A 57,671-nucleotide genomic window follows, 5' to 3' on the forward strand; every position below is an offset into this window, starting at 1 on the left:
CCGCCCCTCCGCCCCCGGATGCGCGAGCCGCCGCAGGCTCGCCTGGACGTGCTCCGCCTCGGCGACCGCCTCCGCCAGCGGACCGCCCGCGAAGCGCCGTACCCGGCCCCGGCCGCACAGCAGCACCTGCACCCGGCCGTCCACGACGGCGAGTTCGACCAGCCGGGTGTCGCCGAGCCGGTCGAGCAGCCGGGCCGGGTCGAACCGGGCGCCCTCGCCCGGAGCGGCACCGCGGATGTGGTGGGTGCGGGAGCGGATCTCCCGTTCCAGGCGCCGCTGTTCCCGCTCCAGCGCGGGCACCGGGCGGCGCTCCCGGCGGGCCTGCTCCGCGCGGGACGCGATCTCCCGGAACGCGGTCAGCGAACTGAGCAGCGCCGGGTCGGCGGGCGGCCGGGTCGGGGGAGCGGACAGGACGGTGGCCCGCCAGCGTTCGCTCCACTTGAGGAGCCGGCGCGGACCGCCGTGCGCGAGGCTCGCCTGCTGCGCCAGCGCGGCCAGTTCCGCGCCCTGCGCGGTGGCCCGGGCCCGCAGCTCCGAGGCGCCCAGCGTCATCCGGTGGTCGTCGAGGACGTCCAGGCCCCGCCGGCACGCCTCCAGCACCCCCCGGCCCGAGCCCGCCGCCCGGGCGCGCAGCGCCTGGGCCGCCCAGCCGGTCATCCGGGCCAGCGGCGGACCGGCGTGCCTGCTGCGCGCGGCCACCGCGAGATGCCGTTCCGCGTCCGCCGTCCACCCCAGCGCCAGCGCGATCCGCCCGGCCAGCAGCGAGGCCTCCGGCGCCGCGGGCGCACCGAAGGACGCCAGCCGGTCGGCGACCCCCGCCGCCTCCTGCACCAGCCGCCCGGACGCGGCCCCGCCGGCCACCCGCGCCTCGATCAGCTCCAGCCGGGCATGCGTCTCCCACCAACTGCGCCGCTGCCCCGAGAACAGCCGCACCGCGACGGCCGCACGGGCGACCGCGGTCACCGTGTCCCCGGCCGACCGGGCGGCCCGGGCGGCGGCCAGCAGCAGCTCGGCCTTGCGGGTGGACTGCCCGCCGAGCCGGTCCAGGGTCGCGATCGCCGCGTCCGCCTCGGCCAGTGCCTCCGGCGCCAGCCCCGCCGCCATCAGCACCTCGCAGCGCGCGATGTACAGCATGAACGGCGGGGTGCCCAGCTCGGTGTACCGCTGCTCGGCCTCGGCGAGCAGCCGCAGCGCCGCCGGGACGTCCCCGGAGCGGAACGCGGCCAGCCCCCGGCTCTCCACGGCGACCGCCTTGTCGTGCTCCTGGCCCGTCGTCTCCCACAGCAGCTCCGCCGCGGTGAAGTCCGCGTCCGCCCGGTCCACCGCCCCCAGGGCCAGGTGCACCGTGGCCCGCACGCTCAGCGCCCGCGCGGTCCAGATGACGTCGTCGGCCTGCCGCAGCGCCGGGATCGCCCTGCGTACGTCCTCCAGGGCCTCCTTGTGCCGGCCCAGCACCCAGCACGCGTACGCCCGCCGGTACAGCACCCGCGCCCGGGTGTGCCCGTTGCTCCGGGCCACCCCGCGCTCGATCGCGGCCAGCCCCTGCCGGGTGCGCCCCGCATGCACCAACGCGACCCCGAGGGTGCCGAGGACATCCGCCTCGCGCTCCGCGCAGTCCGCGCGGGCCGCGAAGTCACGGGCCCGGCGCAGATGGTCGAGGGCGACCCCCAGGTCGCCGAAGTCCCGTTGCCAGATGCCGATGACCTGGTGCGCCACGGACGCGTCGAGCGGCGGCGGACCGGACCTGAGGACCTGTTCCGCCCGTGCCAGGGCCTCGCCGGGGGCGGCGAACACCATCGGCAGCAGTTCCGTCACCGCATCGCTTCGCGCAGTCACTTTCCGGATGGTAGTGGCCTGGGCAGACATGCCCCACATGTTTGACGCTGTATCAATCGGCGGCAAGGCGACTCTGACTGGAGAACGCCGTTTCACGGGGGAGGACAAGTCATGGCACCTCAGCGGTTCCAGGAGCAGTTCGATCACATCCAGCGCTCCATGCCGGACGTTCCACTGGCGATGGGGCCGGAGGACTCCGCCGAGTTCCTGTACGAGAAGGGGGTCGTGCTCGCCCGCGACGGGGCGGAGGCCCGGGTCGTCGAGGACACCGTGCGCGCCCACTTCACCGCGACCGCCGGACTGGTCGCCGACCACGTCGCCAGGACCGGGCCCGAGCGCAACCGCACCGGGGTCACCCGGATCCGGGTCGGTGACCCGAACCACGGCGACCACACGGCGGACCCCGCGGTCGGCCACGCGCTGCGCGCCCTGCGGGAGGCGGAGGACCGCACCGGGCGCCGGATGGTCAGCCGCAACCACGTGGTCGCCACCACGAACGCCAACTCCTGCAACCCCTGCGAACCCCTGCCGGCCCTGCTCACCCGGACGCCCAACCCGGGGGCCGCACCGGGCGGTCACGACCCCGACACCGCGGTCCGCGTCCTGGTGATCGACACCGGCCTGGTGCACGACTACCGCTCCTACCCGCTGCTCGCCCACGCCCAGGGCGACCCGCAGATCGCCGAGACCGACGCCGCAGGAGTCCTCCAGCAGTACGTCGGCCACGGCACGTTCATCGCCGGCCTCATCGCCGCCGTCGCCCCCAACACGGACATCACCGTCACCAACACCATGAACGACGTGGGTGCCATCCTGGAGTCCGAGTTCGGCGGCAAGCTCTTCGAGGCGGTCGACCGGCACGGCTGGCCGGACATCATCAGCCTCTCCGCCGGCACCTCGAACGGCACCGCCGACGGACTGCTCGGCGTCGAGGCCTTCATGCAGGCCCTGCGCGACCAGCCCACCCTGCTCGTCGCGGCGGCCGGCAACAACGGCAGTGAGAACTCCTTCTGGCCCGCCGCCTGCGCGGATCTCACCGGCTACGAGGACACCGTCCTGTCGGTGGGTGCGCTGCGCAGCGACGGCGTGTCCGGCGCCTGCTTCACCAACCACGGCGACTGGGTCAAGGTCTACGCCCCCGGCGAGCTGCTCACCGGCCCGCTGGCCGGCTTCGACGCGCCCGTGCCGTACGTCTACCAGCACACCACCTACGAGGCCTGCCGGTTCGGCTTCACCTACGCCTGCACCTGCCAGTACCCGCGCCACACCGGCGTGCTGACCGACACCGGGACGACCGGCCCCGGCAAACCCGACCAAGTGATGTTCGAAGGATTCGCACAGTGGAGTGGAACATCGTTCGCCACCCCCGTGGTCGCCGGCCTCGTCGCCGACTGGATGACCACCTACCAGGAGACCGACCCGCGCGCCGCGCGGGCCCGGCTGCTCGCGGCCGCCACGGAGCGGGCCGAGGTGCGCGGGGCGCAGGTCCCGGCGCTCCGCCCGGCCACCTGGCAGCCGGTTCCGGTCGTCCAACTGGCCGCCTCGGCCTGAGTTCCGGAGCACACCCCTCCACGGCGTACGATGACTTGCCGTACACGAGGGGTGGGACCGTGGACCGAGCAGAGGTCGGCGCGCTGGTCCAGGCCGCCGTCGACGGTGACGCGGCGGCCTGGAAGGCGCTCGTGGAAGGGCTGAGCCCGCTGGTGTGGTCCGTGGTGCGCGCGCACCGGCTCTCCGACGCCGACGGGCACGAGGTGTACCAGACGGTGTGGTTCCGGTTCGCCCAGCACCTGGGCCGCATCCGGGAACCCGACAAGGCCGGTGCGTGGCTGGCCAGTACGGCCCGCAACGAATGCCTGAAGGTGATCCGGGGGCTGGCCCGGCTGATGCCGACCGACGACCCGCAGGTCCTGGACCGGATCAGCGAGGATCGCACGCCCGAGCAGTCGCTGATCGACGCCGAGGACCGGGCGGCCGAGGCCGAGCGGATCCGCCTGCTCTGGCAGGAGCTGGAAGAACTCGGCGACCGGTGCAGGCAGTTGCTGCGTGTCCTGATGGCCTCGCCGCCGCCCAGCTATGTCGAGGTGTCCGTGGCGCTGGGCATCGCGGTGGGCAGCATCGGCCCGCTGCGCCAGCGCTGCCTGCGCCGGCTGCGGGCCCGGCTCGACGCGAGGGGTGCGGCGTGAACGACCTGTTCCCGGACGAAGACGGCCAGGACGACACCGGGTTCGACGCGGACGCGCTGGAGGAGGAGCTGCGCCAGGCGGCCGCCGTGCTCGACCCGCTCCCGGCCGGCCTGCTGCAAACGGCCATGGACGCCTACGCCTTGCACGATCTCGACGCCCGGATCGCCGAGCTGACCTTCGACTCGCTCGTCGACGCCGTCCCGGTCAGAGGGGTCGAGGACCCGCCCCGGATGCTGACCTTCCGGGCGGGCGGACTCACCGTGGACGTCGAGCTCACCGGCGAAGGACTGCTCGGCCAGGTGCTGCCACCGCAGTCCGCCCGAGTCGAGGTGCTGGGCGGCCCGGCGGCCGGGCACCCGCTCACCGCCGACGGCATGGGGCGGTTCGCCGTCGACACCCCGCCCGCCGGGCCGTTCGCGCTGCGGCTGCGGGCCGGAGGGGAAGTGATCGTCACGGAGTGGCTGCGGGCCTGAGGGGTCCGGGCCCGGTCACCAGGTGACGGGCAGGGTCCGCGGCCCGCGGATCATCGTCCTGCGACGCCACCGCACGTCCTCGGCCGGCACCGCGAGCCGCAGCCCCGGCAACCGGTCGAGCAGGGTGTCGACCAGCAGTTCGGTCTGGAGACGGGCCAGGACCGCGCCCGTGCAGTGGTGCGGGCCGTGGCCGAAGGCGAGATGCGGGTTGGGCTCGCGGTCCGGGACGATGCGGTCCGGGTCCGGGAAGACGGCCGGGTCACGGTTGGCGGCGAGGTAGGAGACGTACACCGGATCGCCGGCCGCGATCCGGGTGCCGTCGGCCAGCTCGACGTCCTCCAGGGCGATCCGGGCCAGCCCGACGGTGCTGCGGTGCGGGATCCAGCGCAGCAGTTCGTCCAGGACCGGACCGCGCTCCGCCGGCCGCTCCCGCAGCCGTGCCATCAGCTCCGGCCGGGTGAGCATCAAAAACAGCATCTGGCCGCAGTTGTGGGTCACCGCCTCGCCGCCGATCTGCAGCGGGCCGGCCAGTCCCACGGCCTCCTCCGCCTCGATCTCGCCCCGCGCCACGGCGGCCCCGAGCAGCGCGTACACGTCGTCGCCGGTGCTGCCCGAGCGCGCCCGCACCGTCTCGCCGATCCACCCGTACAGCCCCCGCTTGGCCGCCTCCGCGGCCTCGGCGCCGCCCGAGGTGGAGATGATCTGCCGGGTCCAGGCGTGCACCCGCTCCCGGTCCGCCTCCGGTACCCCCATCACCTCGCTGACGACGGTGATCGGAAACGGCTCCAGAACCCGCGCGACCAGGTCGGCAGGCGGCCCGTCCCGCACCATCCCGTCGACCAGCCCGTCGAGGAGCTGCTGGGCCCGGGGCCGCAGCCGCTTCGTCGCGGCGACCGTGAAGGCGCCGGCGACCGGCTTGCGCAGCCGGTTGTGATCGGGCTGGTCGGCCCAGGCCAGCGAGCCGGGACGCGGCGCGAAGTGCGGGGCGAGCCGGGTCACCTGCCGCCGGGTGACCTCCGCGCGGCTGAACCTCGGGTCGTTGGTGACGGTCCTGACGTCCTCGTACCGGGTGGCGAGCCACGCCCAGCCCGTGCCGAACGGCAGCCGGATCCGCGTAACGGGACCCTCGGCCATCAGGGCGGCGAGGACCGGGTCGAACTCCGTCCCCGCCAGCTCCAGCGCGGGCCACTCCCGCACCGGCGGCGCGGCCCCGCGCCAGGCCGCGGCCGCCTCGGGACAGACGGGCGGGCGGGCGGTCGTCTCCGTGGGCGTGGGCGCGGTCGTCTCCGTGGTCATGCCTCCACGGTCGTACGGCCCCCACCGGGTGTCCTGCGGGAGTGCTCCAGCCGGATGGGCAGCGCGCCGGCCGCCGCGGGCTCAGGAGCCGAGGGAGTCCACCAGCGCGGCGAGCGCGGTGGCGAGCCGCCCCAGACCCGCACCGGCCGGACCGCCCGGCTCGGTCATGTACAGGTCCCGGCGGATCTCCACCATCAGCGCGCAGACCCGTGCATCCGTCCCGTAGTACTCCAGCGGTACGTAGGTCCCGCCGAACGGACTGTCCAGCCCCGTCTCCCCGCATCCCGCGAACGCCCGGCGCGCGGCCCGCGTCAGCTCCCCGGGCGTGTGGAAGCGGTCCGTCCCCAGGCACACCGGTGGCCGCGGCCCCGCCCCGTGCAGTTCGTAGGGCAGCGCCCGGCTCGGATAGGAGTGCACGTCGATCACCACCGCCCGCCCGGTCGCGGCGAGCCGCCCGGCCACCGCTCGCGTCATGGCCTCCGCGTACGGCCGGAAGTACCGCGCGACCAACGGCTCGGGGTCGAACCCGTCGGCCCGCAGCACCTCCCGGTGCGTGGTCCGCGTGTACACCGCCCCCATCCCGACGGCGAGCATCTCCTCCCGTTCGTCGGGGAACCGCTCCGGGTCCACGACGAGACGCGACAGCCGGTTGACGAACCGCCAGGGGGTGACGCCCGCCAGCGCGGCCGCCGCCTCCGCCAGCTCGGCCGTGTGCGCGTCCGTGATGTGGTCCAACTCCCGCTCCAGGGCGGCGTCGTCGAGTTCGATCCCGGCCCTGACCGCGGCGGGAACCGTCCGCGCCGAGTGCGGCACGTGCAGGAGCACCGGCGACTCGTCGGCGCCCGGCAGGAGTTCGTACGGCGGCTGGGACACGGGCGGCTCCGGGCATCGGTGCGGACGGCGAGGAGGATCAAGGTGCCACACCGACGCCGACCGGACCACTCAGCCGAGCAACTCCCGCACCAGCGCGCCCACCTGGCCGGTCTCGATCAGGAAGCCGTCGTGGCCGTACGGCGACTCGATCACCCGGAGCCGGTCGGCGGACGGGATCAGCGCCGCCAGCTCGTCCTGCTGGGCCGGGGGATACAGCCGGTCGGAGTCCACGCCCGCGACCAGGGTGCGGGCCGTGACCCGGCCGAGGGCTCCGCGCAGCCCGCCCCGCCCGCGGCCGACGTCATGGGCGTTCATGGCCTGCGAGAGCACCACGTAGCTGCCCGCGTCGAAGCGCCGCGTCAGCTTGGCGGCGTGGTGGTCGAGATAGGACTCGACCTGGTAGCGGCCCCCGTGGAAGGGGTCCTCGGCGCCCTGCGGGGCGCGGCCGAAGCGGGCCTGGAGCTCGGCCTCGCTCCGGTAGGTGACATGGGCGATCCGACGGGCCAGGCCAAGGCCCGTGTGCGGGGCGCGGCCCGTGCCGTGGTAGTCGCCGCCGAGCCAGTCGGGATCGGCACGGATCGCGGCGAGCTGGGCGTTGGTCCAGGCGATCTGCTCGGCACCGGTCGCCGCCGTGGTGGCGAGCAGCAGCAGGGCGCCCACCCGCTCCGGGTACGACACCGCCCATTCCGCGGCCCGCATCCCGCCCATGGAGCCGCCGACGACCAGCGCCCACCGCGCGACACCCAGCGCGTCGGCGAGCCCGGCCTCCGCCGCGACCTGGTCGCGCTGGGTCAGGAAGGGGAAGGCACCGCCCCACGGCCCGCGCCCCCCGGCCCGCGGGGAGGCCGGCCCCGTACTGCCCTGGCAGCCGCCCAGCACGTTCGGGGCGACGACGAACCAGCGGTCGGTGTCCAGGGCCAGGCCCGGCCCGACCAGGCCGTCCCACCAGCCCGGCGTGGGATGCCCCGGTCCGGCGGGACCGGCGACATGGCTGTCACCGGTGAGCGCGTGCAGGACGAGCACGGCGTTGGAGGCGTCCGGGGCGAGCCGACCCCAGGTCTCGAACGCCAGCCGCACGCCGGGGAGTTCCCCGCCGGCCTCCAGCGGCAGCGGGCGCTGCGCGGCATGCCACCGGCGCCGGCCGGGAGGGTCCCCCTCCCGCCAGGCCCCGAGGACTGGCGGAAGGGGAACCGCGGGACGGGGCACGGCGCTCAGGACGCCGCGCCCTTGGCGGCGCGGAAGCCGGCCTCCAGGTCGGCCTTGAGATCGGCGAGGTTCTCGATGCCGACCGACAGCCGCACCAGGCCCGGCGCGGTCCCCGTCGCCGTCAACTGCTCCCCGTCCAGCTGGCTGTGGGTGGTGGACGCGGGGTGGATGATCAGGCTGCGGACGTCGCCGATGTTGGCGAGATGGCTGAACAGCTCGACCGCGTCCACGAACCGCTTGCCCGCCTCGATGCCGTCCCGCAGTTCGAAGGAGACGATCGCACCGGCGCCGTTCGGCAGGTAGGTCCGCCCCGCCTCGTACCAGGGGCTGGACGGCAGGCCCGGATAGTGGACGGCGGCGACCTCGTCGCGCTGTTCCAGCCACTCGGCGAGCGCCTGGGCGTTGGCCGAGTGCCGCTCCAGCCGCAGGCTGAGCGTCTCCACGCCCTGGAGCAGCAGGAACGCCGAGTGCGGGGAGAGCGCCGGGCCGAGGTCGCGCAGCAGCTGCACCCGCAGCTTGATCGCGTATGCGCCCGGGCCGAGCGCCGGCCAGTACCGCAGGCCGTGGTAGCTGGGGTCGGGCTCGGTGAAGTCCGGGAAGCGGTCGGAGTGGGCGCCGAAGTCGAAGGTGCCGCCGTCCACGACCACACCGGCGATCGCCGTGCCGTGCCCGCCGAGGAACTTGGTCGCCGAGTGCACCACGATGTCCGCGCCGTGCTCCAGGGGCCGCAGGAGGTAGGGAGTCGGGACCGTGTTGTCCACGATCAGGGGCACCCCCGCCGCGTGCGCCACGTCCGCGACCGCCCGTACGTCGAGGACGTTGCCGCGCGGATTGCCCAGCGTCTCCGCGAACAGCGCCTTGGTGTTCGGGCGGATCGCGGCCCGCCAGGCCTCGGCGTCGTCCGGGTCGTCCACGAAGGACACCTCGATGCCGAACCTGGGCAGCGTGTGCCGGAACAGGTTGTAGGTGCCGCCGTACAGGGACGTGCTGGACACGATGTGGTCGCCCGCGCCCGCCAGTGTCAGGATCGCCAGGGTCTCCGCGGCCTGCCCGGAGGCCAGCGCCACCGCCGCGACCCCGCCCTCCAGGGCGGCGATCCGCTGTTCGAAGACGTCCTGGGTGGGGTTGTGGATCCGGGTGTAGATGTTGCCGGGCTCGGCGAGCGCGAACAGGTCGGCGGCGTGCTGTGTGTCCCGGAAGACGAACGATGTCGTCTGGTAGATCGGCGTCGCGCGGGCGCCGGTCGTCGGGTCGGGCACGGCTCCGGCGTGGATCTGCCGGGTCTCGAACGACCAGGCCGAGGTGTCGGGCCCGGCGGGCTGCTCCTCGGGTGTGTGACCGGCGGTGACGGAGTCGATGGGCTGGCTCATGGTGCTGCTCCTCGTGCGGGAAGGCATGACGGCGTGCGCGTACGGGCACGCGTCGGCGGAACGGAGGGCGGGGGCGGGGGCCGGGCCGGAGCGTCAGCTCACGGCGGGACACCCCATGGTGGTGACACGCACGAAGTCCACGTGGCGTCGGCTCACAAGCACCGTCATGCGCCGAGCGAACCACAGCGGATCCGGACGGACCAGACACCCGGCGCGCGTGACATGCAGACTTCACGAACGGGATACACACCGCCGGCCGCGGTGGTGGGCAGAGGCAGGCTCGCGGGATGACGCGGTGACACGTCGGCCGGGAGGAGCGAAGCCCGGTGCGGTCGGCCGCATGGCGGAGGGGCCGCGGTGCGGTCAGCCGTTGCCGGGGCGGGCGAGGTGGTGGGGCCCTTGGCCGGGGCCGGGGCCGGGGCCGGGGGGCGGCCGCTGTGGCGGGGGCGGCCGCGGTGGTGGTCGGGGGCGGATCGTGTGGCGGGATGGCGGCGGTGGCGTATCGGCGGGTCGCGTGGCAGAGAAGCCGCGGGTCGGTGCGCCGCTGCCTCGGCGGGCGACCCGGTGGGGGCACCTCCGGCCGCAGGCGGGGGGCGTCGGCGACCGGCGACAGCGCCGCAGGGGAGCCCGGACAGGGCTCCGCCCCGGCAGGCGGGGCCTGCCGGGGCGGAGACTTCGGGTGTGCGGAGGCGGCTTCGGCTCAGAGGGCCGCGAGCGCCGCGTTCCAGGTCGCCGACGGGCGCATGACCGCGTCCGCCTTGGCCTTCTCCGGCTGGTAGTAGCCGCCGATGTCGGCGGGCGAGCCCTGGACGGCGTTCAGCTCGTCGACGATCTTCTGCTCGTTGGCGGTGAGCGTCTCGGCGAGCGGCGCGAACGCCTTGGCGAGCTCCGCGTCCTCGGTCTGCTTCGCCAGCTCCTGCGCCCAGAACAGGGACAGGTAGAAGTGGCTGCCGCGGTTGTCGATGCCGCCGACGCGACGGGTCGGGGACTTGTCCTCGTTGAGGAAGGTCGCCGTGGCCCGGTCGAGGGTGTCGGCCAGCACCTTGGCGCGGGCGTTGCCGGTGAACTCGGCGTACTGCTCGAAGGACGGCACCAGGGCGAAGAACTCGCCGAGCGAGTCCCAGCGCAGGTAGTTCTCCTTGACCAGCTGCTGGACGTGCTTGGGAGCGGAGCCGCCGGCACCGGTCTCGAACAGGCCGCCGCCCGCCATCAGCGGGACGACCGAGAGCATCTTGGCGCTGGTGCCCAGCTCCAGGATCGGGAAGAGGTCGGTCAGGTAGTCACGGAGCACGTTGCCGGTGACGGAGATGGTGTTCTCGCCGCGGCGGATGCGCTCCACCGACAGCTTGGTGGCCTCCACCGGGGACAGGACGCGGATGTCCAGGCCCTCGGTGTCGTGCTCCGACAGGTACTGCTCGACCTTGGCGATCAGGTTCGCGTCGTGGGCGCGGCCCTCGTCCAGCCAGAAGACGGCCGGGTCGCCGGTGGCGCGGGCGCGGGTGACGGCCAGCTTCACCCAGTCCTTGATCGGCGCGTCCTTGGTCTGGCAGGCGCGGAAGATGTCACCCGCGGCGACCGGCTGCTCGATCAGCGCGTTGCCGGCGGCGTCGACCACGCGGACCGTGCCGGCGGCGGCGATCTCGAAGGTCTTGTCGTGGGAGCCGTACTCCTCGGCCTTCTGCGCCATCAGGCCCACGTTCGGCACCGAGCCCATGGTGGACGGGTCGAAGGCGCCGTTGGCCCGGCAGTCCTCGATCACGGCCTGGTAGACACCGGCGTAGGAGGAGTCCGGGATGACCGCGAGGGTGTCGGCCTCCTGGCCGTCCGGGCCCCACATGTGGCCGGAGGTGCGGATCATGGCCGGCATCGAGGCGTCGATGATGACGTCCGAGGGGACGTGCAGGTTGGTGATGCCCTTGTCGGAGTCGACCATCGCGAGGGCCGGGCCCTCGGCGATCTCGGCGTCGAAGGAGGCCTTGATCTCGGCGCCCTCCGGCAGGTTCTCCAGGCCCTTGTAGATGCCGCCCAGGCCGTCGTTCGGGGACAGTCCGGCCGCCTTCAGGGTCTGGCCGTACTGCGCGAACGTCTTCGGGAAGAAGGCGCGCACCACGTGACCGAAGATGATCGGGTCGGAGACCTTCATCATCGTGGCCTTCAGGTGCACGGAGAACAGCACGCCCTCCTGCTTGGCGCGGGCGATCTGCGCGGCCAGGAAGTCGTTGAGCTGCGCGACGTGCAGCACGGAGGCGTCGACGACCTCGCCCTCCAGGACCGGTACGGAGTCCTTGAGGACGGTGGTGGTGCCGTCCTCGGCGACCAGCTCGATCCTCAGCTCGCCGGCCTCGGAGATCACCACGGACTTCTCGGTGGAGCGGAAGTCGTTCTCGCCCATGGTGGCCACGTCGGTCTTGGACTCGGGGGTCCAGGCGCCCATGCGGTGCGGGTGGGTCTTGGCGTAGTTCTTGACCGAGGCGGGCGCGCGGCGGTCCGAGTTGCCCTCACGCAGGACCGGGTTCACGGCGGAACCCTTGACCTTGTCGTAGCGGGCGCGGATCTCGCGCTCCTCGTCGGTCTTCGGGTCGTCCGGGTAGTCCGGCAGCGCGTAGCCCTTGCCCTGGAGCTCGGCGACCGCGGCCTTCAGTTGCGGGATCGACGCCGAGATGTTCGGCAGCTTGACGATGTTGGCCTCGGGCGTCTTTGCCAGGTCGCCCAGCTCGGCCAGCGCGTCCGGGATGCGCTGGTCCTCGTTCAGGTACTCCGGGAAGTGCGCGATGATGCGCCCGGCCAGCGAGATGTCACGGGTGTCCACGGCGACACCGGCCTGCGAGGCGTACGCCTGGACCACCGGCAGGAACGAATGCGTCGCCAGGGCCGGGGCCTCGTCTGTGTAGGTGTAGATGATGGTCGAGTCAGTCACCGGGTGCTCCGCTCCACGTCTGCAACATTGCTCGACATCAAGATATCTCGTGACCGACCCGCGTTCGACAGGGGTCCGCGACTCGGAAGATCTGTCTGTCGTACCGCAGGCAACCGAATCGCTCACAACGGTGGTCAACAGGACGAGCCACCACCACCGGCCGGCGGACGGACCGACCACCCGTCCGCCCGAGCGAAACCCGAGTGAAAACCGACCATGAGATACCGCACCAGAGTGACGGCCCCGGCGGCCGCCCTGCTCGGCACGGCGACCGTCCTGGCCACGGGGGCCCCGGCCCTCGCGCGTCCCTTCTCCGCGGGGGAGAAGAGGGGCGCCGCGAGGGCCGGGGGCGAGACGCCGGCCCCGGGCCCCGAGACCCTCGGGGACCCCGTCTACCCGGCCCTCGGCAACGACGGCTACCGCGTCCTCGCCTACCATCTCGACCTCGCCTACGACGCCACGACCCGCCTCGTCACCGGCACCGCGACCCTGCGCGTCCGCACCACCGGGAACCTGTCCCGGCTCTCCCTGGACGCCCTCGGCCTGGACATATCCGCCGTGCGCGTCGACGACCGGGCCGCCGCCTTCGAGCAGGCGGACGAGAAGCTGCGGATCACCCCGGTCCGGCCGCTGCGCGCGTGCGACGACGTCACGGTGTGCGTGACCTACTCGGCCGACCCGCGCCGCGCCCTCCCGCACACCGCCTGGGTGCCCACCCCCGACGGCTTCGCGATCTGCCCGCAGCCGGACTCCGCGCACACCGTCTTCCCGTGCAACGACCACCCGTCGGACAAGGCCGACTTCACCTTCCGCATCACCGTCCCCAGTGGCCTGCGCGGTGTCGCGAACGGCCTGCTCACCTGCGTCGAGGACCTCCCCGGCGACCGGACAGCCTACTCGTACCGCTCCCGCTCGCCGATGGCCACCGAACTCGTCCAGATCACCGTCGGCGACTACGTGGTCCGGGACCGGCAGGGCCCGCACGGACTGCCGCTGCGGGACGTCGTCCCCGCCGCCCGGGCCGCCGCCCTGGAGCCGGCGCTCGCCCTCACCCCGGGGCAGGTGGCCTGGCTGGAGGACCGGCTCGGCATCGCCTTCCCGTTCGAGACCTACGGCCTGCTGCCCTGCAACTCCGACGACCCGGACGCCTTCGACTTCACCGGCCTGGAGACCCAGACCCTCACCCTCTACAAGCCGGACTTCCTGCTCCAGCAGGAGCCGAGGATCGGCTCGCACATGATGCACGAGCTGGTCCACTCCTACTTCGGCAACCTGGTCTCGCCCGCCACCTGGGCCGACCTGTGGCTGAACGAGGGCCACGCCGACTTCTACGGGCTGCTCTACCGCTACGAGCGCGGCTGGCCGGACTCCCTGGGCCTCACCACCATGGAGGCCCGGATGAAGGACACCTACGCCCGCGGCGACCAGTGGCGCCACGACTCCGGGCCGGTGGCCGCCCCGAACGCGGTCGACCTCTTCGACAGCCAGCGCTACCTCGGCGGCGTCCTGACCCTGTACGCCTTCCGCGAGCTGGTCGGCGAGGACGTCTTCCACGCCGTCGAGCGCACCTTCCTGGAACGCTTCCGCCGCCGCTCGGCCTCGACGGCGGACTACATCGCCGTGGCCTCGGAGGTCTCCGGCCAGGACCGGTCCGGTTTCCTGCGCGACTGGCTCTACGGCACGACGACCCCGCGGATGCCCGGCCACCCGGACTGGACGGTCACCCCCGTGACCCCCGCCCCGGCCACCCCGCACAGCCTGCGCGGCGGCCACCACCACGACAACTCGGCGACGTTCTGATCAGCCGTGGCGGGCGGAGCCGGACCCGGCTCCGCCCGCCACCTCGCGCTCGATCCACCGGCAGATCACGTCCACCACGTACACGTGCTCCGCGCGGCTCAGTTCCCGGCCCCGGGGAATCCCGTGCCAGCGCTGGAGGCATCCCCGGCAGCACGTGGCGGTGGCATGCTGGGCGACGAACACCGGGTGCCCCCGGTACGGCGTCTGCTTGCCGTCCTTGACCGGCGCGGCCGGGGCCAGCCGCCGGGCGACCAGGTCGTAGGCGTGCCACCGTACGGTCGCCGCGCCCTTGAGCTCGGCGGTGGCCAGATCCCGCCCGCGCAGGTGGAACCTGGCCCCGAAGGGCCGGCAGCGCGCGATGTCGTCGAGCCGCCGGTCGAGGGCCGGGCCGCTGGGAAGGGGACCGGAAAGGTTCGGGGGAACGGTCATGACGATCCGATGATACGTCCGGTCCCCGACGGTATCGGCGGCCGGTGGCCCGGGGTACGAGGCCCTCACGACGGGCGCGGTCCCCGCGCCTTCCGCGGCAGGTCAGCCCCCCGGCGCCCCCATGGTCCTACGGCAGGTCCCGCCCCGCCCGCTGTTGCGGTATCACCACCGCCCCCTGCTGGAGCGCCACCGTGCGGGCCGGGGCCGGGATGCGGATGCCCTCCTCGCGGTAGCGGCGGTGCAGGCGCTTGATGAACTCGTGCTTGATCCGGAACTGGTCGCTGAACTCGCCGACCCCGAGGATCACCGTGAAACCGATCCGCGAGTCGCCGAACGTGTGGAAGCGGATGGCCGGTTCGTGCTCCGGGACCGCTCCGGTGATCTCGGTCATCGTCTCCGCGATGACCTCGTGCGTGACGCGCTCGACGTGGTCCAGATCGCTGTCGTAGGCCACGCCCACCTGCACCAGGATCGTCAACCGCTGCTCGGGGCGCGTGTAGTTGGTCATGTTGGTCTTCGCCAGCTGGCCGTTGGGGATGACCACCAGGTTGTTGGAGAGCTGACGGACGGTCGTCTGACGCCAGTTGATGTCCACGACATACCCCTCCTCACCGCTGCTCAGCTGGATGTAGTCACCCGGCTGGACGGTCTTGGAGGCGAGGATGTGGATGCCCGCGAAGAGGTTGGCGAGGGTGTCCTGGAGCGCCAGCGCGACCGCGAGACCGCCCACGCCCAGGGCGGTGAGCAGCGGCGCTATGGAGATGCCCAACGTCTGCAGCACCACCAGGAAACCGATCGCGAGGACCAGCACCCGGGTGATGTTCACGAAGATCGTGGCCGATCCCGCGACCCCGGAGCGGGACTGCGTGACCGACTGCACGAGCCCGGCGATCACCCGTGCCGCCGACACCGTCACCGCGAAGATCAGCAGCACCTGAAGGCACTGGTTGGTGTGGTGCTGGACCGTCTTCGTCAGCGGCAGCACCGCCGTCGCGGCCGCCGCGCCGCCCGCGAGCGCCGCCCACGGGACCACCGTGCGCAGCGCGTCCACGACGACGTCGTCACCGCTCCAGCGGGTCCGCTTGGCGTGCTTCGCCAGCCAGCGCAGCAGCCCGCGCGACAGAAACGCCAGCAACAGACCCGCGGCCAGCGCGATCGAGGCCAGGACCAGGTCGTCGACGGTGAGCGCTCGGTTCACCGGTTACCTCCGTTCGGTAGTGCAACCGCTCATCCTGCCGCATCCGCACAGAGGTTCACACCGACACCGGCTCAGACCGGCCCCGCCGCGGGGCAGTTGAAAAGCCGCCGGTCAGATGACCTTCAGTCGCACCAACGCCCCCAGGGTCAGCGCTCCCGGCAGCAACGGCACCCATACGGTGATGATCCGGTACGCCAGCACCACCGCCGTGACCACCGCCACCGGGCCGCCCGCCGCCACCAGCGCCACGATCAGCGCCGCCTCCACCGAACCCAGGCCGCCCGGCGTGGGGATCAGCGCGACCGCGACCGTGGCCGCCAGGTAGGCCAGCGCCATGTGGGCGGGCGGCACCCGAAGACCCAGCGCCTGCCCCACCGCCACCAGGCCCACCGCCTGGAGCGCGGGGAACGCCAGCGAACCGCCCCACAGCGCCAGCGCCCGCGACGGACGCGTGTGCACCGACCGGGCCTCGCTCAGCGCGGTGCGCACGAACCGGAACACCGGCTCGCGCACCCGTCGGGTGCCGAACAGCACGCCCAGGGCCGCGGCCGACAGCGCGCAGACGGCGGCCAGCACCGGGCCGGCGTCCCCGGCGGGAAGCAGGCCGTCCAGCCGCAGCGCGTCGGGGAAGGCGAAGAAGAGGGCGGCCATCAGCCCCACCCGGGCCACCGACTCGGCGAGCAGATACAGGGCGAGCGCGGCCGAGGAGGTGGCGAGCGGCACCCCGCACACGGTCATGAACCGCAGGTTGACCGCGCCCGAGCCAAGACCCGTCGGCAGCAGGTGGTTGGCCGAGCCGGCCGCGAGCTGGGTCGCCAGCAGCCGCCAGCGCGGCAGCGGCTGGATCACCGCGCCCTGCCGGGTGAAGGCCGCGGCCACCCAGGTCAGGCAGGTGGCGCCGGCGGCCGCCAGCAGCCACGGCCAGGAGGCGGACCGCAACTGGCCGAAGCCCTCGACGAGGACCGGCCAGTGCTGCACCGCGACGACCGCGACGAGCACGAGCGGTACCAGGGTGAGGACGTGCCGCACCGGGACGCGGCGGACGAGCCGGGGGAGGCGGCTCTCACGGAAGCCGGGGATTCTTTCCGCTGTCACACCCCGAGAGGTTCTCCGCGCCGCCCCAACGCTGGGTGGCGGAAGAGGAGACGGCGGATGACGGCCGGGATGCGGCTGGGGTTGCTCCGTACGGGGGGCCGGCGGGCGCACCTTGACCTCAACGAACCTTGAGGTTCTACGTTCTCCCCCATGAGTATGGAGACCACCGCCTGGATGCAGCTGCACAGCGTGATGACCGCCCAGCAGGAGCGGCGCCCGTTCGACCGGGCCACGCTGCGCCGCATCGCCGCCTTCGCCCGCCCGCACCGCGCGGGCATAGTCCGTTTCGTCCTGCTCGGGGTGGTGACCGCCCTGCTCGCCGTCGCGACCCCCGTGCTCGCCGGGCATGTCGTCGACGCGATCGTGTCGGGGCGCGACGCCGGCACGGTCGTACGGCTGTCGCTGCTGATCGCGCTGGCCGCGGTCGCGGAGGCGGCGCTCGGAGTGCTCGGGCGGCGGCTCTCGGCGACGCTCGGCGAGGGACTCATCCTCGACCTGCGCACGGCCGTGTTCGATCACGTGCAGCGCATGCCCGTGGCGTTCTTCACCCGCACCCGTACGGGAGCGCTGGTCAGCCGACTCAACAACGACGTGATCGGCGCCCAGCGCGCCTTCGCGGGCACCCTCTCCGGAGTGGTCAGCAACCTGGTCACCCTGGTGCTCACGCTCGTGGTCATGCTCACCCTGTCCTGGCAGATCACCCTGCTCGCGCTGGTGCTGCTGCCGCTGTTCGTGGTGCCCGCCCGCCGGATGGGCGGCCGGATGGCCCGCATGCAGCGCGAGGCCGCCGCCCTCAACGCCGACATGGGCACCCGGATGACCGAGCGGTTCTCCGCCCCGGGCGCCACCCTGATCAAGCTCTTCGGCCGGCCCGAGGAGGAGTCCGCCGAGTTCACGGCGCGCGCCGCCCGGGTCCGGGACATCGGGGTGCGCACCGCCACCGCCCAGTCGGTGTTCATGACCGCGCTGACCCTGGTCTCCTCGCTGGCCCTCGCCCTGGTCTACGGCCTCGGCGGCTGGTTCGCGCTGCGCGGCACCCTGCAGGCGGGTGCCGTCGTCTCCCTCGCCCTGCTGCTGACCCGCCTGTACGCCCCGCTCACCGCGCTCGCCGGCGCCCGCGTCGAGGTGATGAGCGCACTGGTCAGCTTCGAGCGGGTCTTCGAAGTGCTCGACCTGAAGCCCCTGATCGAGGAGAAACCGGACGCCCGCGAGGTCCCCGAGGGCCCGGTCGCCGTCGAGTTCGACGACGTCCGGTTCGCCTACCCGGCCGCCGACCAGGTCTCCCTCGCGTCACTCGAAGAGGTCGCGGTCCTCGACTCGCGCGGCGGCGCCGACGTCCTGCACGGCGTCTCCTTCCGCGCCGAACCCGGCCAGACCGTCGCCCTGGTGGGTTCCTCCGGCGCCGGCAAGTCCACCATCGCCCAGCTGCTGCCCCGCCTGTACGACGTCGACGGGGGCGCCGTCCGCGTCGGCGGCGTGGACGTCCGCGACCTGACCGCGGGCTCGCTGCGCGCCACCCTCGGCATGGTCACCCAGGACGGCCACCTCTTCCACGACACGGTCCGCGCCAACCTGCTGCTCGCCCGGCCCGCGGCCACCGACGACGAACTGTGGGAGGCCCTCGGCCGCGCCCGCCTGGACGAGGTCGTACGGTCCCTGCCCGACGGCCTGGACACGGTGGTCGGCGAGCGCGGTTACCGGCTCTCCGGCGGGGAGCGCCAGCGCATGACCATCGCCCGGCTGCTGCTGGCCCGCCAGCGCGTCGTCATCCTCGACGAGGCCACCGCCCACCTCGACAACACCTCGGAGGCGGCCGTCCAGGAGGCGCTCACCGAGGCCCTGGAAGGGCGTACGGCCGTGGTCATCGCGCACCGGCTGTCGACGGTGCGGTCCGCCGACCAGATCCTGGTGGTGGAGGCCGGGCGGATCGTGGAGCGGGGAACCCACGAGTCGTTGCTGGCGGCGGAGGGACGGTACGCGGAGCTGTACCGGACGCAGTTCGCGCAGGCGCCGACGGTCTGAGCCGCGGGTGGTGGTAGGTGTGGGTCGGCGTGACCTGGATACCTGGAGCAGGCGGCGGCACACCCCGTCGGGAAGACAGGCACGCCATGGACAGTGACATCCAGCGCTCCGAGACCACCCTCCGGGTCAACGGCAAACCCCACACCCTGCTCCTCGACCACCGGCGCGTCCTGCTGGACGTGCTCCGCGAGGACCTGGACCTGACCGGCGCCAAGAAGGGCTGCGACCACGGCCAGTGCGGCGCCTGCACCGTGCTGGCCGACGGACGCCGGGTGAACAGCTGCCTGCTGCTCGCCGTGTCCCTCGACGGCAGCGAGATCACCACCGTCGAAGGTCTGTCCGCCGACGGCGAGGCCCCGCACCCGCTGCAACGGGCGTTCCTCGACCGCGACGCCTTCCAGTGCGGCTACTGCACCCCCGGCCAGCTCTGCTCCGCCCTGGGCGTGCTCGCCGAGGCCGCCGCCGGGCACCCCTCGCACGTCACCGACCCGGCGGCGCCGTCCGGCCGGCCGGTACCCCTGGACCGGACCGAGATCCGCGAGCGGCTCAGCGGCAACCTGTGCCGGTGCGGGGCCTACCCCCGGATCGTCGACGCGGTGCGGGACGTGATCCCGTGAGGTCCTTCGACTACGTCCGCGCCCGCACCCCCGAGGAGGCCGTCGAGGCCTTCACCGACCGCCCCGGCGCCCGCTACCTGGCCGGCGGCACCAACCTCGTCGACCTGATGAAGCTCGGCGTCGAACGGCCCACCGCCCTGATCGACGTCAGCCGCCTCCCCCTGGACGGGGTGACGGAACTGCCCGACGGGACCCTGCGGGCCGGCGCCACCGTCCGCAACAGCGACCTCGCCGCCCACCCCCTGGTCCGCGACCGCTACCCGGTGCTGTCCCAGGCGCTGCTCGCCGGCGCCTCGGGCCAGCTGCGCAACGTCGCCACGACCGGCGGCAACCTCCTCCAGCGCACCCGCTGCAGCTACTTCCAGGACCCCGGCAAGCCCTGCAACAAACGCGAACCGGGCAGCGGCTGCGGCGCCCTGGACGGCGTCCACCGCGACCACGCCGTCCTCGGCACCTCCCCGCACTGCATCGCCACCCACCCCTCCGACATGGCCGTCGCCCTCGCCGCCCTGGGCGCCCGCATCGAGCTGTACGGCCCCGAGGGCGCCCGCACCGTCGAGGCGACCGACTTCCACCGGCTGCCCGAGGAACACCCCGAGCGCGACACCGAGATCCGCCCCGGCGAACTGATCACCGGGGTGCTGCTGCCCGCCGCCGCGGCCGGCGTGCCCTCGGCCTACCGCAAGGCCCGCGACCGGGCGTCGTACGCCTTCGCCCTCGCCTCCGTCGCCGTCGTGCTCCGGGTCGCCGACGGGCAGGTCGCACAGGTGGGCCTGGCCTTCGGCGGGCTCGCCCACCGCCCCTGGCGGGCCCGGGTCGCGGAGGCGGCCCTGCTGGGCGAGGCGGCCACCCCGGCGGTGTTCGCGAGCGCCGTCGACCTGGAACTCGCCGCCGCCCGCCCGCTGCCGGACAACGCCTACAAACTGCCCCTCGCCCGCAACCTCGCCCTCGACGTGCTGGCCCGGCTCACCCCGGCGCCCGCCCCGCTCCCACCCCGGAGGTAGCCATGGCCCGCACCGCCCTCGGCGACCCGGCCGAGCGCCGGGAAGGGCTCGCCAAGGTCAAAGGCGCCGCCCGCTACGCCGCCGAGCACCCCCTGCCCGGCCGCGTGCACGCCCGGGCCGTCCCCGCCTCCGTGATCCGCGGCCGGATCACCGCCTTCGACACCGGACCCGCCCGCGCCGTCCCCGGCGTGCTCACCGTCCTCACCCACGAGAACGCCCCGCGCCTGGCCGAACCCGACGACGCCACCCTCGCCCTGCTCCAGGGTCCCGACGTACCGCACCGCGGCTGGTGCGTCGCCCTGGTCGTCGCCGAGACCCCCGAGGCGGCCCGGGCCGGCGCCGACGCCGTCCAGGTCGGCTACGAGACCGCCGACCACGACGTGGTGCTCGTCCCCGGCCACCCCGCCACCCGTGAACCCGACGAGGCCAACGGCGGCCAGCCCGCCCGCCACCGGCACGGCGAGCCGGAGTCCGCCTTCGCCCGGTCCGCCGTCCGGGTGGACGTCACCTACCGCACCGAGCCCCTGCACAACCACCCGATGGAACCCCACGCCAGCACCGCCCTCTGGGACCGCGGCCGGCTGACCGTGTACACCTCCAGCCAGGGCACCAGCGACGTCCGCAGCGTGCTGGCCGGGCTGTTCGCGCTGCCCGTCGACCGGGTCACCGTACGCGCCGAGCACGTCGGCGGCGGCTTCGGCTCCAAGGGTTCCGCGCGACCGGACGTGGTCCTCGCCGCCATGGCCGCCCGCCACACCGGCCGGCCCGTCACCGTGGCCTGGCCGCGCCGCGGCATGCCCACGGCGGTCGGCCACCGCGCCCCGACCCTCAACCGGCTGCGGCTGGGCGCCACCTCGGACGGGAAACTGACCGCCCTCCTGCACGACGTGACCACCCACACCTCGCCGGTCAGGTCGTACGTCGAACTGGCGGGCACCACCTCGGGCGTCATGTACGCCACGCCGAACCTGGCCATCGCCCACCACGTCGTCCCGCTGGACGTGCCCAGCCCGTCCTGGATGCGCGCCCCGGGTGAGGCGACCGGGATGTACGCCCTGGAATCGGCGATCGACGAACTCGCCGACGAACTGGGCATGGACCCGATCGAGCTGCGGATCCGCAACGAACCCGACCGCGAACCCGCCGGCGGGCAGCCCTTCAGCAGCAGGCACCTCGTCGAGTGCCTGCGCGAGGGCGCCCGCCGCTTCGACTGGCACCACCACGTGCGGCGCGCCGAGGGCCCGCTGCTGATCGGCACCGGCGTGGCCGCCGCCACCTACCCGGTCATGGTCTCCCCGTGCACGGCCACCGCGGAGGCCAGGCCGGACGGCATCTTCGTCGTCCGGGTGAACGCCTCCGACATCGGCACCGGCGCCCGGACCGTCCTCACCCAGATAGCCGCCGACGCCCTCGGCGCCCCCCTCGACCGGGTCCGTACCGAGATCGGCGACAGCGATCTGCCCCAGGCGCCGGTGGCCGGCGGCTCGTCCGGGACCGCGTCCTGGGGCTGGGCCGTGCACGAGGCCTGCACCCGGCTGCTGAACCGGCTCGCCGACCACACCGGCCCGCTGCCCGAACGCGGTCTCGCGGTCCGCGCGGACACCAGCGGACGGGCCGACGCCGACAGCTCCCACGCCCGCCACGCGTTCGGCGCCCACTTCGCCGAGGTCGCCGTGGACACCGTCACCGGCGAGGTCCGGGTCCGCCGCCTCCTCGGCGTCTACGCGGCCGGCCACATCCTCAACCCCCGTACCGCGCGCTCCCAGTTCGTCGGCGCCATGACGATGGGCCTGGGCATGGCCCTGACCGAGGGCAGCACGCTGGACCCGGCGTACGGCGACTTCGCGGAGGCCGACCTGGCCTCCTACCACGTCCCCACGCACGCCGACGTCCCCGACATCGAGGCGCACTGGATCGACGAGGACGACCCGCACCTCAACCCCATGGGCAGCAAGGGCATCGGCGAGATCGGCATCGTCGGCACCCCCGCCGCCATCGGTAACGCCGTCCACCACGCCATCGGCAGCCGCATCCGCACCCTGCCGCTGACCCCGGACCGGGTCCTCACCGCTTTGAACGCTCGGTGACCCGCGCGGCGGGGGCCGGGCGCGCACCGTCGGTCCGGTGGCCGCCGCGCAGCGCCGAGGCCACGGCGGAGACCAGGGCCATGCCCGCGGCCACGCCGAAGACGATGCCCAGGCCGTGGTGGAAGGGGCCGGAGACGAGGCGCGGGAAGAAGGTGTGCCCGGTCAGGACCGCCCGCTGGGCGGCCGACACGTGGTGCAGGACGCCCTCGGACGCCAGCAGGTGCTGGATCGGGTTGTCGCCGAGGAACGTCGCGAACAGCGTGCTCACCGGCGGCAGCGACGCCGCGTGCGCGGCGGAGGCGGCCGGCACGCCGTGCGCCGTGAGCCCGCTGTGCAGCGTGTCCGGCAGCGAGGCGGCCAGCCCGGACACCATCAGCGAGAAGAACACCCCGATGGACAGCGCCGTGCCGGAGTTCTGGAAGGTGGAGCGCATCCCCGAGGCGACGCCCCGGTACTCGGCGGGCACACTGCCCATGATCGAGGACGTGTTGGGCGCCGAGAACATGCCCTGGCCGAGCCCGTTGAGCAGCAGCAGCGCCGCGAACAGCCCGTAGGGGAAGTCGACGGGCAGCGCCAGCAGTCCCAGGAAGGACAGGGCGACGACCAGCAGTCCCGCGGTGGAGAACAGCCGGGCCCCGAACCGGTCCGACAGGTAGCCGGAGACCGGGCCCGCGACGAGGAAGCCGAGGGTGAGCGGCAGCATGAAGACGCCGGCCCACAGCGGGGTGTCCGCGAAGTCGTAGCCGTGCAGGGGCAGCCAGATGCCCTGCAGCCAGATGATCAGCATGAACTGGAGGCCGCCGCGTGCGATCGCGGTCAGCAGGGCCGCGAGGTTGCCCGCGGCGAACGCCCGCACCCGGAACAGGGCCAGGTCGAACATGGGCTCGGCGACCCGGGTCTCGATGACGCAGAACGCCAGCAGCAGCAGGACCCCGCCGATCAACCCGCCGAGCACCCAGGGGTTGTGCCAGCCGGTGGCGCTGTCGCCGTAGGGCTGGATGCCGTAGGTGATGCCGGCCAGCAGGATGCCGGCGCCCGCCGCGAAGGTGAGGTTGCCCAGCCAGTCGATCCGGCCGGGGCGGCCCGTCGAGGTCTCCCGCAGGCTCAGGTACGACCAGACGGTGCCCGTGACGCTGACCGGGACGCTCACCCAGAACACGGCACGCCAGTCGACGACGGCCAGCAGCCCGCCCGCGAGCAGACCGAGGAACTGTCCGGCCAGCGCGGTGATCTGGTTGATGCCGAGGGCCATGCCGCGCTGCCGGGCCGGGAACGCGTCGGTGAGGATGGCGGCCGAGTTGGCGGTGAGCATGGACCCGCCGAACGCCTGCACGATCCGCCACAGGATCAGCCACAGGGCGCCGGCCCCCGCCCGGAACGGATCGAGCGACAGCGCGACCGAGGCGCACGCGAAGACCAGGAAGCCGAGGTTGTAGATCTTCACCCGCCCGAACATGTCGCCGAGCCGGCCGAGTACGACGACCAGCACGGCGGAGACCAGCAGGTACCCCAGGATCATCCAGAGCAGGTAGCCGATGTTGCCCGGCGCGAGCGGGTCGAGGCCGATCCCGCGGAAGATCGCCGGCAGCGAGATGATCACGATGGAGGCGTCCATCGTGGCGATCAGGACGCCCAGGGTGGTGTTCGACAGCGCGACCCACTTGTAGCGGGGCCCCGGCGGAGTCTCCGTGCGGCGGGCCGAGCGCGGTGAGCCCGGCCGCGCGCCGGAGGGCGTCCGCGCGCTCACAGCCGTTCCGCCAGACGTCCGAGCACGGGCAGGGCCGTCGCGAGGGCCGCCCGTTCCGCGGCCGAGAGCTCGTCGATCACCGTCGCGAGCCGTTGCACGGACTCCGAGCGCCGCTCGGCGAGCACCGCCCGCCCGTCCTCGGTGACGGCCACGATGCTCCGCCGCCCGTCCGCGGCGTCGGGGGTACGGCCCACCAGACCGCGCTGTTCGAGCTGGGCGAGGGTGCTGGCCATGGCCTGCGGCCGGACCCGCTCCATCTCGGCGAGCGCGGTGGGGGAGTCGGGGCCGTCGGCGGCGAGGCGCGCGAGCACGGACACCCCGGAGAGCGAGATGTCCCCGACGGCATGGGCCTGCCGCAGCCGCCGCGTCACCCGCCCGAGCGTGAGCCGCAGTTCGGAGGCCAGCCGGGAGGTCTCATCCGTTTCCATATCTACTAACACTAGGTTTATCAGTCTGGACTGTTCAATCAATCTTCAGTAAATCCGATCTGGCTGCGGCCAGGGTCGTAAACCGGTCGGTTTCCATGGGGTCGGAATCGCGTTACCCTCGCGCCATGACCACCGACGCGAAGCCAAGCTCCCGGCAGCGGCTGCTGGAGGCGGCAGCCACCCTCACGTACCGAGACGGCGTCGGCATCGGCGTCGACGCGCTGTGCAAGGCGGCGGGGGTGTCGAAGCGCTCCATGTACCAGTTGTTCGAGAGCAAGGACGAACTGCTGGCGGCGAGCCTGGAGGAACGCGCCGCCGCCTACGCGGAGACGCTCCTGCCGCCGAAGGACGACGGCCGCCCGCCCCGCGAGCGGATCATGCACGTCTTCGACCGGCTGGCGTCGCAGGCGGGTGCGCCGGACTTCCTGGGCTGCCGGTACCTCGCCGTGCAGATCGAGCTCAAGGACCAGGACCACCCGGCGAGCCGGGTGGCCCACCGGGTCAAGGAGAGCCTGACCGCCTTCTTCCGCGCCGAGGCCGAACGGGGTGGCGCGAGCGACCCCGATCTGCTGGCCAGGCAGCTGACCCTGGTCTTCGACGGCGTCAGCGCCCGCGCGGGAATCAAGGCGGACACGCCCACCGGGCTGGTCGCTCCCACCGTGACGGTCCTGCTCGACGCGGCCCACCTGCGCTGACCCGGAAGGCTCACACACCGGGATCAGCGGACTGGTCGAGGTCGAACTGGTCGAGGAGGAAATCGACCGGTGCGACGCCCGAGGCGCCGGGTTCGCCGTCGTGAAGAAGCTGCTCCGTCCAGATGACCTTGCCGCGGGTCGTGTACCGCGTTCCCCATCGCTGCGCGAACTGCGCCACGAGAAAGAGCCCCCGCCCGCCTTCGTCCGTGGCCGCCGCCCGCCGCAGGCGCGGCGAGGTACCGCTGCCGTCCGAGACCTCGCAGATCAGGCAGCGTCCGTGCAACAGCCGCACGCCGATCGGCGGCGAGCCGTACCGGATCGCGTTCGTGACCAGCTCGCTGACGATCAGCTCCGTGGCGAATCCGGTCTCCTCCAGTCCCCACTCCAGCAACGTCTCCCTGCAGCGCGCCCGCACCGAGGGAACCAACGCCGGATCGGGCGACACGTCCCATTCGGCCATGCGCGAGCGCGGGAACATCCGGGTACGTGCCGCCAGCAGCGCGATGTCGTCGGAGGGGCGTGACGGCTTCAGCGCGTCGAACACCGCCTGGCACGTCTCCTCCGGAGTGCGTGTCCCGGACCCGCCCAGAGCGCGGCGCAGCCTCTCCATCCCGACGTCGACATCGTGGGCGCGGTTCTCCACCAGGCCGTCGGTGTACAGCACCAGCTGTGAACCCGCCGGCAGGGACACCTCGACGCTCTCGAAGGGGTAGCCGCCCAGACCCAGGGGCGCCGAGACCGGCACACCAAGGCAGGTGACCGTCCCGTCCGGGCGCACCAGCACCGGTTCCGGGTGTCCCGCACGGGCCGTCGTGCACGTCCCCGCCACCGGGTCGTACACCGCGTACAGACAGGTCGCTCCGGTCACTCCCTCCCCTTCCTGGCCGTCCACGGCATCACCCCTGTTCTTCTCGTTGTCCATGCGCACGACCAGGTCGTCCAGGTTCCCGAGCACCTCGTCCACGGGGAGGTCCAGGGTGGAGAAGTTGTGCACGGCGGTGCGCAGCCGACCCATCGTCGCCGCCGCGTGCAGCCCGTGACCGACGACGTCACCCATCACCAGGGCCACGCGCGCGCCCGGAAGCGGGATGACGTCGAACCAGTCCCCGCCCACCCCCGCCTCCGAGGGCAGATACCGCCAGGCCACCTCCAGCGCGTCCTGCTCCGGCTGTCCACGCGGCAGCAGACTGCGCTGCAGCGCCACCGCCATCGTGTGCTCCCGGGTGAACCGCCGGGCGTTGTCGATGGCCACCGCCGCCCGTACGGCCAGTTCCTCCGCGAAAGCGAGATCCTCCGGATCGAACGCAGGAGAATCCGCCATCCGGTAGAAGTTCGCCACGCCCAGCGGTACGTTCCGCGCCCGCAGCGGTACGGCCACCAGCGACCGCAGCCCGCCCTCCAGGGCCTTCCGGGCGCGCTCCGGGTCCTGTTCCCGCCAGCCGTCCGACCGGCGCAGGTCTGTCTCCAGCATCCCCCGCCCCTCCTGCAGCGTCCGCATCTGCGGGGTGCGGGGCGAGAACGCGATCACTTCGTCCAGCGGATACACCGGCGTCATCCGCTGTTCGCCGCCGATCGCCGCCCGGCGCAGATGCCGCCAGCCCTCCGCCGTCGGCTCCCACCCCCGCAGCACCGCGTCGAGCAGATCCACCGTCACGAGGTCGGCGAACTGCGGCGCCGCCACGTCGGTCAGTTCCTGGGCCGTACGCCTCACATCCAGCGTCGTCCCGATCCGCACCCCGGCCTCGTACAGCAGCTTCAGCCGCTCCCGCGAGACCTCGGCCCGACCCGAGATCTCCGCCAGCTCCGTGGTGTCCCGGAGGGTCACCACGCTGCCTCCCCGGCCGTCCTGCGGGTACGTCGGCCGCTTGTTCACCGCCAGCAGTCGGTCCCCCGCGCGAAGCACCTCGTCGGTGACCTCCTCCCGCGACGACAGCAGGCTCATGACCGGCTCCGACAGTCCCAGCTCCCGCACCGAGCGCCCCCGCACGTCAGCCGGCAGTCCGAGAAGCCGCGTCGCCTCGTCGTTCGCCAACAGCAGCCGTCCGTCGGCGCCGGTGATCAGCACCCCTTCCCGCACCGCGTGCAGGACCGCGTCATGGTGCTCGTACAGCTGGGCCAGCTCCAGCGGAGCCAGGCCAAAGGTCTGCCGCCGCAGCCGCCGGGACACCAGCGTCGTTCCCGTCATGGCCAGCGCCAGCGCGACCGCGCCGCTGGCCATGATGATCGGCAGCTGCGGCAGCCACAGCCCCATCACGTTCTTGACGGTGATTCCGGCGGAGACCAGGCCGACCACCTTGCCGCGCGCGTCGGTCACCGGGACCACCGCCTGCACGTCCGTCCCCCGGCCCGCGGGCAGAGGCGGCCCACCGGCCTGCTCGATGACGGTACGGCCCTGCAGTGCCGGTGCGATGACGCCGACGAACTTCTTCCCGATCTCCTGCGGATAGGGGTAGGTGTAACGAATCCCCTTCGTGTTCATGACGATGACGAAATCCATGCCGGTGCGCTTGCGCGCCGCCTCGGCTCGCGGCTGGAGCACCGCTGAGGGGTCCCGGCCCTGCAGTGCCGCGGCCACGCCAGGGGCACTCGCGAACGACTGGGCCGCGATGACCGACTCCCGTCGCCCTTGCTGCAGAGCGTCACTCGCCGCCTGGAGCACCATGCCCACCACCGCGGCCACCACCAGCAGGACCACGATGACGACCTGGAGGAGGAACACCTGGCCGGCCGCACTGCGCAGGTCGATCCGGGAAGCGCGACCTTTGCGCGAGCGGCCGACGGGCGGATGACCTTGGGGGCTCAGAGGGCGTTCGGAGAATGCCTCCATACACCCTTGATAACACCACCGTGGGCAAGCCGACGCCGATCGAATCCGACGCCCTCACCTGCCGCGACGCGCGGCAGGTGTGGGTGCGCTGCTGACCGCCCGCCGTGGAAAAGCCCGAAGGCTCCGCACACCTTTTCCTTTCCCCCGCCGGAAACCGGTGAGTGTTCAGACCTGCTGCTCGAACTCCAATGCCTCGTACCGGCGCCCTGCCATGTCCTCGCGGGTGCCGGTGATCAGGGTCTGCGTGTAGACGTCGAGGTCGATCGACTGCCCGTGTATCTGCGCCAGGAGGACGAGATCGCCCTCGTCCGGAGCCGACTGCCAGGGGCTGGAGAAACCGCCCAGCTGGACGGCGACTCCGTGTGAGGCGCCGTCTGCCGCCGCTCTCCGCACGGCGTCCTCGAAATCGTCCAGGACGTCGTCCCGGTCCGCGCCACCGTCCAGGAACGCGCTGGTCGCCGGGGCGTCGCGCCAATCGGGAGAGACGGTCAGTCCCGGCACCGGATACAGCACACCCGGCTGGTAGACCCTGACCTGCTCCGGCTCCCCGTCGAGCTCGTACGTCGCCGAGCGTTCCGTGGTCGGCACGCCGGCGGGAACGTGGAGCACCACCGACGACTCCGGCTCGTACTCGATCTCGGTGAAGAACAGCAGGCTCCCGTCGGACGGCAGCTCGATGTCCAGGGCTTCACCGGGGAGCGCCGCGCAATCGACGGTCAGCACCAGAGGCTTCCGCCCGGCGGGCCAGTCGACGCCGTCCGGCAGGGAGGGGAGGCCCCCCGTGCGCGCGGCAGGACGGGCCTCTTCCCGCTGAGCGGGCGTCAGGCCCTGGAACGGCACCAGATGGAGGCACGGTCGGGAGCCGGCGAGCAGCTCCTGTGCGACCGGCCCGGGAACGCCGTGCCTCGCGGCCGTCCGGAGAACGAGTTCTTCCACGATCGAAGGAGTCATGCCGCGATCATGCCGGGACCCACTGACACCGGCTGAACCGGTGGGCTCGGCCGGTTCCCCGGCTACGGCTGACCGCACATGCGAAACGTTGTAGCCTCCGACCATCGCCCTTGACCTGCAGAAGCAGGCAGGGAGCAGGACGAATCGGGAGTCTCCTCATGTTTCGCACCATGTTCAAGTCGAAGATCCACCGCGCCACCGTCACCCAGGCCGACCTGCACTACGTGGGATCGGTGACCATCGACGCCGACCTGCTCGACGCCGCCGACCTGCTTCCCGGTGAGCTGGTCCACATCGTCGACATCACCAACGGGGCCCGACTGGAGACCTACGTCATCGAGGGCGAGCGGGGCTCGGGGGTCGTCGGGATCAACGGTGCCGCCGCCCACCTCGTCCACCCCGGCGACCTGGTGATCATCATCAGCTACGCTCAGGTCACCGACGCCGAGGCGCGTACGTTTCGGCCGCGGGTCGTGCACGTCGACCGCGACAACCGGATCGTGGCGCTCGGTGCCGACCCGTCCGAGCCGGTACCGGGCTCGGACCAGGAGCGCAGCCCGCAGGCCGTATCGGTCTGACCGGCGGACCAGGAGGGCGACATGAGCGACATCGAGATCCGCGACGACCGGCAGGCCGGCCGTCTTGAGGCGGTCGCCGGCGGCGACGTCGTCGGCCGCATCGAGTACTTCGTGCTGGAGTCGCCCTCCCGGGCCCTCGTGCCCGTGCACACCATCGTGGAACCGGAACACGAGGGCAAGGGCATCGCGGGCTCGCTCGCCCGCGAGCTGTACGCGATCTCCGAGCGCGAGGACACCCCGGTGGCCCCGCTCTGCCCGTACGTCGTCAGGTGGGCCGAACGCCACCCGGAGGTCGCCCCCACGCCCGACCCCGAGCTGCTGCGCGCGGCCAAGGAGTGGCTGGTGGCCCACCCCGGCCGCTTCTGAACCTCCCCGAGGCGGCGGCGCGGGCGGTGTGTGCCGCGAGGGTGACCGCCACCGGGGTGAGTGCGCGAGGCCGGGCCGGGTACGCGTGGGCAGTACACCAGAGGTGACATCGAGCCACTGGCGGAGGACACCATGACGAACCCGCAGCCCGACCCCGTACCACCGGGCCCCCCGCCCGGGCCGGGCCCCCAGCCTCCGGACCCGTATCCCAGTCCGGTCCCCGACCCGCAACCGCCGCCGGGCCCGGAACCGGCGCCCACGCCGTCGCCGCCGGGCCCCGGCCCCACCCCGCCGTCCCCGGGTCCTGACCCGGCCCCGGCACCGCCGCCGCCCGGTCCCGCCCCGTCCCCGGTGCCACCCGGCCCGGAGCCGACGCCCAGCCCGGAACCAGGGCCGCCCCTCACCTGACGCGCCTCGGACCACGCGGGCCCCGGACAACGCGAAGGGCGCGGGTGAGCCGCGAAACCGCTGCTCACCCGCGCCCCGACATCGGTCCTACGCGCCGACCTCGCTGCGGTCCCCGCCCCACAGCGTGTGGAACGACCCCTCCCGGTCCACCCTGCGGTACGTGTGCGCCCCGAAGAAGTCCCGCTGGCCCTGGGTGAGAGCCGCGGGCAGCCGCTCCGCCCGCAGCGCGTCGTAGTACGCCAGCGCCGCCGAGAAGCCGGGCACCGCCACCCCCTGCCGGGTCGCCGCGATGATCACCTCACGCCAGTCGTCCTGGGCGTCGGCGATCTCCCGGGCGAACGTCTCGTCGGACAGCAGGCTGGGCAGGTCGGCGCGGGCGTCGTAGGCCGCGCGGATCCGGTCGAGGAACGCCGCCCGGATGATGCAGCCGCCCCGCCAGATCGCGGAGACCGCACCGAGGTCGATGTTCCAGTCGTACTCGTCGCTGCCCGCCTGGATCTCGTGGAAGCCCTGCGTGTACGACACGATCTTCGACGCGTACAGCGCCTGCTCCACCCGGTCGGCGAACGCCGCCGCCTCGGCCTCGGACAGCGGCGTCGGCTTCGGGCCGGCCAGCTCGCGGGAGGCGGCGCGCAGGTCGGCATGGCCGGACAGGGAACGCGCGAACACCGCCTCGGCGATGCCCGACACCGGCACGCCCAGGTCGAGGGCGATCTGGACGGTCCAGCGGCCGGTGCCCTTCTGCTCGGCCTGGTCCACCACCACGTCCACGAACGGCTTCCCGGTCGCCGCGTCCACGTGGGCCAGCACCTCGGCCGTGATCTCGATCAGGTACGAGTCGAGCCGGCCGGTGTTCCAGGTGCGGAAGATCTCCGCGATCTGCCGGGGGGAGTACCCGGCGACGTCGCGCAGCAGCTGGTACGCCTCGCCGATCAGCTGCATGTCGGCGTACTCGATGCCGTTGTGCACCATCTTCACGAAGTGCCCGGCGCCGTCGGGGCCGCAGTGCGTGACGCAGGGCGCGCCGTCCGCCGCCTTCGCCGAGATCTTCTCCAGCATCGGGCCCAGCGAGTCGTACGACTCCTTCGGGCCGCCCGGCATGATGCTCGGTCCGTGCAGCGCGCCCTCCTCGCCGCCGGAGACGCCCATGCCGACGAAGTGGATGCCCTGCTCCCGCAGCGCCTTCTCGCGTCGCCGCGTGTCGGCGAAGTGCGCGTTGCCACCGTCGATGATCATGTCGCCGGGCTCCAGGAGCGGGGCGAACTCCTCGATCACCGCGTCCGTGGGGCCGCCCGCCTTGACCATGATGACCAGTCGGCGCGGGCGTTCCAGCGCCTGGACGAACTCCTTCGCCGTCTCGGCCGCGATGAAGTCGCCCTCGTCCCCGAAGTTCTCCACCAGCTCGCGTGTCTTCGACACCGTGCGGTTGTGCAACGCCACCGTGTAGCCGTTGCGCGCGAAGTTCCGGGCGAGGTTGCGGCCCATGACCGCGAGACCCGTGACGCCGATCTGCGCCGAAGTGCTCATACCGCCTGCTCCTCAAAGATCGAGTCGATCTTGTAGAACGTGCAAAAGGTGCTGCCGCCCCCGTGCCGCCAGTATTGCCCAAAGGCCATCCTGACTCGCCGTCCGACCGGCCGCACACGCAGATACGGACGGCACGGGGCCGACGCCTCAGTAACCACGTGAAACGCCGTACCGGGGCCGTCGCGGGGAACCGTGCGGCCGACGGCGCGTCAAGTCGGTCTGTCCGTCGGCCGCTTCGCGAAGGGGCGGCCGTGTCCTGCGGGACGGGAGGCGGCTGATTGCAGCCTTGTCATGGCCTGTTCGGGGCGCTTACTTTTGGCCCTTCCTGATGCGCGTGGCGAGGGGGCTCCAGACATGGCCGAACGCGGCCGGCACCGCCGGTACCAGCCGAACAGGATCAACCGGGCCTCGCTCACCGTCACGGCGGGCGGCGCCGGACTCGCGATCCCGCTCGCCGCCGCCGGGACCGCCACGGCGGCCTCGGTGACCACCTGGGAGAAGGTCGCCGCCTGCGAGTCCAGCGGCGACTGGCACATCAACACCGGCAACGGCTATTACGGCGGGCTCCAGTTCACCCAGTCCACCTGGGAGGCGTACGGGGGCACCCGGTACGCGCCGCGGGCCGACCTCGCGACCAGGGACCAGCAGATCGCCGTCGCGGAGAAGGTGCTCGACGGGCAGGGGCCGGGCGCCTGGCCGGTCTGCTCGGTACGGGGCGGTCTCACCCGCGACGGCGGCGCACCCGACGTGCACACCGGGAGCACGCACGCCGGGGGTACGCACGCCGGGACCGGGAACGCCGGGGGCACGCACACCGACAGTGCCCGCACCCGACCCGTCAAGAGCTCGGTGCGGGACGTGCACCCGGGGACCACGCCGCAATCCCGGGCGGGCAAGGCCGAGATGTACACCGTGGTGCGCGGCGACACGCTCTCCGGGATCGCCGACGAACACGACGTGGCCGGCGGCTGGCACCGGCTGTACGCCGCCAACCGCGCGACGGTCGGCGCGGACCCCGACCTGATCCTGCCGGGGCAGCGGCTGAGCCTGACCGGCCGGGCCGCCAGGGCGGAGCAGCCGGTCGGCGGGGCCGAGGCGAAGCGGAAGGCCAAGGCGAAGCCGGCGGCGAAGAGCCGGACGAAAACCGAGGCGAGGAAGACCCCCACGCACACCGGGCACTCCCTCGTCGCCCCGGTCGACGCCCCGATCGGCACGCCGTACCACGCGCTCGGCTCGCACTGGTCGAAGGGCTACCACACCGGCGTCGACTTCCTCGCCCCCACCGGCACCTCGGTCAGGGCGGTCGAGGCCGGGGAGGTCGTCACGGCGGGCTGGGGCGGCTCGTACGGCTACCAGGTGGTGATCCGGCACGCCGACGGCCGCTACTCCCAGTACGGCCATCTCTCGGCCATCTCCGTGCGGGCCGGGCAGAGTGTCGCCACGGGCCAGCGGATAGGGCGCTCGGGCTCCACCGGGAACACCACGGGCCCGCATCTGCACTTCGAGGTGCGGACGGGGCCCGGCTTCGGCTCGGACATCGACCCGGTCGCCTATCTCCGGGCCGGTGGCGTCAGGATTTGACGGATGGGACGCGCGTACGGCGCCGGTCCAGCAGGGCGCCGTGCACGTAGTCGGCGGCGGGCAGCAGGACGTCGGCCACGTCCGCCGCGGACGCCGTGCGCTGCTGCGGCATCGTGACCGCGGGTGAACCCGCCTCGCCGCCGACGAGCCCGCCGGACACCGGCCGCCCCGCGCCCGCACCGCCCTCCTCCGGCACGAGACCGGCGTCCACGGTCCGCGCTCCCGCCGCACCGCCCTCGGCCGGCCCGGTCCCGCTCAGACCGGCCTCCACCGGCCCGGTCCCCTCCGGGACGACGACCACCAGGCCTGCCTCCGCCCCCACGCCGTCGGCCGACCCCGTCTCCGTCCGCCCTGCCACCGCCAGGCACGCTCCCGTCAAGCCATCGTCCGCCTGGCCCGTCGCGGCCCCGTCGACCACGGCAAGTCCCGTCCCGGCGGGCCCGACCACCGCCGGTCCCGCTTCCGCCTCCACGCCGTCGGCCGACCCCGTCTCCGTCCGGCCGGCCACCGCCAGGCCCGCTCCGGCCGGGCCGACGTCCGCCAGACCCTTTTCCGCCAGTTCCGTCAGTGCCTCGACCAGGGGCTCGGGGGGCGTCGTGGGGGCGGAGGCGGGCAGCGGGGGCGTGGGGGCCGGGTGCGGGGTGCTCTCGATGCGTTCGGTCGTCAGCAGGATCAGGCCACCCGCGGCGAGCACACCGCAGCCCAGTGCCAGCAGCGTGCCGGTCGCGCCGTAGCGGAACGCCTCACCGAACATGCTGATGCCGACCGCCGCCGCCAGCACGGGGTTGACCACGGTCAGCGTGGCCAGCGGCGCGGCGAGGCCACCACCCCGGTAGGAGGCCTGGGAGATCATCACGCCCGCCACGGCGTAGGCGCCGATCACCGCCAGCCAGACCGCGTCGGCCGGGGCGATCCCGCCGTCCCAGTCGATCGCCACCACCTTGGTGAACACCGAGGACATGCCGAAGGCGATGCCGGACGCCGTGGCCAGCAGCACACTGCGCACCGCCGGATGACGGTGCGCGGCCCGCCCCGCGATCATCAGCGCGACCACCGCCCCGCCGGTGACCAGCGCGACCCCGATCCGCCCCGCGGAGTCGAGGGCGTGCGAGTCGGAGGAACCGACCAGGGAGAGCAGACCGGCGAGGCCCACGGTGGCCATGATCGCCCCGCGCCAGGCGGTCGCCCCGGCCTCCCGGCCCACGAACAGCGCCGCCATGGGCAGCGCGAACACGATGGTGAGCGCGCCCAGCGGCTGGACCAGGCTCAGCGGGCCGTAGGCCAGAGCCACGACGTGCAGCAGACCGCCGAGGCCGTTGAGCGCCATCGCGCCCCACCAGCTCGGGCGGCGCAGCGGCGCGTACTGCTCGTCGGGGGAGGAGACCGCGACCTGCTCCTGCACGATCGCTCCGCCCGCGTAGGCGACGGCGGAGACGAAGGAGAGCAACACGGACAACGCGAGGGCGCTCATGCCCGGCTCCTCTGCGTCATGCGCGGCCGGTCGGCCCCACGCGGTGATCGGTCTGCTTCCATGAACAACACTCTGCCCGCCCGGCTGCTTCCCGTCGTCGTACCTGAGCACCGAATGCGTCGTACTGCCGATGGAGTAGGAAAGGACCCCGACCATCCCCAGGGTGGGTGACGCCGGGTGGAGGGCCGGACGGCCGGTGGCCCAACACTCCTGGTACTACTGCTGTCCGTGGACCTGGACCCCGATCTCGCCGCGCTCCGTCCGCTCGGCGGCTTCTTCGTCCTGCGGACGGTGCCCGCAGTGCCCGCGGACACCGCGGCGGCACGGCCCGACGCGCTGCCGACCCTCGCGAGCGCCTACAACGGGGCCTGCAACGGGGCCTGCGACGCGCCCTGCGAGCGGCCCGGCGCGGGAACCGGACCGGACGGCAGCCACGATTCCCTCACCCACCGCGTCGGCACGGTCGGGGAGCGGCTGCGGGCCCCCGAGCCCAGGGTCGCCGCCTCCATCGCCCACCAGGCGCTGGCCGCCCGGCTCTGGTCCGTGGCCCTCGGCTGCGCCGCCCGGTACGGCCGCCTGCCCGACCTGCACCCCCGCCTGCTCCGCTGGGACACCGGCGCCACCGCCCCGGACGACCTCTGGCTCACCGAAGTACGCGCGCTGCCCGGCGGCGCCGAACCGGCCACCCTGGTGGACGCCGTCGTGCACGGCCACCTCGAACCCCTGGCCGCGGCCCTGCGCGCCCGCTACGGCGTCGCCGCCGGCCTGTTGTGGGGCAACGCGGGCTCGGCGCTGGCCGGCGCCGCCCGCGAACTGGACCGCCGGGCGCGCGCCGACGGGGACGCGGACCTCGCGCACCGCGCCCGCGCCCTCGCCGCGGCCCTGTTCGCGCACCCCCGGCTGCGCCTCACCGGCACCCGCTCCGGACTGTCCTTCCGCCGCCGCAGCTGCTGCCTCTACTACCGGGTACCGGGCGGCGGGATCTGCGGTGACTGTTGTTTCACACAACCGCCGCGCCCTTCCCCGCGCGCCGCTTCTGGGTGACCATGGACCAACCGGGCGTCAAGAGCGAGGGGTTGCGGGTGCGAGTCGGACTGCTGACCCGGGAGTACCCCCCGGACGTGTACGGCGGTGCTGGTGTTCACGTGGAGTTCCTCGCCCGGGAGTTGCGGCCCCTGGTCGACCTGGAGGTGCACTGCTGGGGCGAGGGCCGCGGCGACGGCGTGGTCCGGCACCGGCCCTGGTCCGCCCTGGACACCGCCAACGACGCGCTGCGCACCTTCTCCGTGGACCTCGCCATGGCCGCGGGACTCGAAGGCCGCGAACTCGTCCACTCCCACACCTGGTACGCCAACCTCGCCGGTCACGTGGCCAAGATGCTGTACGGCGTCCCGCACGTGGTGACCGCGCACTCCCTGGAGCCGCTGCGGCCCTGGAAGGCCGAGCAACTCGGCGGCGGGTACGCGCTGTCCAGCTGGGCGGAGCGCAGCGCGATCGAGGCCGCCGACGCCGTGATCGCCGTCTCCGGGGCCATGCGTGAGGACATCCTCGGCTGCTACCCGGCCCTCGACCCGGCGAGGGTCCACGTCGTGCACAACGGCATCGACACCGCCCTGTACCGGCCGGACCACGGCACCGACGTGCTCACCCGCAACGGCATCGACCCGAGCCGTCCCTACGTGCTCTTCGTCGGCCGGATCACCCGCCAGAAGGGCGTGCCGCACCTGCTGCGCGCCGTACGGGACATCGACCCCGCGGCGCAGGTCGTGCTGTGCGCCGGGGCGCCCGACACGCCGGAGATCGACCGGGAGTTCCGCGAGCTCTTCGAGGAGCTCGGCCGGGTCCGCGAGGGCGTGCACTGGATCCCCCAGATGCTGCCGCGCGCGGACGTCATCCAACTGCTCACCCATGCCGCCGTGTTCGCCTGTCCCTCGGTGTACGAGCCGCTCGGCATCGTCAACCTGGAGGCGATGGCCTGCGGCACACCCGTGGTGGCGTCCCGGGTCGGCGGCATCCCCGAGGTCGTCGAGGACGGCGAGACCGGCCTGCTGGTCGATCTCGACGACGACTTCGAGGCGCATCTCGCGCGGGCGCTGGACACGGTGGTGGGCGACCGGGAGACCGCCCGGCGGATGGGTGCGGCCGGACGGCGGCGGGCGGTGGGCGAGTTCGGCTGGGACGCGGTGGCCAGACGCACGGTCCTGCTGTACGAGGAGGTCCTGAAGCAGGTGTGATCGGCGCGGGCGTGAGCAGAGATCCTCGAACAGCCGTAACGAACAAGCCGCCTGTTCGACGTGATCACGGTGCAGGCTTAGCGGATGTGCTCCCAGGGCAGGCATGGAGCACCAGGGTGAGGGGAGCGGCCATGCGTCGTGGTGGACCTTCGGTACTCGGGATCGTACTGGCCGGCGGAGAGGGCAAACGCCTGATGCCGCTGACCGCGGACCGGGCCAAACCAGCTGTCACCTTCGGCGGGACCTACCGCCTGGTCGACTTCGTCCTGTCCAACCTGGTCAACGCGGACGTGCTGCGCATCTGCGTGCTGACCCAGTACAAGTCGCACTCGCTGGACCGGCACATCACCACCACCTGGCGGATGTCCAGCCTGCTCGGCAACTACGTCACCCCGGTCCCGGCCCAGCAGCGGCTCGGCCCGCGCTGGTACCTGGGCAGCGCCGACGCCCTCCTGCAGTCCCTCAACCTCGTCAACGACGAACAGCCGGAGTACGTGGCGGTGTTCGGCGCGGACCACGTCTACCGGATGGACCCCCGGCAGATGCTCCAGCAGCACATCGACGGCGGTGCCGGGGTCACGGTGGCGGGCATCCGGGTCCCGCGCGGCGAGTCCTCGGCGTTCGGGGTGATCACGCCCGGCTCGGACGGCCGGACGATAGAGACCTTCCTGGAGAAGCCGGCCGACCCGCCCGGCCTGCCGGACGCCCCCGACACCGTGTTCGCCTCCATGGGCAACTACATCTTCACCACCAAGGCCCTGATCGAGTCGCTGCACCGGGACGCCGAGGACGACGACTCGGTGCACGACATGGGCGGTTCGATCCTGCCCCAGCTCACCGCCCGCGGCGAGGCCCAGCTCTACGACTTCGGCACCAACCACATCCCCGGCGAGACCAGTCGGGACCGCGGCTACTGGCGCGACGTCGGCACCCTCGACGCGTACTACGACGCGCACATGGACCTGATCGCGGAGCGCCCGGCCTTCAACCTCTTCAACCGCAACTGGCCCATCTACACCCACTCCAACCAGCTCTCGCCGGCCCGTTTCAACGCCGGCGGGATGGCCAGCGAGTCGATCATCAGCGCGGGCTGCCTGATCCGCGGCCAGGTCACCCGGTCCGTGCTGTCACCGGGCGTGCGCGTCGATCCGGGTGCAGTGGTCCAGGGGTCGATACTGCACGACAACGTGGTCGTGGGCCGGGGCGCGGTGGTGCGCGGCGCGGTCCTCGACAAGAACGTGGAGGTACCGCCCGGCGCCACGATAGGCGTCAACCCGGAGCGGGACGCCGAGCTGTACACCGTCTCCAAGGGCGGGGTCATCGCCCTCGGGAAGGGGCAGCTGGTCTCGTAGTCACGGATCCGCAGCGGGCCCGGCGCCGTGCGCGCCGGGCCCAACTCGTATGCGACGCGCCGGACGTGAAAACCCCTATTTGCCGGGCTTTGCGGTCTTTCCCCCTCACGATGCAGACAGCGATGTCGAACTTCGGAGGTCATCGACATGAGAGGGACCCGGCGCACACGGCTGTGCGTCGCCGGGGTGCTGACAGCGTCCGCGCTGTTCACCGCCCCCGCCGCGGGAGCCGCCGACCCGGCCGACGGCCACCTCGCCGACCTGGTGAACCCCTTCATCGGCAGCCAGGACGAGGGCAACACCTTCCCCGGCGCGGCCGTGCCCTTCGGCATGGTGCAGCTCTCCCCGGACACCGGGCACAGCACCGGCTACGACTACTCCCAGCATCGGATCCGCGGCTTCTCCCTGGTCCACCTCTCGGGCGTGGGCTGTGCCATCGGCGGCGACCTGCCCGTGCTGCCGACCACCGGGGACGTCACCCAGACGGACTACGCCCGGTACGCCGCCGGGTTCAGCCACGCCGACGAGCAGGCGAGCCCCGGCTACTACCGCGTCGGTCTCGACTCCGGTGTCCGGGCCGAGCTGACGGCCACCGCCCGCACCGGCGTCCAGCGTTACACCTTCCCGGCCACCGGCAGGGCGAACGTCCTGCTCAACGCGGCCCAGGCGCTGCACAGGCCGGTGAGCAGCGAGGTCGAGATCCTCGACGACCACACCGTCCGCACCAGGATCACCGGGCACGGCTTCTGCCGGGACACCGCCCCCTACACCGTCTACACGGTCACCCGCTTCAGCCGCCCCTTCACCGCCTACGGCACCTGGCACGGCACGGCGGTCACCCCCGGCTCCCGGACCGGCACCGACGGGGCCTACGTCCGCTTCGACACCACCGGGGACCGTACCGTCGAGGCGACCACCGCCCTGTCGTACGTCGACGCGCGTGGTGCCGAGGCCAACCTCCGCGCGGAAGGCGGCCGTTCGTTCGACACGGTGCGACGGCAGGCCCGCGACGCCTGGGAGCGGCGGCTCGCCGGCGTCCGCGTCGGCGGCGGCGGTCCCACCCTCCGCCGCACCTTCTACTCGTCCCTGTACCGCAGCTTCCTCGCGCCGAACGTCGGCGAGGACGCCGACGGCCGCTACACCGGCTGGGACCGCCGTATCCACCGGGCCAGGGGCTTCACCTACTACCAGAACTGGTCGCTCTGGGACACCTACCGCACCCAGGCCCAACTGCTCGCCCTGCTCGCGCCGCGTGAGGCCCGCGACATGGCCCTGTCGGTGCTGAAGATCGACGAGGAGGGCGGCTGGCTGCCCCGCTGGGGCTACGGCACGGTCGAGACGAACATCATGACCGGCGACCCGGTCACCCCCTTCCTGACCACGGCCTACCAGGCGGGCCTGCTCAAGGGGTACGAGGAGCGGGCCTACCGGGCGCTGAAGAAGAACGCCGACGGCGTGCCGCCCGCCGCCAACCCCGGCATCGGCCGCGAGGCCAACGCCGAGTACCTGGCGAACGGCTTCGCCCCCTACCTCAAGGGCCGCCCGCACGCCAAGGCCGGCGACTCCGACTACGACCACGGTGCCTCCGTCACCCTGGAGTACGCCCTCTCCGACGCGATGCTCGGCCAGATGGCCCGGGACCTCGGCCACACCGCGGACGCGGCCCGCTACGCCACCCGGGCGCAGAACTACCGCAACGTCTTCGACCCCTCCACCGGCTTCTTCCGCGCCCGCGACGGCCAGGGCCTCTTCACCGGCGACCCCGACCCGGCGCGCGGCATCGGCTTCCACGAGGGCACCGCCTGGCAGTACCAGTGGCTCGTCCCGCAGGACCTGCCCGGCGTGATCTCCCTGATCGGCGGCGCGGACGCCACCAACCGGCGGCTCGACTCCTTCTTCGCCTACGACAAGCTGCTCGCCGATCCCGTCAGGACCGCCCGCGAGGTCTGGGTGCACGGCGACGCGTACACCTACTACAACGCGGCCGTCTACAACCCGATGAACGAGCCCGACCTCATCGCCCCCTACACCTACCTCTCCACCGGCCGGCCCTGGCAGACCACCGACGTGGTGCACGCGGCCCTGACCCTGTTCACGGACGGGCCGACCGGGATGACCGGCAACGACGACCTGGGCACCATGTCCGCTTGGAACGTGCTGTCCTCCATCGGGCTCTTCCCGGTCCAGCCGGGGTACGGCACCTGGGGCCTGTCCACGCCCGTCTTCGACCGCGTCGACGTCCACCTCGACCGCCGCTGGTGGCCGAGCGGCGGCTTCACGGTGACCGCGCCCGGCACCTCCGCCACGGACCGCTACATCCAGCGGGCCCGCCGGGACGGATCCGACTACGGCCGCACCTACCTGACGAACGGTTCGCTGCGCTCCCTGCGGTCGCTGGCGTTCACGGTCGGCCCGCGCCCGTCGGAGTGGGGTACGTCACCCGAGGCGGCGCCACCGGCGCTGAGGTGACCTCAGCCGTCCCTTGACTCCCGCCTCTTTCGGTGGAGGCGGGACTTAATCTGCTGTTAACTGAGCGTAGCGTGATCGTACTTGACCGTAATCAGGTGTCGGCGTTTGACTGCTGATCCACCCTCCGTCGACGCGAGGCGTCCCTTTGATGACTGCGACTGCTGACCTGCTCGCCCCTCTCGATCTGGCCTTTTGGAACATCGAGTCCGACCGGCACCCGATGCACCTCGGCGCGCTCGGCGTGTTCTCGGCGCACTCGCCGACAGCCGGTGCGCACGCCGCCGACCTGCTCGCGGCCCGTGCCGCCGCCGTGCCCGGCCTGCGCATGCGCATCAGGGACGTCTGGCAGCCGCTGGCCTTCGGCGGCGCCGCCCGCGAGACCGACCCGGACTTCGACCCCCTCGACCACGTCCGGCTGCACGCCCCCACCGGCGACTTCCAGGCGGTCGCGGGCCGGCTGATGGAACGTCCGCTGGAGCGCGGCCGGCCGCCGTGGGAGGCGCATGTGCTGCCCGGCGAGGACGGGGTGTCCTTCGCGGTGCTGTTCAAGTTCCACCACGCCCTCGCCGACGGGCTGCGCGCCCTCAAACTGGCCGCCGGTGTCATGGACCCGCTCGACCTGCCCGAGCGCTCCCCCCGGCCCATCGAGGCCCCCCGTCCGATGCTGGCCCTGCCCGACGTGCGCAGGATGCCCGAGCTGGTGCGCGGCGCCCTCTCGGACGTGGGCCGGGCCCTGGACATCGGTGCCTCCGTCGCCCTGTCCGCGCTCGGTGTGAGCTCGTCCACCGCGCTGCGGTCCGAACCCACCGGCACCCGCAGCATCGCCGGGGTCGACCTCGACATCGACGACGTGCACCGGGTCCGCAAGGCCGTCGGCGGCACCGTCAACGACGTGCTCATCGCCGTCGTCGCCGGGGCGCTGCGCCGCTGGCTGGAGGAGCGGGGCGACGGCACCGCGGGCGTCGCCCCGCGGGCCCTGATCCCGGTCTCCAGGCGCCGTCCGCGCAGCGCCACCCCCCAGGGCAACCGGCTGTCCGGGTACCTGATACGGCTTCCGGTCGACAACCCCGACCCGCTCGCCCGCCTCGACCGCGTCCGCACGGCGATGGTCCGCAACAAGGACGCCGGCCCCAACCGGGGCGCCGGTGCCGTCGCCCTGCTCGCCGACCACGTGCCGGCGCTCGGGCACCGGCTCGGCGGGCCGCTCGTCGGCCAGGCCGCCCGGCTCTGGTTCGACATCCTGGTCACCAGCGTGCCGCTGCCCGGCCTCGGGCTGCGCCTGGGCGGCCACCCGCTCACCGCCGTCTACCCGCTGGCCCCGCTCGCGCCCGGCCAGTCCCTCGCCGTCGCCGTCTCCACCTACCGCAACCAGGTCCACTACGGCCTGGTGGCCGACGCGGCGGCCGTCCCCGACCTCGACGTGCTCGCCCGCGCGGTGACCGACGAGGTGGACTCCCTGAAGGAGGTGTGCGACCGCTGAGGGAGCCCGGCCCCCGGGCGCAGGCCGAGCGGCGAAGCTCCCGGGCCCCGGCCTTCCGGCCGGGGCCGCCGACCGGCGCTCTCGCGAAGGACGGCGGTGCCGAGCGGTGCCGCGGGCGGATGCGGGATACCGAGCGGCCTCCGCGGCCCGCGCGGGGGCGCTCGGGCGCCGGGGTCGGGCGGGTTTGGTCCTCGGGCCGCTGCTCCGTAAAATTCCCTGTTCGAAAGCGGGCGCGAGTGGCGCGCCGCTGGTGGATCAGGGAAGCGGCGGCGCGATGACGGTGACACAGGACGGCCCGGCGGCCGAGGACGCGGTGGACGCGGTGGACGCGATCGCCCACGGTCCCGGCATCGACCCCGAGCGGCTCGCCGTCTGCCTCAGCGTCCTGGAGGAACTGGACAGGCTGGAGGTCGACCACCCGGACGCCATCGCGGTGCGCCGGGCCACGGCAGGCGTCTACCGCACGGTCAAGCAGCGCCGGCGCCAGGAGCGGCGGGCCGCCAAGACCGCCCACGACAAGGCGGTCACCGAGGCCACCGCGACCGGCTCCGCCCAGCGCATCGACGACGAGACCGAGGGCCTGCTGCCGTCCTCGCGGACCGGCGAGGGCCGGGTCGCCGGGATACTCCAGCGCCCGCGCTCCTGCTACACCTGCAAGACCCGCTACGTCGAGGTCGACTACTTCTACCACCAGCTCTGTCCGGACTGCGCGGTCCTGAACCGCACCAAGCGCGACGCCCGTGCCGACCTGACCGGCAAGCGCGCCCTGCTCACCGGCGGCCGCGCCAAGATCGGCATGTACATCGCGCTGCGGCTGCTGCGCGACGGCGCGCACACCACGATCACCACCCGCTTCCCGAAGGACGCCATCCGCCGCTTCAAGGCGATGGAGGACTCCGCGGACTGGCTGCACCGCCTGGAGGTCGTCGGCATCGACCTGCGCGACCCCGCCCAGGCCGTGGCCCTCGCGGAGCAGGTCACCGCGGCGGGCCCGCTGGACATCCTGATCAACAACGCGACCCAGACCGTACGTCGGCTGCCCTCCGCGTACGCGGCCCTGGTCGAGGGCGAGAGCGCCCCGCTGCCCGCCGGCGAACTCCCCACCCACCACGTCATCGGCGCCTTCAACTCGGGCGCCGTGGACGGCATCGCCGCGCTCCCCGTCGGCGCCAGCGGCCTCGACGCACAGAAGGTCGCCGACCTCGCGCTCGTCGCGGGCAACGCCAGCGTCGCCCGGCACCTCGACGGCACCGCCATCGACGCGGGCGGCCTCGTCCCGGACGTCGTCGAGACCAACACCTGGGTGCAGACCATCGACCAGATCTCCCCGGTGGAGCTCCTGGAGACCCAGCTCTGCAACTACACTTCGCCGTTCATCCTGATCAGCGCGCTGCGCCCGGCCATGGCCGACGCCGCGAAGAAGGCGGCGCGCGGCCGGTCGTACGTCGTCAACGTCTCCGCGATGGAGGGCGTCTTCGGCCGTGGCTACAAGGGCGCCGGGCACCCGAACACCAACGCGGCCAAGGCGGCCATGAACATGGTCACCCGGACCAGCGCGGCGGAGATGTTCGAGTCCGACGGCATCCTCATGACCTCCGTCGACACCGGCTGGATCACCGACGAACGCCCGCACTTCGACAAGCTGCGGCTGGCCGAGGAGGGCTTCCACGCACCGCTCGACCTGGTCGACGGCGCGGCCCGGGTCTACGACCCGATCGTGCGCGGCGAGGAGGGCGAGGACGTGTACGGGGTCTTCCTGAAGGACTACGCACCCGGCAAGTGGTGACCTCCGGCAGCACTGCGGGCGGCACCCGGGTCGTCAGCCGGCCGGGCGTGCCGCTCGCACCCTGGTGCCGCCGTCCACCACCACGTCGGCCCCGGTCACCCACTCCGCGGCGTCCGACGCCAGCCACAGCACGGCCCGCGCCACGTCCTGCGGCTCGCCGATCCTGCCCATCGGCAGCCCCGTCGCGATCTCCCGCTCCCGCGGCTCCCACATGAACCGCGCCATCTCCGTGCGCACCAGCCCCGGCGACACCGAGTTCACCCGCACCCGGGGCGCCAGTTCCCCGGCCAGCTGCTGGGTGAGATGGAGCAGCGCCGCCTTGCTGGTGCCGTACGCCCCCACGTCCGGCCCCACGTGCGCCGCGCCCTCCGTGCAGATGTTGACCACCGCGCCGCCGTGCTCCCGCATCCAGCCCCGCCAGGCGCACTGGGTCAGCCGCAGCGGGGCCTCGACGTTCACCGTGAACGCGTCCCGCCACATGCCGAGGTCGGCGTGCATGAGCGGTCCGTACGGCCGGTTGGTGGCCGCGTTGTTGACCAGCACGTCCAGCCGGCCGAACTCCGCGAGCGCCAGCCGGGTCAGCTCCCGGGCGTGCTCCGGGTCGGCCACATTGCCGGGCAGGCCGACACCACCCAGCTCCGCGGCCGTACGCCGGACCTCGTCCGGGTCGCGGGCGCTCACGCACACCAGCGCCCCGGCCGCCGCGAAGGCCTCCGCGACCGCGCGCCCGATCCCGCGCGTGCCACCGGTGACGACGGCCGCCCTGCCCCGGAACCCGTACGACGCTCCGCGCGCCGGTCCGTGCGATGACGTCATCGCCGTACCGTCTCATGACGGAGCGTCAGTCGACAGCCCCCAGGCGGGAGTTGCGGGCCAAGACCAGTTCCAGGACGGTCCGCCAGTCCTCCAGGACGCCCGCGTCGAAGCCGGCGGTGCGGCTCTCCTCGTCGGCCTGGCGCAGACGCAGCACGTCCTCGTCGGTGGCGGCGCCGTCCCCGCGCACCAGGTGGTGGACGCGCTCCCCGAGCAGGTGCCGTACCGCGTGGGCGGCGGCGTCGGCGGAACCCAGCAGCTCCCCGATCCCGTGCACCAGGCCCGCCACCTGGAGTTCCTTGTCGGCGGGGCGGGCGCGGCGCAGCAGCGCCGCGGTGCGCAGTGCGCGCTGGTACCGGCAGGCGTACAGCAGATCCATCAGCTCCTCGACGCTGCGCAGCTCCATGCGTCAGTCCTTCCGCGAGACAGCCGTTGTCCTGCGCCATCGGACCAGTCCGAGTTTTCGACCCGGCCAACGCAACCTGAACTGCGCAGCCCCTGCGGGCAGAGGTGCCTTCTCGCAAACACGGCATTATGTTACGAACAGGTTCTTATCCGGGCCGTCGGAGTACGGAGCGACTCGCGATAGTTACACCTTGTTTGCACTCCCTATCGAGCGGACCCGTGCTCATTTGGTTAATCTGTAGGGGACGGACAGCAGCAAGGGGTCCCACCCACACCCATGGTCCGTCCCGGGGCGAGCCGGCGGACAACAGCCTGCTCTCCTGTGAGTTACCGGCGCCACCGCGTCCGACTGGCCTTTGACCCAAGCGGGCGTCGAGCACCGGAACGCAGACTGTCCGGTACGCCCCGAGGGGGACCGACACATAAGGAGTGCGCGGTGACACCGGAGAAGACGAATCGCGAGCAGCGCCCCACGCAGGGCACCGAGGGCGCGGGCAGCCGGTCGGGACAGCTCGGCAGCCTCGACGTGTGGGCCCGGTCCGCCCCGATCCGCCTCGCGGGTTACGAAGAGGACCTCGCCGAGCCCCACATCCTGCCCAGCGTGGACTGACCGGACGACCGGTCCGCCCGCGATCACCGACGCGCATGGGCGTGCGAGACTCACGCCCATGCTGATCAGAGAAGCAACCGCGGCCGACTGGCCGCAGATCTGGCCCTTCTGGCACCGGATCGTCGCCGCCGCCGATACGTACGGCTGGGACCCCGACACCTCGGAGACGGAGGCCCGCGCCCTGTGGATGAGCCCGGCGAAACGTGTCTACGTCGCCGAGGACCCCGGCGGCAACGTCGTCGGCTCCGCCTATCTCACCCCCAACTACGGAGGCCCCGGGGCCCGGGTGGCCAACGCGGGCTTCATGGTCGACCCCGACCGCGGCGGCCAGGGCATCGGCCGAGCCCTCGCCGAGCACGTCCTCGCCGAGGCCCGGGCGCACGGCTACCGGTCCATGGTCTTCAACGCCGTCGTCGAGACCAACCCCGCCGTCGCCCTGTGGACCTCCCTCGGCTTCACGATCCTCGGCACGGTCCCGCAGGCCTATGACCACCCCGTACACGGACCGGTGGGCCTGCACATCATGTACCGCGCCCTCTGAACCGGTCGTCAGCCGAGCAGTGCCGTCAGCCGAGCGGTGCCGTCAGCCGAGCGGTGCCGTCCGCCGCCACGGCCGGAGCGTCTCCACCTGTCCGGCCACGTCCAGCAGCACCGCCTCCGAACCGGGCCGCCCCACCAGCTGGACGGCGCACGGGGCACCCGAGGGCAGGGTGCCGAACGGGACCGACAACGCCGGCCAGCCGGTGAGGTTCCAGGCCGGGGTGAACGGCGAGTGGGTGGTGCCGGCCAGGACGTTGCGCAACCAGCCCCGCTCGTGCCACGGCGCAGCCAGGGGGGAGCGGCGGGCCAGCGCCGGGGTGAGCAGCAGGTCGTACTCGGCGAAGAACGGGGCGAGGCGGGCGCGCAGCCGGTCGCGGGAGTCGCTCACGCGCACCCCGCGCAGGAAGCGGCGGCCTATCGCCGCGTGCACCCGGGTCCGCCGCGCCAGCAGCGCGGGGTCCAGGTCCGCCGCGTCCACGGCCGTGCCCGCCGTCCAGTGCCGAAGCGCGGTGACCCCGATGGACGCCGGGTACGGCGGCTCGGCGCGCCGCACCCGGTGCCCGGCGCCCGCCAGCAGCCCCGCCGCCTCGGCCACCGCGTTCGTGTACGACCTGCTCACCGTCACTCCGGCCAGCGGACTGCGCCGCGAGACCGCGATCCGCAGCGGCGGCCGCTCGCCGGAGCCCGCGAACTCCTGCTCCGCCAGCACCGAGAGCATCAGCCGGGCGTCCTCGACCGTGGTCGCCAGCGGCCCGTTCTCCGACATGCCGAACCAGTCGCCGTGGCCGATCCCGGCCGGTACCACCCCGAACCCCGGCTTGATGGTGACCAGACCGCAGTTGGCCGCCGGGATGCGCAGCGAGCCCATGCCGTCGTTGCCCACGGCGACCGGCACCAGCCCGGCGGCGACCGCGGCGGCGCTGCCGCCCGAGGAGCCGCCGGCGCTGCGGGTGGTGTCCCAGGGGTTGCGGGTGCTGCCGTGGGCCCCCTCGGTCGTACCGAACACACACAGCTCGGGCACGTGCGTCAGACCCACGACGACCGCGCCCGCCGCCCGCAGCCGGGCCACGGTGACGTGGTCGGTCTCGGCGGGCGTGTCCGGTGTCGCCGCCGAACCGTCACGGGGTGCCTCGCCGCGCACCGGGAGATTGTCCTTCACGGCCAACGGCACCCCTGCGAGGGGGAGTTCGGCGAGGTCGGCACGGGCCGCGACCTCGTCCGCCTCGGCGAGCGCCGCGTCCGCCCGGACCTTCCGGAAGGCGCCGATCCGTCCGTCGAGCCGGGCGATTCGCTCCAGGTGCCCGGCCACCACCTGCCTGGGGGTGACCCGCTTCTCCCGTACGGCGGCGGCGATCTCGGCGGCGGTCCGGCCGACCCAGTTGGTCACGGGCACTCCCAGGGGTGCGGAAAGGGGCTTACTCGTCGGTGTGAAAGGGCACTCTGCCGCCCCGCGGACGCCACGTCGAGAGCACTCGCCCCCTGCCCGCACCCGCGACCCGACGGACTAACTCCCCACCTGCGCGCGCAGCCACTCCTCCACCTCTCCCACATGGGCGGCCGCCGCGGCCCTCGCCGCCTCCGGATCCCGGGCGGCGAGGGCCCGGTGGATGGCGGCGTGCTCCCGCCGTGTCCGCGCGAACGCCCCCTCCTCCTCGTACCCCCGCCACACCCGGGCCCGGAACGTCCGTGACGACAGCCCCTCCAGGATGGCGGCCATCGTCCCGTTCCCCGCGGCCCCGGCGATCACCTGGTGGAACGCGAGATCGTGCGCGAGGATCTCCTCGGGATCGTCCGTCGCGTTCATCGCCGCCAGGTGTTCCTCCACCTCGGCCAGCTGACCGGCCGTGATCCGCGCCGCCGCCAGCGCCGTGGCCGTCGACTCCAGGACCCGCCGCACCTCCAGGAGTTCCACCAGCCGCGGCCCGCGGGACAGGTCGGCGACCACCCCGAACGTCTCCAGGAGGTCACCCGCCTCCAGCTGGGTGACGTAGATGCCGGAGCCGTGCCGGGCCTCCAGCACGCCCAGCACCGTCAAGGCCCGGATCGCCTCGCGCATGGAGCTGCGGGACATGCCCAGCTGGGCGGCGAGATCCCGCTCCGTGGGCAGCCGTTGGCCGGGCTCCAGACGGCCCTCCGCGATCATCGCCTTGATGCGCTCGATGGCGCGCTGCGTCACCGTGCCCTTCTGGGGCGCCGTCTCGTCCACACCGCTCCTCCTGTTGCCGGTGCGCCGCAGTCTAACCGGCAAGGTGGTCCGACCACTATTGCCTGTACGGCGGGAAAGTCGCGTCTGCAGGGTGTTGAAACCGTCGAGTGGTCTGATAAGTATGCGGTCATCTGCTCGAACACGCTCGATGAGGAGCTGCCCGATGCACGGCAGAACACTGAGGAAGCGCAACCGGTCCCGGATCATCGGCGCGACGGCCCTGGCCGTCGGTGCCTCGCTCGCGCTCGCCGCCTGCGGCAGCACCAAGGACACCGGCAGCGGCAGCGCCCAGGGCGGCGGCACCGGCAAGGTCGGGGTGGTCCTGCCCCTGCTGACCTCGCCGTTCTGGCAGTCGTACAACGACTACGTGCCCAAGATGGCGAAGTCCGAGGGGGTCGAGGCGCTGAAGACGGTCAACTCCAACAGCGACCCCTCGCAGCAGATCACCGACATCAACAACGAACTGAACCAGGGCGTGAAGGGCCTGGTCGTCGCCCCGCTGGACAGCGCCGCCATCGAGGCCGGCCTGGACCAGGCCGAGCGCAAGGGCGTACCGGTGGTCGCCGTGGACGTGGCGCCCGACAAGGGCAAGGTCGCCATGGTGGTGCGCGCCGACAACGTCGCCTACGGCACCAAGGCCTGCGACTACCTCGGGCAGCACGTCACCAGCGGCAAGGTCGTCCAGATCATGGGCGACCTCGCCTCGGTCAACGGCCGGGACCGCTCCGAGGCGTTCCGCTCCTGCGTCAAGAAGAAGTACCCGAAGCTCAAGGTCCTGGAGATCCCGGCCAAGTGGGAGTCCGACACGGCCGCCTCCCAGCTGGGCACGCTGCTCAACGCCAACCCCGACATCAAGGGCATCTACCTGCAGGCCGGCGGTGTCTACCTCGCGCCCACCCTGCAGACCCTGAAGTCCAAGGGCATGCTCAAGGCCGCCGGGCAGAGCGGGCACATCGTGATCGTCTCCAACGACGGCATCCCGCAGGAGTTCGACGCCATCCGCAAGGGCCAGATCGACGCCACCGTCTCCCAGCCCGCCGACGCCTACGCCAAGTACGGCATGTACTACATCAAGGCGGCGATGGAGGGGAAGACGTTCGCGCCGGGCCCGACCGACCACGACTCCACGATCGTCAAGCTGCCGAACGGCATCCTGGAGGACCAGCTGCCCGCGCCCCTGGTCACCAAGGACAACGTGGACGACCCGAAGCTGTGGGGCAACACGGTCAAATGATCACGCCACTTGTTGAGGCCCGGGACATCGTCAAGCGGTACGGCCCCACCGTCGCGCTCGCCGACGGCCGGCTCACCGTGCTGCCCGGCGAGTCCCACGCCCTCGTCGGCCGCAACGGCGCCGGCAAGTCCACCCTGGTCAACGTCCTCACCGGGCTCCAGGTCCCGGACGAGGGCACGGTCCGCTTCGACGGCGAACCCGCGCCCCCGCCGGCCGACCGGGACGCCTGGCGGCGCAAGGTCGCCTGCGTCTACCAGAAGCCCACCGTCGTGCCCGAGCTGACGGTCGCCGAGAACCTCTTCATCAACCGGCAGCCCCTGCGCCGGGGGTTCATCAGCTGGCGACGGCTGCACCACGAGGCCGCGGCGCTCCTCGACACCTGGGACGTCCGGGTCGACCCCGAGGCCCGCACCGCCGACCTCAAGGTCGAGGACCGCCAGATGGTCGAGATCGCCCGGGCGCTCAGCTTCGGCGCCCGGTTCATCGTCCTGGACGAGCCGACCGCCCAGCTCGACAACCGCGAGATCGAGCGGCTGTTCGGCCGGATGCGGGCACTCCAGGACTCCGGCGTGACCTTCCTGTTCATCTCGCACCACCTCCAGGAGGTGTACGAGGTCTGCCAGACCGTCACCGTGCTCCGCGACGCCCGCTGGATCGTCACCGCCCCCGTCGCCGACCTGCCCAGGGCCGCCCTGGTGGAGGCGATGGCGGGGGAGGCCGTGACCCGGCAGGACCAGCGGGCCCGGGACGCGGTGCCCGCCGGGGCACCCGTGGTGCTCAGCGCGCGGGGGCTCAGCTCCGAGTCGTACGACGGCATCGACCTCACCGTCCGCAGCGGGGAGGTCGTCGGACTCGCCGGCACCAGCGGGAGCGGCAAGATCGAGCTCGCCGAGACCATCGCGGGGCTGCGCACCCCGACCGGCGGCACCGCCCGGGTCGCGGGGCGGCCGCTGCCGTTCGGCGACGTGCGCGCCACGCTCGGGGCCGGGGTCGGCTTCGTGCCCCGCGACCGGCACGACCAGGGCCTGGTCCCCGGGATGAGCATCGGCGACAACGCCACCATGACCGTGCTCGACCGGCTCGGCCGCGGCGGGTTCGTCGGCACCGACCGCAAGCGCGGCTTCGCCACCGGGCTCATCGAACGCCTCGACATCCACGCCGAGGGCCCCGACCAGCCCGTCTCCGACCTGTCCGGAGGCAACGCGCAGAAGGTCGTCATGGCCCGCGCCCTGGCCTCCGACCCCCGGCTCCTGGTGCTCGTCAACCCCACCGCGGGCGTCGACGTGAAGTCCAAGGAGTCCCTGCTGGCCCGGGTGGACAGCGCCCGCGAGGACGGCACCGCCGTGCTGGTCGTCTCCGACGAACTCGACGACCTGCGCCGCTGCGACCGTGTCCTCGTCCTCTTCCACGGCCGGATCGTCGCCGAACACCCGGCCGGCTGGCACGACCACGAGCTGATCGCCTCCATAGAAGGAGTGGACTCCATGCCCCCGGGAGCTGACTCCCCGTCCGAAGGAGTGGACCATGGCTGAGACCAAGGCCCCGCCGCTCACCCCGGTGCGCTCCCCGGACCCGCGCGCGGCCCGCACCGTCCTCCTGCGCCGCGCCCGTGAACTCGCCCTCGTCCCCGCCCTGTTGCTGCTCATGGTGCTCGGCGCGGTGGTCAACGACTCGTTCCTCACCGAACGCAACCTGATCTCCATCCTCGGCGCCTCCGCGGCCCTCGCGATGGTCGTGCTCGCCGAGTCGCTGGTCCTGATCACCGGCAAGTTCGACCTCTCCCTGGAATCGGTCGTCGGCATCGCGCCCGCGGTCGGCGCCCTGCTGGTGCTGCCGTCCGCCGAGTCCGGCTGGGGCACCGGGTTCCCCACCGCGCTCGCCATGGTGGCGATCCTGGTCGTCGGCGCCGCGGTCGGCGCCTTCAACGGCATCCTGGTCGTGAAGTTCAAGCTGAACGCCTTCATCGTGACGCTCGCGATGCTGATCGTGCTGCGCGGTGTGCTGGTCGGCGCCACCAAGGGCAAGACCCTGTTCGGGATGCCCGACAGCTTCTTCACCCTGGCCACCACCACCTTCCTGAACGTCCCGCTCTCGGTGTGGCTCGCCGCGGTCGCCTTCGCGATCACCGGACTGGTGCTCAAGTACCACCGGGTCGGGCGCGCCCTGTACGCCATCGGCGGCAACGCCGACGCGGCCCGCGCCGCAGGCATCCGCGTCGACCGCGTGATGCTCGGGGTGTTCGTGGTCGCCGGGGTCCTCGCCTCCGTCGGCGGCATCATGCAGACCGGGTACGTGGGCGCGATCAGCGCCAACCAGGGCAACAACATGATCTTCACGGTGTTCGCCGCGGCGGTGATCGGCGGCATCAGCCTGGACGGCGGCAAGGGCACCATGTTCGGCGCCCTGACCGGCGTCCTCCTGCTGGGTGTCGTACAGAACCTGCTCACCCTGGCGCAGGTGCCGTCGTTCTGGATCCAGGCCATCTACGGCGGCATCATCCTCGTCGCGCTCATGATCGCCCGTGTCACCACGGGACGGGCCCAGGACTGACCGGCCCGCGCCCCGCCCCTTCCCTGACCGAAAGGCAACCCGTGTCCGCGAGTCCCGCCCGCGTCATTGCGGTCGACACCCACGACATCCGTTTCCCCACCTCGCGCGAGCTCGACGGCTCCGACGCGATGAACCCGGACCCCGACTACTCGGCGGCCTATGTCGTGCTGCGCACCGACGCCGCCGACGGACACGAGGGACACGGGTTCACCTTCACCATCGGGCGGGGAAACGACGTCCAGGTCGCCGCGATCGACGCGCTGCGGAACCATGTGCTCGGCCGCCCCGTCGACGAGATCTGCGACGATCCCTCGGTCCTCTACCGGGACCTGATCGGCGACAGCCAGCTGCGCTGGCTCGGACCCGAGAAGGGCGTGATGCACATGGCGATCGGCGCGGTGATCAACGCCGTCTGGGACCTCGCGGCCCGCCGCGCCGGGAAACCGCTGTGGCACCTGCTCGCCGACGCCGAACCGGAGTGGATCGTCCGCCAGATCGACTTCCGCTACCTCACCGACGTCCTCACCCCCGAGGAGGCCCTCGCCATCCTGCGCCGGGGCCGCGAGGGCGCCGAGGAGCGCCGGGCCCGCCTCCTTGAGCGCGGCTTCCCCGCCTACACCACCTCCGCCGGCTGGCTCGGCTACGACGACGAGAAGCTCACCCGGCTCGCCGCCCAGGCGGTCGCCGACGGCTTCCGGCAGATCAAGCTGAAGGTCGGCGCCGACCTCGCCGACGACATCCGCCGCTGCCGGGTCGCCCGCGCGGTCGTCGGCCCGGACATCCGGATGGCCGTCGACGCCAACCAGCGCTGGGACGTCGACGAGGCGATCCGCTGGACCAAGGCCCTCGCCGAGTTCGACCCGTACTGGATCGAGGAGCCCACCAGCCCCGACGACATCCTCGGCCACGCGGCCGTCCGCCGGGCCGTCGCCCCGATCCGGGTCGCCACCGGCGAACACGTCCAGAACCGGATCGTCTTCAAGCAGCTGCTCCAGGCCGGCGCCCTCGACGTCGTCCAGATCGACGCGGCCCGGGTCGGCGGCGTCAACGAGAACCTCGCCGTCCTGCTGCTCGCGGCCAAGTTCGGCGTCCCGGTCTGCCCGCACGCGGGCGGCGTCGGACTGTGCGAACTCGTCCAGCACCTCTCGATGTTCGACTACCTCGCGGTCTCCGGCACCACCGAGGACCGGGTCATCGAGTACGTCGACCATCTGCACGACCACTTCCTCGATCCGGTGGTGATCCGCGAGGGTCACTACACGGCACCCACCGCACCGGGCTTCTCGGCCGCCCTGCGACCGGAGTCCGTCGCGGTGTACACCTACCCCGGCGGCACCTTCTGGGCCGCCGACGCGCAGACGCAGAAGGGACAGGCGGCATGACCGACTTCGCGGGCCTGAGAGCCCTGGTCACCGGCGGCGCCTCCGGGATCGGGCGGGCCACCGCCGAACTCCTCGCCGAGCGCGGCGCCCAGGTCGCCGTCCTCGACCTCGACCCGTCCGCCGTGGAGAAGCCGCTGCTCGGCTTCCGGGCCGACGTCACCGACGACACCTCCGTGCGCGCGGCCGTGACGAGCGCCGTCGAGGCCCTCGGCGGCCTCGACGTCCTCGTCAACAACGCCGGGATCGGCGCCCAGGGCACCGTCGAGGACAACGACGACGACGAATGGCACCGCGTCTTCGACGTCAACGTCCTCGGCATGGTCCGCACCGCCCGCGCCGCCCTCCCGCACCTGCGCCGCTCACGGCACGCGGCCGTCGTCAACACCTGCTCCATCGCCGCCACCGCCGGGCTGCCCCAACGCGCCCTGTACAGCGCCACCAAGGGCGCGGTGTACTCCCTCACCCTGGCCATGGCCGCCGACCACGTCCGCGACGGCGTGCGCGTCAACTGCGTCAACCCCGGTACCGCGGACACCCCGTGGATCGGCCGTCTCCTGGACCGGGCTCCCGACCCGGCCGCCGAACGCGCCGCCCTGGAGGCCCGCCAGCCCTCCGGCCGCCTGGTCTCCGCCGCCGAGGTCGCCGGTGCGATCGCCTACCTGGCGAGTCCCCTGTCCGGCGCCACCACCGGCACCTCCCTCGCGGTGGACGGCGGACTGCAGGGCCTGCGGCTCCGCCCGGCGGGACAGTGAGCGCCCTCGGCCGAAGCGGCGTCCGGGTCAGCCCCCTGGGCCTCGGCGCCGCCGTGATCGGCAACCTCTACACCGAAGTCCCCGATCGGCAGGCGCACGACACGGTCGCCGCCGCCTGGCAGCGGGGCATCCGCTACTTCGACACCGCCCCGCACTACGGCCTCGGCCTGTCCGAACGCCGCCTGGGAGAGGCGCTGCGCGGGTACGACCGGGACTCCTGCACGCTCTCCACCAAGGTCGGCCGCCGACTGGAACCGGCCGCCGGCACCGGCGACGACCTCGCGCACGGCTTCGCCGTCCCCGACACCCACCACCGGGTCTGGGACTTCACCGGCGACGGCATCCGCCGCACCCTGGAGGCCAGCCTGGAGCGGCTCGGCCTCGACCGGGTCGACGTCGTCTACCTCCACGACCCCGACGACCACGCCGAACAGGCCTTCCGCGAGGGCTACCCGGCACTGGAGCGACTCCGCTCCGAAGGGGTCGTCGGCGCGATCGGCGCGGGCATGAACCAGACGGCGATGCTCACCCGGTTCGTCCGCGACACCGACGTCGACGTGGTGCTGTGCGCCGGCCGCTACACCCTCCTCGACCAGAGCGCCCTCGCCGACCTGCTCCCGGCCGCCGCGCGGCGCGGTACCTCCGTGGTGATCGGCGGTGCCTTCAACTCCGGTCTGCTGGCCGACCCGAAACCGGACGCGACCTACGACTACGCCCGGGCGCCGGACGACCTGCTCTCCCGCGCCCTGCGTCTCAAGGCGCTCGCGGAACGGCACGGCAGCACCCTGCGCGCCGCCGCCCTCGCCTTCTGCGCCGCCCACCCGGCCGTGGCGAGCGTCCTGGTCGGCGCCCGCTCGGCGGCCGAGATCGCGGACGCGGCAGAGCAGTTCGCCGCGCCCGTCCCGGCCGCCTTCTGGCAGGAGCTGCGCGACACCAACCTGCTGCCCCCGGACGCCCCCGTACCCACCGAGGAACGGCCATGAGAATCGCCCTGCACACCAAGGTCCGCGCCGACCGCGTCGCCGCGTACGAGGCCGCGCACCGCGAGGTCCCCACCGAACTCACCGACGCCATCCGCGCCGCCGGTGCCACCTCCTGGACGATCTGGCGCAGCCGCACCGACCTCTTCCACGTCCTGGACTGCGCCGACTACGGCCGCCTCCTCGCCGAACTGGAGAAGCTGCCGGTCAACCTCGCCTGGCAGGCCCGGATGGCCGAACTCCTCGACGTCGTCCACGACTACTCCGAGGCAGGTGCGCAGGCCGGCCTGCCCGTCGTGTGGGAGCTGCCGTGACCGTCGACGCCCACCACCACGTCTGGGACCTCTCGGTACGGGACCAGGACTGGCTCACCAGGCCCGAACTCCAGCCGCTCAGGAGGAACTTCACCGTCGCGGACCTCGAACCCGAGGCGCGCGCGGCGGGCGTCACCCGCACCGTCCTCGTGCAGACGGTCACCGTGCCGGAGGAGACCCCCGAGTTCCTGGTCCTCGCCGACACCCACGACCTGGTCGCCGGAGTCGTCGGCTGGACCGACCTGACCCGCCCGGACGTCGCCGACGAACTCGCCCGCCTCCGCGCACTGCCCGGCGGCCGCCACCTGAAGGGCGTCCGCCACCAGGTCCAGGGCGAACCCGACCCGCGGTGGCTGCTGCGCCCCGACGTCCACCGGGGACTCGCCGCCGTCGCCGACGCCGGCCTCGTCTACGACCTCGTGGTGCTGCCCCACCAGCTCCCGGCCGCCGCCGAGGCCGCGCGGTCGCACCCGCGGCTCACCTTCGTCCTCGACCACCTGGGCAAACCCCCCATCGCCGCGGGCACCACGGAACCGTGGGCCGCCGCGGTACGCGCCCTCGCCGCCCTGCCCAACACCGTCTGCAAGCTCTCCGGCATGGTCACCGAGGCCGACCCCGCCTCCTGGACCCTGGACGACCTGCGCCCGTACGCCGAGACCGTGCTGGACGCCTTCGGCCCGGACCGGCTGATGGCCGGCTCGGACTGGCCGGTGTGCACCCTGGCCGGGAGCTACACCGAGGTCCTCGACGCGGCACGCCGGCTGATCCCCCCGGCCGCGCACACCGCCGTCTTCGAAACCACCGCCACCCGCGTGTACGGCCTGTGAACCGACCGGCCGCGGGGGCGGCTACGGCCGGCGTGCCGTCCCCGCCAGGCGGGTCGGCGGCATGAACTCCCGTACGTAGGTGCGTTCCCAGCACGCGCCCGTCTCCCGCAGCTCCCGCCAGGTCGTGTAGCGGTAGCGGAAGAGGCGGGCCCGGACGAAGCGCGGGGGTTCGCCGGGCGGGAACGGGGAGCGGCGCAGCAGCCGCAGGGTGTCGCGGTCCTCCTCCAGGAGGCGTTCCACCAGCCCGCCGAACCAGTCGCCGGCGTAGGCGGGGGAGAGGGCGGCGAACCACATCAGCCAGTCCAGGCGGAGGTGGTAGGGCGCGAACTGGCGCGGCCAGTGCCGGGGATCGCCCGGCTTGCCCTTGAACTCGTACTCCCGCCACGCGGAGTCCTCGCGCGGGGTGCCGTCCCGGGTGCCCTCCACCACCACCTCGTACCGGATCCGGCTGACGCTGCCGAAGGCGCCGTAGGTGTTGACCAGGTGGAGCGGGTCGAAGGACCGGTTCATGACCTGGCGGTGGGAGACCATGTTCACCACGGGACGGTGGCTCAGGAACACGATCAGCGCGGTCACGGCGAGGACGACGACCTCGAACCAGAGCGGGGCCGGGGGCGCGGTCGTACGGTCCGTGGGCAGCCGCAGCGCCGACAGCGCCACGACGACGGTGATCCAGTTCAGCCAGGAGAAGTTGCCGGACGCCACCAGCCACAGCTGGGTGAGGATCATCAGGGACGCGGCGGCCGTCG

48 protein-coding genes (2 of these 48 running past the window's edge) are annotated in these 57,671 nt (G+C 73.0%); 28 read left to right on the forward strand and 20 right to left on the reverse strand.

Annotated features, from left to right (window positions below; all coding sequences use genetic code 11):
* Positions 1 to 1,797, reverse strand: the 5' portion of a protein-coding gene (locus AB0G52_RS16100) for a CHAT domain-containing tetratricopeptide repeat protein (protein WP_361337108.1). The gene continues 768 nt to the left of window position 1, outside the view; only the first 1,797 of its 2,565 coding nucleotides appear in the window; the start codon lies at positions 1,795 to 1,797; its stop codon lies beyond the left edge, outside the window.
* 150 nt (positions 1,798 to 1,947) lie between these two features.
* Here AB0G52_RS16100 and AB0G52_RS16105 point away from each other — a divergent pair, with 150 nt between their 5' ends.
* The 3 genes from AB0G52_RS16105 to AB0G52_RS16115 are packed head-to-tail and all read left to right on the forward strand — an operon-like array spanning position 1,948 to position 4,495.
* On the forward strand, positions 1,948 to 3,387 hold the full coding sequence (locus AB0G52_RS16105; RefSeq protein WP_361336932.1) for a S8/S53 family peptidase: 1,440 nt from the start codon (positions 1,948 to 1,950) through the stop codon (positions 3,385 to 3,387).
* Positions 3,388 to 3,422: 35 nt separating this feature from the next.
* A complete protein-coding gene (locus AB0G52_RS16110) occupies positions 3,423 to 4,022 on the forward strand; it encodes a sigma-70 family RNA polymerase sigma factor (RefSeq protein WP_361336934.1) in 600 nt (199 codons plus the stop codon).
* Positions 4,019 to 4,495 (forward strand): hypothetical protein, encoded by a 477-nt coding sequence (locus AB0G52_RS16115; RefSeq protein WP_361336936.1) that lies wholly within the window; start codon positions 4,019 to 4,021, stop codon positions 4,493 to 4,495. Before AB0G52_RS16110 ends, AB0G52_RS16115 begins: the two co-directional genes overlap by 4 nt.
* A 15-nt stretch (positions 4,496 to 4,510) precedes the next feature.
* Here the strand turns inward: AB0G52_RS16115 and AB0G52_RS16120 are convergent, their stop codons facing one another.
* From AB0G52_RS16120 to AB0G52_RS16140, 5 genes are all read right to left on the reverse strand, one after another.
* Positions 4,511 to 5,791: a cytochrome P450 gene (locus tag AB0G52_RS16120; protein ID WP_361336938.1), complete on the reverse strand. Its 1,281-nt coding sequence runs from the start codon at positions 5,789 to 5,791 to the stop codon at positions 4,511 to 4,513.
* An 81-nt stretch (positions 5,792 to 5,872) separates the two neighbouring features.
* Entirely contained in the window at positions 5,873 to 6,664 is a 792-nt protein-coding gene (locus AB0G52_RS16125; protein ID WP_132887948.1) for an N-formylglutamate amidohydrolase, read from the reverse strand.
* 69 nt (positions 6,665 to 6,733) lie between these two features.
* On the reverse strand, positions 6,734 to 7,879 hold the full coding sequence (locus AB0G52_RS16130; protein WP_132888154.1) for a homoserine O-acetyltransferase: 1,146 nt from the start codon (positions 7,877 to 7,879) through the stop codon (positions 6,734 to 6,736).
* Positions 7,876 to 9,240 (reverse strand): bifunctional o-acetylhomoserine/o-acetylserine sulfhydrylase, encoded by a 1,365-nt coding sequence (locus tag AB0G52_RS16135; protein ID WP_361336940.1) that lies wholly within the window; start codon positions 9,238 to 9,240, stop codon positions 7,876 to 7,878. The genes AB0G52_RS16130 and AB0G52_RS16135 overlap by 4 nt, the downstream gene beginning before the upstream one ends.
* Positions 9,241 to 9,940: 700 nt before the next feature.
* The gene (locus AB0G52_RS16140) at positions 9,941 to 12,157 is read right to left on the reverse strand and encodes an NADP-dependent isocitrate dehydrogenase (RefSeq protein ID WP_361336942.1); all 2,217 of its coding nucleotides are present in this window, start codon (positions 12,155 to 12,157) and stop codon (positions 9,941 to 9,943) included.
* A 216-nt stretch (positions 12,158 to 12,373) separates the two neighbouring features.
* Here AB0G52_RS16140 and AB0G52_RS16145 point away from each other — a divergent pair, with 216 nt between their 5' ends.
* The gene (locus tag AB0G52_RS16145; protein WP_361336944.1) at positions 12,374 to 13,957 is read left to right on the forward strand and encodes a M1 family aminopeptidase; all 1,584 of its coding nucleotides are present in this window, start codon (positions 12,374 to 12,376) and stop codon (positions 13,955 to 13,957) included.
* On the opposite strand, the gene AB0G52_RS16150 is transcribed toward AB0G52_RS16145, so the two are convergent.
* The 3 genes from AB0G52_RS16150 to AB0G52_RS16160 form a co-directional block, all read right to left on the reverse strand.
* Entirely contained in the window at positions 13,958 to 14,386 is a 429-nt protein-coding gene (locus tag AB0G52_RS16150) for a DUF4186 domain-containing protein (protein ID WP_132887952.1), read from the reverse strand.
* 127 nt (positions 14,387 to 14,513) lie between these two features.
* Positions 14,514 to 15,584 (reverse strand): mechanosensitive ion channel family protein, encoded by a 1,071-nt coding sequence (locus AB0G52_RS16155; protein ID WP_361336946.1) that lies wholly within the window; start codon positions 15,582 to 15,584, stop codon positions 14,514 to 14,516.
* 111 nt (positions 15,585 to 15,695) lie between these two features.
* Positions 15,696 to 16,679, reverse strand: coding sequence for a lysylphosphatidylglycerol synthase transmembrane domain-containing protein (locus AB0G52_RS16160; RefSeq protein ID WP_361336948.1), 984 nt, complete (start codon positions 16,677 to 16,679; stop codon positions 15,696 to 15,698).
* Positions 16,680 to 16,835: 156 nt separating this feature from the next.
* Here AB0G52_RS16160 and AB0G52_RS16165 point away from each other — a divergent pair, with 156 nt between their 5' ends.
* The 4 genes from AB0G52_RS16165 to AB0G52_RS16180 all read left to right on the forward strand — a co-directional run bounded on the left by AB0G52_RS16165 (position 16,836) and on the right by AB0G52_RS16180 (position 22,409).
* Positions 16,836 to 18,701 carry an ABC transporter ATP-binding protein gene (locus tag AB0G52_RS16165; RefSeq protein ID WP_132888156.1) on the forward strand — a complete coding sequence of 622 codons (1,866 nt, stop codon included), beginning with the start codon at positions 16,836 to 16,838 and terminating at the stop codon, positions 18,699 to 18,701.
* Positions 18,702 to 18,787: 86 nt separating this feature from the next.
* Positions 18,788 to 19,318, forward strand: a complete 531-nt coding sequence (locus AB0G52_RS16170; protein ID WP_132887954.1) for a 2Fe-2S iron-sulfur cluster-binding protein — start codon at positions 18,788 to 18,790, stop codon at positions 19,316 to 19,318.
* Positions 19,315 to 20,322 carry a xanthine dehydrogenase family protein subunit M gene (locus AB0G52_RS16175; protein WP_132887955.1) on the forward strand — a complete coding sequence of 336 codons (1,008 nt, stop codon included), beginning with the start codon at positions 19,315 to 19,317 and terminating at the stop codon, positions 20,320 to 20,322. The genes AB0G52_RS16170 and AB0G52_RS16175 overlap by 4 nt, the downstream gene beginning before the upstream one ends.
* A gap of 2 nt (positions 20,323 to 20,324) precedes the next feature.
* Positions 20,325 to 22,409: a xanthine dehydrogenase family protein molybdopterin-binding subunit gene (locus AB0G52_RS16180; protein ID WP_132887956.1), complete on the forward strand. Its 2,085-nt coding sequence runs from the start codon at positions 20,325 to 20,327 to the stop codon at positions 22,407 to 22,409.
* Here the strand turns inward: AB0G52_RS16180 and AB0G52_RS16185 are convergent.
* Both AB0G52_RS16185 and AB0G52_RS16190 read right to left on the reverse strand, forming a co-directional pair.
* A complete protein-coding gene (locus AB0G52_RS16185) occupies positions 22,387 to 24,024 on the reverse strand; it encodes an MFS transporter (protein ID WP_361337110.1) in 1,638 nt (545 codons plus the stop codon). The two genes, AB0G52_RS16180 and AB0G52_RS16185, sit on opposite strands and share 23 nt — an antisense overlap.
* A 128-nt stretch (positions 24,025 to 24,152) precedes the next feature.
* On the reverse strand, positions 24,153 to 24,584 hold the full coding sequence (locus tag AB0G52_RS16190) for a MarR family transcriptional regulator (RefSeq protein WP_132887957.1): 432 nt from the start codon (positions 24,582 to 24,584) through the stop codon (positions 24,153 to 24,155).
* 125 nt (positions 24,585 to 24,709) lie between these two features.
* Between AB0G52_RS16190 and AB0G52_RS16195 the strand changes: the two genes are divergently transcribed.
* Positions 24,710 to 25,279, forward strand: coding sequence for a TetR/AcrR family transcriptional regulator (locus tag AB0G52_RS16195; protein WP_132887958.1), 570 nt, complete (start codon positions 24,710 to 24,712; stop codon positions 25,277 to 25,279).
* 10 nt (positions 25,280 to 25,289) lie between these two features.
* On the opposite strand, the gene AB0G52_RS16200 is transcribed toward AB0G52_RS16195, so the two are convergent.
* Together AB0G52_RS16200 and AB0G52_RS16205 are read right to left on the reverse strand one after the other, a co-directional pair.
* On the reverse strand, positions 25,290 to 28,106 hold the full coding sequence (locus AB0G52_RS16200) for a SpoIIE family protein phosphatase (protein WP_361336951.1): 2,817 nt from the start codon (positions 28,104 to 28,106) through the stop codon (positions 25,290 to 25,292).
* A gap of 165 nt (positions 28,107 to 28,271) precedes the next feature.
* A complete protein-coding gene (locus tag AB0G52_RS16205; protein ID WP_361336953.1) occupies positions 28,272 to 29,057 on the reverse strand; it encodes a DUF1963 domain-containing protein in 786 nt (261 codons plus the stop codon).
* Between the two features lie 158 nt (positions 29,058 to 29,215).
* On the opposite strand from AB0G52_RS16205, the gene panD reads away from it, so the two are divergent.
* Together panD and AB0G52_RS16215 are read left to right on the forward strand one after the other, a co-directional pair.
* On the forward strand, positions 29,216 to 29,635 hold the full coding sequence (panD, locus tag AB0G52_RS16210) for an aspartate 1-decarboxylase (protein ID WP_132887961.1): 420 nt from the start codon (positions 29,216 to 29,218) through the stop codon (positions 29,633 to 29,635).
* 21 nt (positions 29,636 to 29,656) lie between these two features.
* Positions 29,657 to 30,001: a GNAT family N-acetyltransferase gene (locus tag AB0G52_RS16215; protein ID WP_132887962.1), complete on the forward strand. Its 345-nt coding sequence runs from the start codon at positions 29,657 to 29,659 to the stop codon at positions 29,999 to 30,001.
* Between the two features lie 495 nt (positions 30,002 to 30,496).
* On the opposite strand, the gene gndA is transcribed toward AB0G52_RS16215, so the two are convergent.
* The gene (gene gndA, locus AB0G52_RS16220) at positions 30,497 to 31,936 is read right to left on the reverse strand and encodes an NADP-dependent phosphogluconate dehydrogenase (protein ID WP_132887963.1); all 1,440 of its coding nucleotides are present in this window, start codon (positions 31,934 to 31,936) and stop codon (positions 30,497 to 30,499) included.
* A 354-nt stretch (positions 31,937 to 32,290) separates the two neighbouring features.
* Here gndA and AB0G52_RS16225 point away from each other — a divergent pair, with 354 nt between their 5' ends.
* Positions 32,291 to 33,517, forward strand: a complete 1,227-nt coding sequence (locus AB0G52_RS16225; protein ID WP_132887964.1) for a transglycosylase family protein — start codon at positions 32,291 to 32,293, stop codon at positions 33,515 to 33,517.
* On the opposite strand, the gene AB0G52_RS16230 is transcribed toward AB0G52_RS16225, so the two are convergent.
* Positions 33,507 to 34,988, reverse strand: a complete 1,482-nt coding sequence (locus AB0G52_RS16230) for a DMT family transporter (RefSeq protein ID WP_361336956.1) — start codon at positions 34,986 to 34,988, stop codon at positions 33,507 to 33,509. The two genes, AB0G52_RS16225 and AB0G52_RS16230, sit on opposite strands and share 11 nt — an antisense overlap.
* A 228-nt stretch (positions 34,989 to 35,216) precedes the next feature.
* Here AB0G52_RS16230 and AB0G52_RS16235 point away from each other — a divergent pair, with 228 nt between their 5' ends.
* The 6 genes from AB0G52_RS16235 (at position 35,217) to AB0G52_RS16260 (ending at position 44,309) form a co-directional block, all read left to right on the forward strand.
* A complete protein-coding gene (locus AB0G52_RS16235; protein WP_361336957.1) occupies positions 35,217 to 36,032 on the forward strand; it encodes an IucA/IucC family C-terminal-domain containing protein in 816 nt (271 codons plus the stop codon).
* Positions 36,033 to 36,070: 38 nt separating this feature from the next.
* Complete coding sequence (gene glgA / locus AB0G52_RS16240; RefSeq protein ID WP_132888158.1) at positions 36,071 to 37,222, forward strand: glycogen synthase; 1,152 nt, start codon at positions 36,071 to 36,073, stop codon at positions 37,220 to 37,222.
* A gap of 131 nt (positions 37,223 to 37,353) precedes the next feature.
* Complete coding sequence (gene glgC / locus AB0G52_RS16245) at positions 37,354 to 38,574, forward strand: glucose-1-phosphate adenylyltransferase (RefSeq protein WP_132887966.1); 1,221 nt, start codon at positions 37,354 to 37,356, stop codon at positions 38,572 to 38,574.
* Between the two features lie 147 nt (positions 38,575 to 38,721).
* Positions 38,722 to 41,043, forward strand: coding sequence for a GH92 family glycosyl hydrolase (locus AB0G52_RS16250; RefSeq protein ID WP_361336959.1), 2,322 nt, complete (start codon positions 38,722 to 38,724; stop codon positions 41,041 to 41,043).
* A gap of 148 nt (positions 41,044 to 41,191) precedes the next feature.
* On the forward strand, positions 41,192 to 42,523 hold the full coding sequence (locus AB0G52_RS16255; protein ID WP_132887968.1) for a wax ester/triacylglycerol synthase family O-acyltransferase: 1,332 nt from the start codon (positions 41,192 to 41,194) through the stop codon (positions 42,521 to 42,523).
* Positions 42,524 to 42,797: 274 nt separating this feature from the next.
* Positions 42,798 to 44,309, forward strand: a complete 1,512-nt coding sequence (locus tag AB0G52_RS16260) for an SDR family NAD(P)-dependent oxidoreductase (RefSeq protein WP_132887969.1) — start codon at positions 42,798 to 42,800, stop codon at positions 44,307 to 44,309.
* Positions 44,310 to 44,342: 33 nt separating this feature from the next.
* Here the strand turns inward: AB0G52_RS16260 and AB0G52_RS16265 are convergent, their stop codons facing one another.
* Together AB0G52_RS16265 and AB0G52_RS16270 are read right to left on the reverse strand one after the other, a co-directional pair.
* Complete coding sequence (locus tag AB0G52_RS16265) at positions 44,343 to 45,125, reverse strand: SDR family oxidoreductase (protein ID WP_132887970.1); 783 nt, start codon at positions 45,123 to 45,125, stop codon at positions 44,343 to 44,345.
* 25 nt (positions 45,126 to 45,150) lie between these two features.
* On the reverse strand, positions 45,151 to 45,528 hold the full coding sequence (locus AB0G52_RS16270; protein WP_132887971.1) for a hypothetical protein: 378 nt from the start codon (positions 45,526 to 45,528) through the stop codon (positions 45,151 to 45,153).
* 435 nt (positions 45,529 to 45,963) lie between these two features.
* On the opposite strand from AB0G52_RS16270, the gene AB0G52_RS16275 reads away from it, so the two are divergent.
* Both AB0G52_RS16275 and AB0G52_RS16280 read left to right on the forward strand, forming a co-directional pair.
* Positions 45,964 to 46,137, forward strand: coding sequence for a hypothetical protein (locus tag AB0G52_RS16275; RefSeq protein ID WP_165939296.1), 174 nt, complete (start codon positions 45,964 to 45,966; stop codon positions 46,135 to 46,137).
* A gap of 58 nt (positions 46,138 to 46,195) precedes the next feature.
* The gene (locus AB0G52_RS16280; RefSeq protein ID WP_361336962.1) at positions 46,196 to 46,678 is read left to right on the forward strand and encodes a GNAT family N-acetyltransferase; all 483 of its coding nucleotides are present in this window, start codon (positions 46,196 to 46,198) and stop codon (positions 46,676 to 46,678) included.
* A gap of 42 nt (positions 46,679 to 46,720) precedes the next feature.
* Here AB0G52_RS16280 and AB0G52_RS16285 read toward each other — a convergent pair whose 3' ends face one another.
* Positions 46,721 to 48,064: an amidase family protein gene (locus AB0G52_RS16285; protein ID WP_361336964.1), complete on the reverse strand. Its 1,344-nt coding sequence runs from the start codon at positions 48,062 to 48,064 to the stop codon at positions 46,721 to 46,723.
* Between the two features lie 117 nt (positions 48,065 to 48,181).
* Positions 48,182 to 48,883, reverse strand: coding sequence for an FCD domain-containing protein (locus tag AB0G52_RS16290; RefSeq protein ID WP_132887974.1), 702 nt, complete (start codon positions 48,881 to 48,883; stop codon positions 48,182 to 48,184).
* Between the two features lie 163 nt (positions 48,884 to 49,046).
* On the opposite strand from AB0G52_RS16290, the gene AB0G52_RS16295 reads away from it, so the two are divergent.
* The 8 genes from AB0G52_RS16295 to AB0G52_RS16330 are packed head-to-tail and all read left to right on the forward strand — an operon-like array spanning position 49,047 to position 56,922.
* Positions 49,047 to 50,117, forward strand: coding sequence for a sugar ABC transporter substrate-binding protein (locus tag AB0G52_RS16295; protein WP_132887975.1), 1,071 nt, complete (start codon positions 49,047 to 49,049; stop codon positions 50,115 to 50,117).
* Positions 50,114 to 51,649: a sugar ABC transporter ATP-binding protein gene (locus AB0G52_RS16300; RefSeq protein WP_132887976.1), complete on the forward strand. Its 1,536-nt coding sequence runs from the start codon at positions 50,114 to 50,116 to the stop codon at positions 51,647 to 51,649. The genes AB0G52_RS16295 and AB0G52_RS16300 overlap by 4 nt, the downstream gene beginning before the upstream one ends.
* Positions 51,642 to 52,667 carry an ABC transporter permease gene (locus tag AB0G52_RS16305; RefSeq protein ID WP_361336967.1) on the forward strand — a complete coding sequence of 342 codons (1,026 nt, stop codon included), beginning with the start codon at positions 51,642 to 51,644 and terminating at the stop codon, positions 52,665 to 52,667. The genes AB0G52_RS16300 and AB0G52_RS16305 overlap by 8 nt, the downstream gene beginning before the upstream one ends.
* 41 nt (positions 52,668 to 52,708) lie before the next feature.
* Positions 52,709 to 54,049 carry an L-fuconate dehydratase gene (locus tag AB0G52_RS16310; protein ID WP_132887978.1) on the forward strand — a complete coding sequence of 447 codons (1,341 nt, stop codon included), beginning with the start codon at positions 52,709 to 52,711 and terminating at the stop codon, positions 54,047 to 54,049.
* Positions 54,046 to 54,801, forward strand: a complete 756-nt coding sequence (locus tag AB0G52_RS16315) for an SDR family oxidoreductase (protein WP_132887979.1) — start codon at positions 54,046 to 54,048, stop codon at positions 54,799 to 54,801. Before AB0G52_RS16310 ends, AB0G52_RS16315 begins: the two co-directional genes overlap by 4 nt.
* Positions 54,798 to 55,784, forward strand: a complete 987-nt coding sequence (locus AB0G52_RS16320; protein WP_361336969.1) for an aldo/keto reductase — start codon at positions 54,798 to 54,800, stop codon at positions 55,782 to 55,784. Before AB0G52_RS16315 ends, AB0G52_RS16320 begins: the two co-directional genes overlap by 4 nt.
* Positions 55,781 to 56,095, forward strand: a complete 315-nt coding sequence (locus tag AB0G52_RS16325) for an L-rhamnose mutarotase (RefSeq protein WP_132887981.1) — start codon at positions 55,781 to 55,783, stop codon at positions 56,093 to 56,095. The genes AB0G52_RS16320 and AB0G52_RS16325 overlap by 4 nt, the downstream gene beginning before the upstream one ends.
* Positions 56,092 to 56,922, forward strand: a complete 831-nt coding sequence (locus tag AB0G52_RS16330; protein ID WP_361336971.1) for an amidohydrolase family protein — start codon at positions 56,092 to 56,094, stop codon at positions 56,920 to 56,922. The genes AB0G52_RS16325 and AB0G52_RS16330 overlap by 4 nt, the downstream gene beginning before the upstream one ends.
* A gap of 21 nt (positions 56,923 to 56,943) precedes the next feature.
* On the opposite strand, the gene AB0G52_RS16335 is transcribed toward AB0G52_RS16330, so the two are convergent.
* Positions 56,944 to 57,671, reverse strand: partial view of a lipase maturation factor family protein gene (locus AB0G52_RS16335; protein ID WP_361336973.1) — the 3' portion only. Its footprint extends 694 nt past the window's final position; only the last 728 of its 1,422 coding nucleotides appear in the window; its start codon lies off the right edge, out of view; the stop codon is at positions 56,944 to 56,946.

The sequence above is a fragment of the Streptomyces sp. NPDC021562 genome (assembly GCF_040640875.1).
Classification (GTDB): domain Bacteria; phylum Actinomycetota; class Actinomycetes; order Streptomycetales; family Streptomycetaceae; genus Streptomyces.

Coding starts and splice junctions, on each gene's coding strand:
- AB0G52_RS16280 (WP_361336962.1), top strand. CDS start 46,196: ATGCTGATCAGAGAAGCAACCGCGGCCGACTGGCCGCAGATCTGGCCC.
- AB0G52_RS16255 (WP_132887968.1), top strand. CDS start 41,192: ATGACTGCGACTGCTGACCTGCTCGCCCCTCTCGATCTGGCCTTTTGG.
- AB0G52_RS16260 (WP_132887969.1), top strand. CDS start 42,798: ATGACGGTGACACAGGACGGCCCGGCGGCCGAGGACGCGGTGGACGCG.
- AB0G52_RS16150 (WP_132887952.1), bottom strand. CDS start 14,386: ATGACCGTTCCCCCGAACCTTTCCGGTCCCCTTCCCAGCGGCCCGGCC.
- AB0G52_RS16135 (WP_361336940.1), bottom strand. CDS start 9,240: ATGAGCCAGCCCATCGACTCCGTCACCGCCGGTCACACACCCGAGGAG.
- AB0G52_RS16215 (WP_132887962.1), top strand. CDS start 29,657: ATGAGCGACATCGAGATCCGCGACGACCGGCAGGCCGGCCGTCTTGAG.
- AB0G52_RS16295 (WP_132887975.1), top strand. CDS start 49,047: ATGCACGGCAGAACACTGAGGAAGCGCAACCGGTCCCGGATCATCGGC.
- AB0G52_RS16305 (WP_361336967.1), top strand. CDS start 51,642: ATGGCTGAGACCAAGGCCCCGCCGCTCACCCCGGTGCGCTCCCCGGAC.
- AB0G52_RS16195 (WP_132887958.1), top strand. CDS start 24,710: ATGACCACCGACGCGAAGCCAAGCTCCCGGCAGCGGCTGCTGGAGGCG.
- gndA (WP_132887963.1), bottom strand. CDS start 31,936: ATGAGCACTTCGGCGCAGATCGGCGTCACGGGTCTCGCGGTCATGGGC.
- AB0G52_RS16225 (WP_132887964.1), top strand. CDS start 32,291: ATGGCCGAACGCGGCCGGCACCGCCGGTACCAGCCGAACAGGATCAAC.
- panD (WP_132887961.1), top strand. CDS start 29,216: ATGTTTCGCACCATGTTCAAGTCGAAGATCCACCGCGCCACCGTCACC.
- AB0G52_RS16315 (WP_132887979.1), top strand. CDS start 54,046: ATGACCGACTTCGCGGGCCTGAGAGCCCTGGTCACCGGCGGCGCCTCC.
- AB0G52_RS16205 (WP_361336953.1), bottom strand. CDS start 29,057: ATGACTCCTTCGATCGTGGAAGAACTCGTTCTCCGGACGGCCGCGAGG.
- AB0G52_RS16230 (WP_361336956.1), bottom strand. CDS start 34,988: ATGAGCGCCCTCGCGTTGTCCGTGTTGCTCTCCTTCGTCTCCGCCGTC.
- AB0G52_RS16105 (WP_361336932.1), top strand. CDS start 1,948: ATGGCACCTCAGCGGTTCCAGGAGCAGTTCGATCACATCCAGCGCTCC.
- AB0G52_RS16180 (WP_132887956.1), top strand. CDS start 20,325: ATGGCCCGCACCGCCCTCGGCGACCCGGCCGAGCGCCGGGAAGGGCTC.
- AB0G52_RS16165 (WP_132888156.1), top strand. CDS start 16,836: ATGGAGACCACCGCCTGGATGCAGCTGCACAGCGTGATGACCGCCCAG.
- AB0G52_RS16120 (WP_361336938.1), bottom strand. CDS start 5,791: ATGACCACGGAGACGACCGCGCCCACGCCCACGGAGACGACCGCCCGC.
- AB0G52_RS16185 (WP_361337110.1), bottom strand. CDS start 24,024: ATGGACGCCTCCATCGTGATCATCTCGCTGCCGGCGATCTTCCGCGGG.
- AB0G52_RS16250 (WP_361336959.1), top strand. CDS start 38,722: ATGAGAGGGACCCGGCGCACACGGCTGTGCGTCGCCGGGGTGCTGACA.
- AB0G52_RS16265 (WP_132887970.1), bottom strand. CDS start 45,125: ATGACGTCATCGCACGGACCGGCGCGCGGAGCGTCGTACGGGTTCCGG.
- AB0G52_RS16145 (WP_361336944.1), top strand. CDS start 12,374: ATGAGATACCGCACCAGAGTGACGGCCCCGGCGGCCGCCCTGCTCGGC.
- AB0G52_RS16170 (WP_132887954.1), top strand. CDS start 18,788: ATGGACAGTGACATCCAGCGCTCCGAGACCACCCTCCGGGTCAACGGC.
- AB0G52_RS16325 (WP_132887981.1), top strand. CDS start 55,781: ATGAGAATCGCCCTGCACACCAAGGTCCGCGCCGACCGCGTCGCCGCG.
- AB0G52_RS16190 (WP_132887957.1), bottom strand. CDS start 24,584: ATGGAAACGGATGAGACCTCCCGGCTGGCCTCCGAACTGCGGCTCACG.
- AB0G52_RS16200 (WP_361336951.1), bottom strand. CDS start 28,106: ATGGAGGCATTCTCCGAACGCCCTCTGAGCCCCCAAGGTCATCCGCCC.
- AB0G52_RS16270 (WP_132887971.1), bottom strand. CDS start 45,528: ATGGAGCTGCGCAGCGTCGAGGAGCTGATGGATCTGCTGTACGCCTGC.
- AB0G52_RS16300 (WP_132887976.1), top strand. CDS start 50,114: ATGATCACGCCACTTGTTGAGGCCCGGGACATCGTCAAGCGGTACGGC.
- glgC (WP_132887966.1), top strand. CDS start 37,354: ATGCGTCGTGGTGGACCTTCGGTACTCGGGATCGTACTGGCCGGCGGA.